At 52.8% G+C, this 57,671-nt stretch carries 50 protein-coding genes and 1 pseudogene (2 of these 51 running past the window's edge); 25 read left to right on the plus strand and 26 right to left on the minus strand.

The genetic code is table 11. The features are described from left to right. Both araA and araD read left to right on the plus strand, forming a co-directional pair. Nucleotides 1–375 carry the final stretch of an L-arabinose isomerase gene (gene araA / locus OGY33_RS22850; protein WP_168978648.1) on the plus strand. 1,128 nt of this gene lie to the left of the window's left edge, so 375 of the gene's 1,503 nt are visible here — the last part of the coding sequence; its start codon lies off the left edge, out of view; it ends in the stop codon at nt 373–375. 96 nt (nt 376–471) lie between these two features. Next, nucleotides 472–1,167: an L-ribulose-5-phosphate 4-epimerase gene (gene araD / locus OGY33_RS22855; RefSeq protein ID WP_048214955.1), complete on the plus strand. Its 696-nt coding sequence runs from the start codon at nt 472–474 to the stop codon at nt 1,165–1,167. A 40-nt stretch (nt 1,168–1,207) separates the two neighbouring features. On the opposite strand, the gene OGY33_RS22860 is transcribed toward araD, so the two are convergent. Continuing rightward, nucleotides 1,208–1,594 carry a DUF4751 family protein gene (locus tag OGY33_RS22860; protein ID WP_048214956.1) on the minus strand — a complete coding sequence of 129 codons (387 nt, stop codon included), beginning with the start codon at nt 1,592–1,594 and terminating at the stop codon, nt 1,208–1,210. Between the two features lie 572 nt (nt 1,595–2,166). Between OGY33_RS22860 and polB the strand changes: the two genes are divergently transcribed. The 3 genes from polB (at nt 2,167) to rluA (ending at nt 8,273) form a co-directional block, all read left to right on the plus strand. Further along, on the plus strand, nt 2,167–4,518 hold the full coding sequence (gene polB / locus OGY33_RS22865) for a DNA polymerase II (RefSeq protein WP_191238866.1): 2,352 nt from the start codon (nt 2,167–2,169) through the stop codon (nt 4,516–4,518). A 177-nt stretch (nt 4,519–4,695) separates the two neighbouring features. Further along, nucleotides 4,696–7,602 (plus strand): RNA polymerase-associated protein RapA, encoded by a 2,907-nt coding sequence (gene rapA / locus OGY33_RS22870; protein ID WP_048236149.1) that lies wholly within the window; start codon nt 4,696–4,698, stop codon nt 7,600–7,602. Nucleotides 7,603–7,613: 11 nt separating this feature from the next. Continuing rightward, nucleotides 7,614–8,273, plus strand: coding sequence for a bifunctional tRNA pseudouridine(32) synthase/23S rRNA pseudouridine(746) synthase RluA (gene rluA, locus OGY33_RS22875; protein WP_008786174.1), 660 nt, complete (start codon nt 7,614–7,616; stop codon nt 8,271–8,273). Between the two features lie 95 nt (nt 8,274–8,368). Here rluA and djlA read toward each other — a convergent pair whose 3' ends face one another. Then, nucleotides 8,369–9,184 carry a co-chaperone DjlA gene (gene djlA / locus OGY33_RS22880; protein ID WP_008786173.1) on the minus strand — a complete coding sequence of 272 codons (816 nt, stop codon included), beginning with the start codon at nt 9,182–9,184 and terminating at the stop codon, nt 8,369–8,371. Between the two features lie 379 nt (nt 9,185–9,563). Here djlA and lptD point away from each other — a divergent pair, with 379 nt between their 5' ends. From lptD to apaH, 6 genes are all read left to right on the plus strand, one after another. Beyond that, entirely contained in the window at nt 9,564–11,921 is a 2,358-nt protein-coding gene (gene lptD, locus OGY33_RS22885) for an LPS assembly protein LptD (RefSeq protein ID WP_191238867.1), read from the plus strand. A 257-nt stretch (nt 11,922–12,178) separates the two neighbouring features. Then, nucleotides 12,179–13,465, plus strand: a complete 1,287-nt coding sequence (surA, locus tag OGY33_RS22890; RefSeq protein ID WP_003829603.1) for a peptidylprolyl isomerase SurA — start codon at nt 12,179–12,181, stop codon at nt 13,463–13,465. Next, on the plus strand, nt 13,465–14,457 hold the full coding sequence (pdxA, locus tag OGY33_RS22895) for a 4-hydroxythreonine-4-phosphate dehydrogenase PdxA (RefSeq protein WP_191238868.1): 993 nt from the start codon (nt 13,465–13,467) through the stop codon (nt 14,455–14,457). The genes surA and pdxA overlap by 1 nt, the downstream gene beginning before the upstream one ends. Continuing rightward, nucleotides 14,450–15,271: a 16S rRNA (adenine(1518)-N(6)/adenine(1519)-N(6))-dimethyltransferase RsmA gene (gene rsmA, locus OGY33_RS22900; protein WP_003829609.1), complete on the plus strand. Its 822-nt coding sequence runs from the start codon at nt 14,450–14,452 to the stop codon at nt 15,269–15,271. The genes pdxA and rsmA overlap by 8 nt, the downstream gene beginning before the upstream one ends. Before the next feature lie 2 nt (nt 15,272–15,273). Next, a complete protein-coding gene (apaG, locus tag OGY33_RS22905) occupies nt 15,274–15,651 on the plus strand; it encodes a Co2+/Mg2+ efflux facilitator ApaG/CorD (RefSeq protein WP_003018867.1) in 378 nt (125 codons plus the stop codon). A 10-nt stretch (nt 15,652–15,661) separates the two neighbouring features. Further along, complete coding sequence (gene apaH, locus OGY33_RS22910) at nt 15,662–16,510, plus strand: bis(5'-nucleosyl)-tetraphosphatase (symmetrical) ApaH (RefSeq protein ID WP_003829612.1); 849 nt, start codon at nt 15,662–15,664, stop codon at nt 16,508–16,510. A 90-nt stretch (nt 16,511–16,600) separates the two neighbouring features. Here the strand turns inward: apaH and folA are convergent, their stop codons facing one another. The 9 genes from folA to OGY33_RS22955 all read right to left on the minus strand — a co-directional run bounded on the left by folA (nt 16,601) and on the right by OGY33_RS22955 (nt 24,930). After that, on the minus strand, nt 16,601–17,080 hold the full coding sequence (folA, locus tag OGY33_RS22915; RefSeq protein ID WP_003018873.1) for a type 3 dihydrofolate reductase: 480 nt from the start codon (nt 17,078–17,080) through the stop codon (nt 16,601–16,603). 198 nt (nt 17,081–17,278) lie between these two features. Continuing rightward, a complete protein-coding gene (gene kefC, locus OGY33_RS22920) occupies nt 17,279–19,141 on the minus strand; it encodes a glutathione-regulated potassium-efflux system protein KefC (RefSeq protein ID WP_003829616.1) in 1,863 nt (620 codons plus the stop codon). Continuing rightward, nucleotides 19,134–19,664, minus strand: a complete 531-nt coding sequence (gene kefF / locus OGY33_RS22925; protein WP_191238869.1) for a glutathione-regulated potassium-efflux system oxidoreductase KefF — start codon at nt 19,662–19,664, stop codon at nt 19,134–19,136. Before kefF ends, kefC begins: the two co-directional genes overlap by 8 nt. A gap of 103 nt (nt 19,665–19,767) precedes the next feature. Next, nucleotides 19,768–20,001 carry a YgdI/YgdR family lipoprotein gene (locus OGY33_RS22930; RefSeq protein ID WP_003018880.1) on the minus strand — a complete coding sequence of 78 codons (234 nt, stop codon included), beginning with the start codon at nt 19,999–20,001 and terminating at the stop codon, nt 19,768–19,770. 91 nt (nt 20,002–20,092) lie between these two features. Then, nucleotides 20,093–21,436 carry an MFS transporter gene (locus OGY33_RS22935; RefSeq protein WP_020996234.1) on the minus strand — a complete coding sequence of 448 codons (1,344 nt, stop codon included), beginning with the start codon at nt 21,434–21,436 and terminating at the stop codon, nt 20,093–20,095. Between the two features lie 147 nt (nt 21,437–21,583). After that, nucleotides 21,584–21,871: a ferredoxin-like protein FixX gene (gene fixX / locus OGY33_RS22940; protein ID WP_000203736.1), complete on the minus strand. Its 288-nt coding sequence runs from the start codon at nt 21,869–21,871 to the stop codon at nt 21,584–21,586. Continuing rightward, on the minus strand, nt 21,868–23,154 hold the full coding sequence (locus tag OGY33_RS22945) for an FAD-dependent oxidoreductase (RefSeq protein WP_003018887.1): 1,287 nt from the start codon (nt 23,152–23,154) through the stop codon (nt 21,868–21,870). Before OGY33_RS22945 ends, fixX begins: the two co-directional genes overlap by 4 nt. Nucleotides 23,155–23,202: 48 nt before the next feature. Further along, complete coding sequence (locus OGY33_RS22950) at nt 23,203–24,144, minus strand: electron transfer flavoprotein subunit alpha/FixB family protein (protein ID WP_191238870.1); 942 nt, start codon at nt 24,142–24,144, stop codon at nt 23,203–23,205. A 15-nt stretch (nt 24,145–24,159) separates the two neighbouring features. Then, nucleotides 24,160–24,930, minus strand: coding sequence for an electron transfer flavoprotein FixA (locus tag OGY33_RS22955; RefSeq protein WP_032942343.1), 771 nt, complete (start codon nt 24,928–24,930; stop codon nt 24,160–24,162). Nucleotides 24,931–25,410: 480 nt separating this feature from the next. Between OGY33_RS22955 and caiT the strand changes: the two genes are divergently transcribed. The 6 genes from caiT to caiE all read left to right on the plus strand — a co-directional run bounded on the left by caiT (nt 25,411) and on the right by caiE (nt 32,553). Then, nucleotides 25,411–26,928: an L-carnitine/gamma-butyrobetaine antiporter gene (gene caiT, locus OGY33_RS22960; protein WP_003829695.1), complete on the plus strand. Its 1,518-nt coding sequence runs from the start codon at nt 25,411–25,413 to the stop codon at nt 26,926–26,928. 34 nt (nt 26,929–26,962) lie between these two features. Continuing rightward, nucleotides 26,963–28,105, plus strand: coding sequence for a crotonobetainyl-CoA dehydrogenase (caiA, locus tag OGY33_RS22965; protein ID WP_003018898.1), 1,143 nt, complete (start codon nt 26,963–26,965; stop codon nt 28,103–28,105). A gap of 123 nt (nt 28,106–28,228) precedes the next feature. Then, on the plus strand, nt 28,229–29,446 hold the full coding sequence (caiB, locus tag OGY33_RS22970) for an L-carnitine CoA-transferase (protein WP_003018901.1): 1,218 nt from the start codon (nt 28,229–28,231) through the stop codon (nt 29,444–29,446). A gap of 61 nt (nt 29,447–29,507) precedes the next feature. Next, the gene (gene caiC / locus OGY33_RS22975) at nt 29,508–31,061 is read left to right on the plus strand and encodes a crotonobetaine/carnitine-CoA ligase (protein ID WP_048214963.1); all 1,554 of its coding nucleotides are present in this window, start codon (nt 29,508–29,510) and stop codon (nt 31,059–31,061) included. A 54-nt stretch (nt 31,062–31,115) separates the two neighbouring features. Further along, on the plus strand, nt 31,116–31,901 hold the full coding sequence (gene caiD / locus OGY33_RS22980; protein WP_008786162.1) for a crotonobetainyl-CoA hydratase: 786 nt from the start codon (nt 31,116–31,118) through the stop codon (nt 31,899–31,901). 55 nt (nt 31,902–31,956) lie between these two features. Further along, a complete protein-coding gene (gene caiE, locus OGY33_RS22985; protein ID WP_103285785.1) occupies nt 31,957–32,553 on the plus strand; it encodes a carnitine operon protein CaiE in 597 nt (198 codons plus the stop codon). A 76-nt stretch (nt 32,554–32,629) separates the two neighbouring features. On the opposite strand, the gene caiF is transcribed toward caiE, so the two are convergent. From caiF to OGY33_RS23010, 5 genes are all read right to left on the minus strand, one after another. Next, nucleotides 32,630–33,025 (minus strand): carnitine metabolism transcriptional regulator CaiF, encoded by a 396-nt coding sequence (caiF, locus tag OGY33_RS22990; protein WP_003829705.1) that lies wholly within the window; start codon nt 33,023–33,025, stop codon nt 32,630–32,632. 277 nt (nt 33,026–33,302) lie between these two features. Then, entirely contained in the window at nt 33,303–36,527 is a 3,225-nt protein-coding gene (gene carB / locus OGY33_RS22995; RefSeq protein WP_048214965.1) for a carbamoyl-phosphate synthase large subunit, read from the minus strand. A gap of 17 nt (nt 36,528–36,544) precedes the next feature. Beyond that, nucleotides 36,545–37,693 (minus strand): glutamine-hydrolyzing carbamoyl-phosphate synthase small subunit, encoded by a 1,149-nt coding sequence (gene carA, locus OGY33_RS23000; protein ID WP_048214966.1) that lies wholly within the window; start codon nt 37,691–37,693, stop codon nt 36,545–36,547. Between the two features lie 455 nt (nt 37,694–38,148). Beyond that, the gene (gene dapB, locus OGY33_RS23005; RefSeq protein ID WP_048214967.1) at nt 38,149–38,970 is read right to left on the minus strand and encodes a 4-hydroxy-tetrahydrodipicolinate reductase; all 822 of its coding nucleotides are present in this window, start codon (nt 38,968–38,970) and stop codon (nt 38,149–38,151) included. Nucleotides 38,971–39,103: 133 nt separating this feature from the next. After that, nucleotides 39,104–40,111, minus strand: a complete 1,008-nt coding sequence (locus OGY33_RS23010) for a LacI family DNA-binding transcriptional regulator (protein ID WP_048214968.1) — start codon at nt 40,109–40,111, stop codon at nt 39,104–39,106. Between the two features lie 188 nt (nt 40,112–40,299). Between OGY33_RS23010 and OGY33_RS23015 the strand changes: the two genes are divergently transcribed. The 5 genes from OGY33_RS23015 to OGY33_RS23035 are packed head-to-tail and all read left to right on the plus strand — an operon-like array spanning nt 40,300 to nt 44,613. Beyond that, a complete protein-coding gene (locus OGY33_RS23015) occupies nt 40,300–42,045 on the plus strand; it encodes a class I mannose-6-phosphate isomerase (protein WP_048214969.1) in 1,746 nt (581 codons plus the stop codon). Between the two features lie 4 nt (nt 42,046–42,049). Beyond that, complete coding sequence (locus OGY33_RS23020; protein ID WP_048214970.1) at nt 42,050–42,478, plus strand: PTS sugar transporter subunit IIA; 429 nt, start codon at nt 42,050–42,052, stop codon at nt 42,476–42,478. 11 nt (nt 42,479–42,489) lie between these two features. Beyond that, a complete protein-coding gene (locus OGY33_RS23025) occupies nt 42,490–42,984 on the plus strand; it encodes a PTS sugar transporter subunit IIB (protein ID WP_003837349.1) in 495 nt (164 codons plus the stop codon). 10 nt (nt 42,985–42,994) lie between these two features. Beyond that, nucleotides 42,995–43,795, plus strand: coding sequence for a PTS mannose/fructose/sorbose/N-acetylgalactosamine transporter subunit IIC (locus OGY33_RS23030; RefSeq protein ID WP_048214971.1), 801 nt, complete (start codon nt 42,995–42,997; stop codon nt 43,793–43,795). Further along, nucleotides 43,795–44,613 carry a PTS system mannose/fructose/sorbose family transporter subunit IID gene (locus OGY33_RS23035; RefSeq protein ID WP_016151643.1) on the plus strand — a complete coding sequence of 273 codons (819 nt, stop codon included), beginning with the start codon at nt 43,795–43,797 and terminating at the stop codon, nt 44,611–44,613. Before OGY33_RS23030 ends, OGY33_RS23035 begins: the two co-directional genes overlap by 1 nt. 111 nt (nt 44,614–44,724) lie before the next feature. Here OGY33_RS23035 and OGY33_RS23040 read toward each other — a convergent pair whose 3' ends face one another. From OGY33_RS23040 to OGY33_RS23080, 9 genes and pseudogenes are all read right to left on the minus strand, one after another. Then, entirely contained in the window at nt 44,725–45,507 is a 783-nt protein-coding gene (locus tag OGY33_RS23040; protein WP_048214972.1) for a glucose-6-phosphate isomerase family protein, read from the minus strand. Then, entirely contained in the window at nt 45,500–46,063 is a 564-nt protein-coding gene (locus OGY33_RS23045; RefSeq protein ID WP_048214973.1) for a glucose-6-phosphate isomerase family protein, read from the minus strand. The genes OGY33_RS23040 and OGY33_RS23045 overlap by 8 nt, the downstream gene beginning before the upstream one ends. 97 nt (nt 46,064–46,160) lie before the next feature. Next, on the minus strand, nt 46,161–47,075 hold the full coding sequence (rihC, locus tag OGY33_RS23050; RefSeq protein ID WP_048214974.1) for a ribonucleoside hydrolase RihC: 915 nt from the start codon (nt 47,073–47,075) through the stop codon (nt 46,161–46,163). Nucleotides 47,076–47,140: 65 nt separating this feature from the next. Then, nucleotides 47,141–48,091: a 4-hydroxy-3-methylbut-2-enyl diphosphate reductase gene (ispH, locus tag OGY33_RS23055; RefSeq protein WP_003018925.1), complete on the minus strand. Its 951-nt coding sequence runs from the start codon at nt 48,089–48,091 to the stop codon at nt 47,141–47,143. 1 nt (nt 48,092) lies between these two features. Then, nucleotides 48,093–48,542, minus strand: coding sequence for an FKBP-type peptidyl-prolyl cis-trans isomerase (gene fkpB / locus OGY33_RS23060; protein ID WP_003018929.1), 450 nt, complete (start codon nt 48,540–48,542; stop codon nt 48,093–48,095). Between the two features lie 117 nt (nt 48,543–48,659). Further along, nucleotides 48,660–49,157, minus strand: a complete 498-nt coding sequence (gene lspA / locus OGY33_RS23065; protein WP_003018932.1) for a signal peptidase II — start codon at nt 49,155–49,157, stop codon at nt 48,660–48,662. After that, nucleotides 49,157–51,973, minus strand: a complete 2,817-nt coding sequence (gene ileS / locus OGY33_RS23070; protein ID WP_003829724.1) for an isoleucine--tRNA ligase — start codon at nt 51,971–51,973, stop codon at nt 49,157–49,159. The genes lspA and ileS overlap by 1 nt, the downstream gene beginning before the upstream one ends. A gap of 37 nt (nt 51,974–52,010) precedes the next feature. Beyond that, the gene (ribF, locus tag OGY33_RS23075; protein ID WP_003829725.1) at nt 52,011–52,949 is read right to left on the minus strand and encodes a bifunctional riboflavin kinase/FAD synthetase; all 939 of its coding nucleotides are present in this window, start codon (nt 52,947–52,949) and stop codon (nt 52,011–52,013) included. 7 nt (nt 52,950–52,956) lie between these two features. Continuing rightward, nucleotides 52,957–53,172: pseudogene (locus tag OGY33_RS23080) on the minus strand (DUF2575 domain-containing protein). Nucleotides 53,173–53,277: 105 nt separating this feature from the next. On the opposite strand from OGY33_RS23080, the gene rpsT reads away from it, so the two are divergent. From rpsT to OGY33_RS23095, 3 genes are all read left to right on the plus strand, one after another. Then, a complete protein-coding gene (gene rpsT, locus OGY33_RS23085) occupies nt 53,278–53,541 on the plus strand; it encodes a 30S ribosomal protein S20 (protein ID WP_003018940.1) in 264 nt (87 codons plus the stop codon). A 458-nt stretch (nt 53,542–53,999) separates the two neighbouring features. Continuing rightward, the gene (locus tag OGY33_RS23090; protein ID WP_191238871.1) at nt 54,000–55,370 is read left to right on the plus strand and encodes an MFS transporter; all 1,371 of its coding nucleotides are present in this window, start codon (nt 54,000–54,002) and stop codon (nt 55,368–55,370) included. A gap of 43 nt (nt 55,371–55,413) precedes the next feature. Continuing rightward, on the plus strand, nt 55,414–57,453 hold the full coding sequence (locus OGY33_RS23095) for a glycoside hydrolase family 31 protein (protein WP_286572388.1): 2,040 nt from the start codon (nt 55,414–55,416) through the stop codon (nt 57,451–57,453). Nucleotides 57,454–57,507: 54 nt separating this feature from the next. Here OGY33_RS23095 and nhaR read toward each other — a convergent pair whose 3' ends face one another. Further along, a protein-coding gene (nhaR, locus tag OGY33_RS23100; RefSeq protein ID WP_032942332.1) for a transcriptional activator NhaR crosses the window boundary here: on the minus strand, nt 57,508–57,671 show its 3' portion. 730 nt of this gene lie beyond the right edge of the window; the window shows 164 of its 894 coding nt (coding positions 731–894); its start codon lies beyond the right edge, outside the window — the gene reads right to left on this strand; it ends in the stop codon at nt 57,508–57,510.

Consider the following 57,671-nt stretch of genomic DNA (forward strand, 5'->3'; position numbering starts at 1 on the left):
GACGATCCTGCCCGTCTGATCTTCAACACCAAAACCGGCCCGGCAGTGGTTGCCAGCCTGATCGATCTCGGCGATCGCTATCGCCTGCTGGTTAACTGCATCGACACGGTACAAACGCCGCACTCCCTGCCAAAACTGCCTGTCGCTAACGCGCTGTGGAAAGCTCAACCGGATCTGCCAACCGCTTCTGAAGCCTGGATCCTTGCCGGTGGCGCGCACCACACCGTGTTCAGCCACGCGCTGGATCTGAACGATATGCGCCAGTTCGCTGAAATGCACGATATCGAGATCGCAGTGATCGATAACGATACCCGCCTGCCGGCCTTTAAGGACGCGCTGCGCTGGAACGAAGTGTATTACGGGTTCAAACGTTAATTGGTGAAACGGATTGCCCGGTGGCATTTCATTTACCGGGCCTACAAATTACGTAGGCCGGATAAGCGAAGCGCCATCCGGCATTCAGGAGTTAACATGCTAGAAGATCTTAAACGTCAGGTACTGGAAGCGAATCTGGCGCTGCCAAAGCACAACCTGGTGACGCTGACCTGGGGAAACGTTAGCGCCGTCGATCGCGAGCGCGGCGTGTTTGTGATTAAACCTTCGGGAGTCGATTACAGCGTAATGACCGCCGACGATATGGTGGTAGTCAGTATCGCCACGGGTGAAGTTGTAGAAGGTACGAAGAAACCTTCCTCAGATACCCCAACACACCGTTTGCTGTATCAGGCATTCCCGACCATTGGCGGCATTGTTCACACCCATTCGCGTCATGCAACCATCTGGGCGCAGGCGGGTCAGTCGATTCCTGCAACGGGGACCACCCATGCGGACTATTTCTACGGTTCGATTCCCTGCACACGCAAAATGACCGACGAAGAAATCAATGGCGAATATGAATGGGAAACCGGTAACGTAATCGTTGAAACCTTTGAAAAACAAGGTATTGATGCCGCACAGATGCCTGGCGTGCTGGTGCACTCTCACGGTCCATTTGCCTGGGGAAAAAATGCCGAAGATGCGGTGCATAACGCCATCGTGCTGGAAGAAGTAGCCTATATGGGGATTTTCTGCCGCCAGCTCGCGCCGCAATTACCGGATATGCAGCAAACCCTGCTAGATAAACACTACCTGCGCAAACACGGTGCAAAAGCGTATTACGGGCAGTAAAAGAAATAAGCGCGCAGATAATCTACGCGCTCCTTTATAGTTATTCGCTATAATATTCGGCGAATGAACCTTGGTATACACAATCATTTGAACAGATATAATCAATTACATTATCATAGTGTCCATGAGCCTTATTTCCTTCCAGACAATGGAAAAAGATATAATCTGTAATCGTCGCCTGCCACTTCTGCCCGTTCAGCAGATAATTAATCACTGTATCTTTGTGTCCCTTACTTTTGTCATTACCCTGCCAGTGAAAAAAAGCGCTACCATTTTCAATAATTTCAGCATTCCACAACTTACCGTCCCATGTTTTATATAAAATATACTTGCTCACAGTTTTAATCGCTGGATTAGAAATCATTGTGTTAACAAACATATAGTTCTGATATTTAATGCCAAGCTGATGTTTGGAAAGAACGTTCATAAAAACTCCATTTTTTCAAAATTAATATTAAAAGGACAAAAAATGCACAAGCCATCGACAAAATAAAATTATATTCACAGAGAATTTCCCGACAAAATTGAATTGAAACTGCTTAGTTAGAACAATAACAACCCCATTTAAATATATTATATTTAAGATAATGACCCAAACATTTCGAATGAAAGTTTTACACTAACAGCTAATAAAAACAAATAAAAATATAATTTTTTTACTAATCCGAGAAATATGTAGCAAAATCAAATGAGCACTATTCCTAAAAAATAAAAAAAGTATGAAAACGAACTTGTAATTAACAATTAAAACATAAACAACGTAATTAATGGAAACTAATGTACAAATACCAGCTATAACATATCTATCTGTAGCCTATCAAAGCTATTTTATTCATATATTGCATATGAAGATAACATTGTCAGGTAGGAATAATTATTTTACTCAGGAAAGCGTATTACGGGCAGTAACCTCTTCTGAGCATGACAACTGTATAAAATCACAGCTAATCTATCAGAACCAGGCTATAATAATGCCTGGTTTTTTGACGGATACGCAGCGTGGCGCAAGCAGGTTTTATTTTAACCCGGCACTGGCGGGACACCCCGCAGGGAACTGAGGTCTCATTCTGGCTGGCTACAGACGATGGGCCGCTGCAGGTCACGCTCGCGCCTAAGGAGTCGGTCGCGTTTATTCCCACCAGTCAGGTTCCTCGCGTAATGTCATTATTACGCACTGAAAACGGCTATCGCCTGAAATCGCTGCAATTGCAAGACTTCCACCGCCAGCCTGTTTCCGGACTGTATTGCCGCTCACATCGCCAGCTCATGCGATTGGAAAAACTGCTGCGCGAAAACGCAGTCACCGTCTATGAGGGCGACGTACGCCCACCTGAGCGGTATCTGATGGAGCGCTTTATCACCTCCCCTGTTTGGGTCGAAGGCGACAGACATAATGACATGCTGCTGAATGCCCGCCTGAAGCCGAACCCTGACTATCGACCACCGCTAAAATGGGTATCGCTGGATATTGAAACCACGCGCCACGGCGAACTCTATTGCATCGGTCTTGAAGGCTGTGGGCAGCGTATTGTCTACATGCTCGGCCCGCCAAACGGCGACGCCTCTACGCTTGATTTTGAACTTAAGTACGTAGCAAGCCGCCCGCAGTTGCTGGAAAAACTCAATGACTGGATTGCCCGTCACGATCCTGATGTGATAATCGGCTGGAACGTCGTGCAATTCGATTTACGCGTCCTGCAAAAGCACGCCGAACGTTACCGCATTCCCCTGCGTTTTGGTCGTGATAATAGCGAACTGGAGTGGCGCGAGCATGGCTTCAAAAACGGCGTGTTCTTCGCGCAGGCCAAAGGTCGTCTGATCATTGACGGCATTGAAGCACTCAAATCCGCCTTCTGGAATTTCTCGTCATTCTCGCTGGAAACGGTGTCACAGGAGCTGCTGGGCGAAGGGAAGTCGATTGATAATCCGTGGGACAGAATGGACGAAATTGACCGTCGGTTTGCCCAGGATAAACCCGCGCTCGCCACCTACAATCTCAAAGACTGTGAGCTGGTCACGCGCATTTTTCATAAAACCGAGATCATGCCATTTCTGCTGGAGCGCTCGACGGTCAACGGTCTGCCGGTCGACCGTCACGGTGGTTCGGTTGCCGCCTTCGGCCACCTCTACCTTCCGCGCATGCACCGGGCGGGTTATGTGGCGCCGAATCTCGGTGAAGTCCCCGCGCACGCCAGTCCCGGCGGCTATGTGATGGACTCGCGCCCAGGCTTATACGACTCCGTACTGGTGCTGGATTACAAAAGCCTGTATCCCTCAATAATTCGTACTTTTTTAATCGATCCGGTGGGGCTTATCGAAGGGATGGCGCAGCCGGATCCGGAACACAGCACCGAAGGTTTCCTTGACGCCTGGTTTTCACGCAAAAAGCACTGCCTGCCGGAAATCGTTACACAGATCTGGCACGGGCGCGAAGAAGCAAAACGCCGCGGCAATAAACCGCTCTCGCAGGCGTTGAAAATCATCATGAACGCATTTTACGGCGTGCTGGGCACCACCGCCTGTCGCTTTTTCGACCCGAGACTGGCCTCGTCCATTACCATGCGCGGCCATGCGATCATGCGCCAGACCAAAGCGTTAATTGAGGCTCAGGGTTACGATGTCATTTATGGCGATACCGATTCCACCTTTGTCTGGCTGAAAAAGGCGCACTCAGAAGACGATGCAGCCCGAATTGGTCGGGAACTGGTGAGCTATGTCAACACCTGGTGGGCGCAATCGCTGAAGCAACAAAATCTGACCAGCGCGCTGGAGCTGGAATTTGAAACCCATTTTTGTCGCTTTCTGATGCCGACCATTCGCGGTGCAGATACCGGAAGTAAAAAACGCTATGCGGGGATGATTCAGGACGGTGCAGAGCAACGTATGGTGTTTAAGGGACTGGAAACGGTACGAACCGACTGGACGCCGCTGGCCCAACAGTTTCAGCAGGAGCTATACCTGCGAATTTTTCGTAACGAACCTTATCAGGAGTTTGTTCGCGAGACTATTGACCGTCTGATGGCCGGTGAAATGGATGAACAACTGGTGTACCGCAAGCGCCTGCGTCGCCCGTTAAGTGAATACCAGCGAAATGTTCCACCACACGTTCGTGCCGCGCGACTCGCCGATGAGCAGAATGTAAAGCTGGGGCGTCCGCCACAGTATCAGAATCGCGGAACCATAAAATATGTCTGGACGATCAATGGCCCAGAACCTGTTGATTATCAGCTATCTGTACTCGATTACGAGCATTATCTGACCCGCCAGATCCAACCCGTTGCCGAGGGAATTCTTCCCTTTATTGACGATAATTTTGCTACACTACTCACAGGACAACTGGGGTTATTTTGACGCGTGACGAAACCGCCGCCATCCAGTACCATAGCGCCCTTTCCATTCCTGGACCCATTTAACACCACTACCACTGATTTATTAGCCTGGTAGCGGGGTCGTATGCTCTCAATAACGGGGATTAGCCCGGAAAATGACGAGTATTGCCTGCAATTAAAGATATAGAGCCGAACATATATGCCTTTTACACTTGGTCAACGCTGGATCAGCGATACAGAAAGCGAATTGGGACTTGGTACTGTTGTCGCCATGGATGCGCGAACCGTCACTTTACTTTTCTCATCGACGGGCGAAAACCGTCTGTATGCGCGCAGTGATTCCCCCGTGACCCGCGTGATGTTCAATCCTGGCGATACGATAACAAGCCATGAAGGCTGGCAACTGCATGTCGATGAAGTAAAAGAAGAAAATGGCCTGCTTGCCTATATCGGAACCCGCCTGGATACCGAAGAAACCGGTGTCATGCTGCGTGAAGTACTGCTCGACAGCAAACTGGTATTCAGCAAACCGCAAGATCGCCTGTTTGCCGGTCAGATTGACCGCATGGATCGCTTTGCTCTGCGCTATCGCGCCCGTAAATTTCAGAGCGAACAATACCGTATGCCGTGGAGTGGGTTGCGTGGTCAACGTACCAGCCTGATTCCTCACCAGCTTAACATTGCTCATGATGTTGGCCGTCGTCATGCTCCTCGCGTTTTACTGGCAGACGAAGTGGGTTTAGGTAAAACCATTGAAGCCGGGATGATCCTGCATCAACAACTGCTGTCCGGCGCCGCAGAGCGCGTGCTGATCATCGTCCCAGAGACATTACAGCACCAGTGGCTGGTCGAAATGCTGCGCCGTTTCAACCTGCGTTTTGCGCTGTTTGATGATGAGCGTTATGCAGAAGCGCAGCACGACGCCTACAACCCGTTTGAAACCGAACAACTGGTCATCTGCTCGCTGGACTTTGCCCGTCGTAATAAACAACGTCTGGAGCACCTGTGTGACGCCGAGTGGGATCTGCTGATTGTCGATGAAGCCCATCACCTGGTGTGGAGCGAAGACGCGCCCAGCCGCGAATATATGGCCATTGAACAACTGGCAGAACGTGTGCCGGGCATCCTGCTGCTAACCGCTACACCGGAGCAGCTGGGCATGGAAAGTCACTTTGCACGCCTGCGCCTGCTGGACCCGAGCCGTTTCCACGATTTCGCCCAGTTTGTTGAAGAGCAAAAAAATTATCGTCCGGTCGCCGACGCCGTCGCCATGCTGCTGGCAGGCAACAAGCTGAGTAACAATGAGCTGAACATGTTAGGCGACATGATTGGCGAGCAGGACATTGAGCCGCTATTGCAGGCGGCAAACAGCGACAGCGAAGACGCCCAGAGCGCGCGTCAGGAGCTGGTTTCGATGCTGATGGACCGCCATGGCACCAGCCGTGTGCTGTTCCGTAACACCCGTAACGGTGTAAAAGGCTTCCCGAAACGCGAGCTGCATACCATCAAGCTGCCGCTGCCGACCCAATACCAGACGGCGATTAAAGTCTCCGGCATTATGGGCGCGCGTAAAAGTGCAGAAGACCGGGCGCGCGACATGCTCTACCCGGAACAGATTTATCAGGAATTCGAAGGCGACACCGGCACCTGGTGGAACTTTGACCCGCGCGTGGAATGGCTGATGGGCTACCTGACCAGCCACCGCTCGCAAAAAGTGCTGGTTATCTGCGCGAAAGCCACTACCGCGCTTCAGCTGGAACAGGTTCTGCGCGAACGCGAAGGTATCCGCGCTGCCGTATTCCATGAAGGGATGTCGATCATTGAACGTGACCGCGCCGCGGCCTGGTTTAGCGAAGAAGATAGCGGTGCCCAGGTAATGCTGTGCTCTGAAATCGGCTCCGAAGGGCGTAACTTCCAGTTCGCCAGCAATCTGGTGATGTTTGACCTGCCGTTCAACCCGGATCTGCTGGAGCAGCGTATTGGCCGTCTTGACCGTATTGGTCAGGCGCATGATATTCAGATTCACGTTCCGTACCTGGAAAAAACCGCGCAATCCGTGCTGGTGCGCTGGTACCACGAAGGTCTGGACGCGTTCGAACACACCTGCCCGACCGGCCGTACCATCTATGACACGGTCTATAACAATCTGATCGGCTACCTGGCTGAACCAGAAAATACCGAGGGCTTTGACGATCTGATCAAAACCTGCCGCGAACAGCATGACGCGCTGAAAGCACAGCTGGAGCAAGGTCGCGATCGCCTGCTGGAGATCCACTCTAACGGCGGCGAAAAAGCACTGGCGTTGGCTGAAAGTATTGAAGAACAGGACGACGATACCAGCCTGATCGCCTTCGCCATGAACCTGTTTGATATCGTCGGTATTAATCAGGATGACCGTGGCGACAATTTGATCGTACTGACGCCGTCCGATCATATGCTGGTGCCGGATTTCCCTGGGCTGCCGGAAGATGGCTGCACCATTACGTTCGAGCGCGATGTCGCCCTGTCACGTGAAGACGCACAGTTTATTACCTGGGAGCATCCGCTGATCCGCAATGGTCTGGATCTGATCCTCTCCGGCGACACCGGAAGCAGCACTATTTCGTTGTTGAAAAACAAAGCATTACCTGTTGGTACGCTGCTGGTTGAGCTGGTCTATGTCGTTGAAGCGCAAGCGCCGAAACAGCTGCAGTTGAACCGCTTCCTGCCGCCAACGCCGGTACGCATGCTGCTGGATAAAAACGGCAATAACCTTGCTGCACAGGTTGAGTTCGAAACCTTTAACCGTCAGCTCAGCGCCGTTAACCGCCACACCGGCAGCAAACTGGTCAACGCCGTGCAGCAGGATGTTCATGCCATTCTGCAACTCGGTGAAGCGCAGGTGGAAAAATCAGCCCGCGCGCTGATCGACGCAGCGCGTAAAGAAGCTGACGAGAAGCTGACGGCAGAACTTTCCCGTCTCGAAGCGCTGCGTGCCGTTAACCCGAACATCCGTGATGACGAACTTAGCGCAATTGAAAGCAACCGTCAGCAGGTGATGGAAAGCCTGGATCAGGCGGGCTGGCGTCTCGATGCCCTGCGCTTGATCGTCGTGACGCATCAGTAACGGAGCCATACATGGGGATGGAAAACTACAATCCGCCGCAGGAACCCTGGCTGGTCATCCTGTATCAGGATGACCACATTATGGTGGTCAACAAGCCGAGCGGCTTGTTGTCTGTGCCAGGTCGTCTGGATGAGCACAAAGACAGCGTGATGACGCGTATTCAGCGCGATTATCCGCAGGCTGAATCCGTGCATCGTCTGGATATGGCAACCAGCGGCGTGATTGTAGTCGCGCTAACCAAAGCGGCAGAGCGCGAGCTAAAACGCCAGTTTCGCGAGCGCGAACCGAAAAAACAGTATGTCGCACGCGTCTGGGGGCATCCTGCTCCGGCCGAGGGTCTGGTTGATTTACCGCTGATTTGCGACTGGCCAAACAGGCCAAAGCAAAAAGTGTGTTATGAGACCGGGAAATCGGCGCAGACCGAGTATGAAGTTGTGGAGTTCGCGGCGGATAACACCGCCCGGGTCGTGCTCAAACCCATTACCGGACGCTCCCACCAGCTGCGTGTGCATATGCTGGCTTTAGGGCATCCTATCCTGGGCGACCGCTTCTATGCTCCGCCGGAAGCTCTGGCGTTAGCGCCGCGCCTGTTGCTGCATGCAGAGATGTTAACCATCACGCATCCCGAATACGGCAACAGTATGACGTTTAAAGTCCCGGCAGATTTTTAAATTCTGAGCCAATTTATGCCGGGGGCGCTTCGCTTGCCCGGCCTACATTCATTAACGTAGGCCGGATAAGGCGCTAGCCGCATCCGGCAATTCAATCACTTGAATCCTTTTTGATCCTTAATCAGCTCGTAAGCTTTTTGGATTTCCTGCGCTTTTTGCTTCGCCATTTCCATCATCTCTGGCGGCAGACCTTTCGCAACCAGTTTGTCCGGATGGTGCTCGCTCATCAGCTTACGGTAAGCGCGCTTGATGGTGGTCGCATCGTCGGTCGTTTTCACACCCAGCACATTACAGGCGTCTTCCAGCGTCGGGCCGCGTTGCGCCTGCTGCCAGCCACCGCCGCCAGACTGCTGCTGATATCCGCCGCCAAACTGTGCGCCGCCCTGCATCATGCGCAGGAACTGATCAAATTGGGTGCGTGAGATCCCCAACTCTTCAGCAATCACATACAGCACTTCACGTTCGTTAGGATGCAACGACCCATCGGCAAATGCAGCCTGGATCTGAATCTCCAGAAACATGCGGATCAGATCGAATCGACCAAAACAGACGCTGCGAAACTGACGCATCTTTTCACGTAATGGGTAATTATCCGATTTTCCTACCCGGAAGGCATGTTGTGCTGCCGTTCGCGAGTCACCATGCAAATTCATCCGATCCATCAACTGGCTGGCGATATGAATATCGGCTTCCGTGACACGACCTTTGGATTTGGTCAGATGTCCCATCACCTCAAAAGTGGTGGCAAAAAACAGCGCCTGGCGTTCACGTTGGTTGGCAAACCACGCCATTTTGCGCATGCGGGCTTTGTCGAACATGTGGCCAACTAACAGCCCCAGAACCACACCCCAGAAGCCGCCGCCCATCATTAAGGCCACGGCTACACCAATTATCTTTCCCCAATACTGCATAGACTCCCCAAATCTTTCCGCTCTCAGCCAGGCTATGTCCCACAATATAAGGTGCTTTTACCGATTTACGGCTGCGGTCAATTGTGGGACATCGCCTATAATTTGCATTATCATACCTGTCATTCAATGCCGTGCCTAACACCACAAACGCTATACCCGTTGGATTTCGAGTTGCAGCAAGGCGGCAACGTAGTGAGTCCCCTGGAGCTTACCCATGTAAGTGACTGGGGTGAACGAGGAAGACAACGAAGATGCAGCTTGAAAGGTGGCGGGTATAAAATGGGCAGGATTAATACTAGCGAAGTGAAGATGAGATAAGTTAGGCTGTGACCGTTTGTCACGCGCGACGCTACTGATGATGGAACAATAAATACAACGTATGAAAAAACGTATTCCCACTCTTCTGGCCACCATGATTGCCAGCGCCCTCTATAGCCATCAGGGCCTGGCAGCCGATCTCGCCTCACAGTGTATGCTGGGCGTGCCGAGCTATGACCGTCCTCTGGTACAGGGCGAGACTAATGAGTTACCCGTCACCATCAATGCCGACAACGCAAAAGGGAATTATCCCGATGACGCGGTGTTTACCGGCAACGTGGATATCGCACAGGGTAACAGCCGCCTGCAGGCCGACGAAGTACAGCTTCATCAGAAGCAGGCTGAAGGCCAGCCGGAGCCAATACGTACCGTCGATGCGTTGGGCAATGTCCATTATGACGACAATCAGGTTATTCTGAAGGGGCCGAAGGGCTGGTCCAATCTGAATACCAAAGATACCAACATCTGGGAAGGTGATTACCAGATGGTCGGCCGTCAGGGGCGCGGGAAAGCCGACCTGATGAAACAGCGTGGGGAAAACCGTTATACCATTCTGGAAAACGGTAGCTTTACCTCCTGTCTGCCAGGTTCAGATACCTGGAGCGTCGTCGGTAGCGAAGTTATCCACGACCGTGAAGAACAGGTCGCAGAGATCTGGAACGCCCGTTTTAAACTGGGTCCGGTTCCGGTCTTTTATAGTCCTTATTTACAGTTACCCGTCGGCGATAAGCGCCGTTCCGGTTTCCTGATCCCGAACGCAAAATATTCCTCCAATAACTATTTTGAGTTCTACCTCCCGTATTACTGGAACATTGCGCCCAATATGGACGCCACCATCACGCCACATTATATGCACCGTCGTGGCGGGATCATGTGGGAGAACGAATTCCGCTACCTCACCCAGGCGGGTGCGGGCTTGATGGAGTTCGACTATCTGAATTCCGATAAAGTGTACGAGGACGAACATCCGAAGGATGACAACTCACGCCGCTGGCTGTTCTACTGGCAGCACTCTGGCGTAATGGACCAGGTGTGGCGTTTCAACGTCGACTACACCAAGGTCAGCGACACCAGCTACTTTAACGATTTCGATAATAAATACGGTTCCAGTACCGACGGCTACGCCACGCAGAAATTCAGCGTCGGCTACGCGGTACAAAACTTTGACGCTACGGTATCGACCAAGCAGTTCCAGGTGTTCGATTCCGCAAACAGTAACAGTTACTCTGCCCAGCCGCAGTTAGACGTCAACTACTACCAAAATGACGTCGGTCCGTTTGATACCCGTATTTATGGCCAGGCGGTCCATTTCGTCAATACCAATGACAACATGCCGGAAGCAACGCGTGTTCACCTGGAACCGACGATCAATCTGCCGTTGTCGAATAACTGGGGTAGTATCAATACCGAAGCGAAGCTGCTGGCAACGCACTACCAGCAGACCAATCTGGATTGGTATAACAGTAATCCGAAGAACACTAAGCTGGATGATTCCGCCAACCGCGTCATGCCGCAGTTTAAAGTCGACGGCAAGATGGTATTCGAGCGTGACATGCAAATGCTGGCGCCGGGTTATACCCAGACGCTGGAGCCGCGCGCGCAGTACCTGTACGTCCCATATCGCGATCAAAGTCATATCTATAACTATGACTCCTCCTTGCTGCAATCTGACTACACCGGCCTGTTCCGTGACCGTACTTATGGTGGCCTGGACCGTATTGCTTCTGCCAACCAGGTGACGACGGGGGTCACATCTCGCGTTTATGATGACGCGGCCGTTGAACGTTTTAATATTTCTGTGGGTCAAATCTACTATTTCACCGAGTCTCGCACCGGCGATGACCATACAGAATGGGAGAATGACGACAAAACAGGTTCACTGGTATGGGCGGGCGATACCTACTGGCGCATCTCCGATCGTTGGGGTTTACGCAGTGGGATCCAGTACGACACGCGTCTGGATAGCATCGCAACCAGCAATAGCAGTATCGAATACCGCCGCGACGAAAACCGTATGCTGCAATTGAACTACCGTTATGCCAGCCCAGAGTATATTAAGGCCGCTGTACCTTCACGTGATGTAACTAACGCCCAGTATGAAAACGGGATTTCGCAGGTGGGCGCGGTGGCAAGCTTCCCGATTGCTGAGCGTTGGTCGATTGTTGGTGCTTACTACTTCGATACCAAGGTGAACAAAGAAGCAGATTCAATGCTGGGCTTACAGTACAACTCCTGCTGTTACGCCATTCGCTTCGGCTACGAGCGTAAGCTGAACGGTTGGGATAATACCCAGCAACACGCGATTTATGACAACACGATCGGCTTTAATATCGAACTGCGCGGTCTGAGCTCCAACTACGGTCTCGGCACCAACCAAATGCTGCGTTCGAACATTTTGCCGTATCAAAGCTCTTTATGATCTGATTTATTGATACCCAATGGATTTCGAGCTGCATTGAGGCGGCAACTGAGAGAATCCCCAAGAGCTTACATAAGTAAGTGACTGGGGTGAGTGACAAATCTGTCAGGAACAGATTTGAACGTCGCACAGCGACGGCCCATAAGGGCGAGTCTCATGGATGAGACGAGTAACTCAGCAGCCAACAAAAATGCGGCTTGAAAGACGAAGGGTATACAACGTAATCCGCATTGCGGTTAATTAATAATGGAAAAAGTATGAAGAACTGGAAAACGCTGCTTCTCGGTATCGCCATGATCGCGAATACCAGTTTCGCTGCCCCACAGGTAGTCGATAAAGTTGCAGCCGTCGTCAATAACGGCGTCGTTCTGGAAAGCGACGTCGATGGCTTAATGCAGTCAGTAAAACTGAATGCAGGTCAGGCAGGTCAGCAATTACCGGATGACGCTACGCTGCGTCATCAGATCCTGGAACGTTTGATCATGGATCAAATCCTCCTGCAAATGGGTCAGAAGATGGGGGTGAAAATCTCTGACGAGCAGTTGGATCAGGCTATTGCCAACATCGCCAAGCAGAACAACATGACGCTGGATCAGATGCGCAGCCGCCTGGCACAGGATGGCTTAAGCTATTCAACCTATCGTAGCCAGATCCGCAAAGAGATGACCATCTCTGAAGTGCGTAACAACGAAGTTCGCCGTCGCGTCACTATCCTGCCTCAGGAAGTAGATGCCCTGGCGCAACAGGTGGGCAACCAAAACGATGCCAGCACCGAACTGAACCTGAGCCACATTCTGATCCCATTACCGGAAAACCCAACGTCCGACCAGGTTAACGCGGCTGAAAGCCAGGCGCGCTCTGTTGTTGATGAAGCGCGTAACGGTAGTGATTTCGGCAAACTGGCTATTACTTATTCCGCTGACCAGCAGGCGCTGAAAGGCGGCCAGATGGGCTGGGGACGTATTCAGGAGCTGCCGGGTATCTTTGCCCAGGCGTTAAGCACTGCGAAAAAAGGCGATATCATTGGCCCAATTCGTTCCGGTGTCGGCTTCCACATCCTGAAAGTCAACGATATGCGTGGCCAAAGCCAGAGCATCTCCGTGACTGAAGTTCACGCTCGCCACATTCTGCTTAAGCCGTCGCCGATCATGACCGATCAGCAGGCGCGTCTGAAGCTGGAACAAATCGCGGCAGATATTAAGAGCGGTAAAACGACCTTCGCGGCAGCCGCTAAAGAGTTTTCTCAGGATCCAGGCTCTGCCAACCAGGGCGGCGATCTGGGCTGGGCTGCAGCAGATATTTTCGACCCTGCTTTCCGCGATGCGCTGACCAAACTTAACAAAGGCCAGATGAGCGCCCCGGTGCACTCCTCTTTCGGTTGGCATCTGATCGAACTGCTGGATACGCGTAACGTTGATAAAACTGACGCAGCGCAGAAAGACAGAGCTTACCGTATGCTGATGAACCGTAAATTCTCGGAAGAAGCAGCAACCTGGATGCAGGAACAGCGCGCCAGCGCTTACGTTAAAGTTCTGAGCAACTAATGACTCGTGCTCAACGCGTTGTTATCACTCCCGGCGAACCCGCCGGGATTGGCCCGGACCTGGTGGTTCAGCTCGCCCAGCGCGCGTGGCCTGTAGAACTCGTTGTCTGTGCGGATGCAGCACTCCTCAGTGACCGGGCAGCGATGCTCGGTTTACCGCTTTCACTCCTCCCCTACTCTCCAGATACCCCAGCCAGACCGCAATCAGCAGGCACATTGACGCTGTTACCTATTGCGCTGCGGGCACCAGTTGTCGCGGGTCAGTTGGCGGTAGATAACGGGCAATATGTGGTGGATACGCTGGCTCGCGCCTGCGATGGCTGTCTGCAAAGTGAGTTTGCGGCGCTGATCACCGGCCCGGTTCACAAGGGCGTTATCAATGACGCTGGCGTCCCGTTTACCGGACATACCGAGTTTTTTGAAGAGCGCTCACAGGCAAAGAAAGTTGTTATGATGCTGGCGACCGAAGAGCTGCGCGTTGCCCTGGCAACCACGCATTTGCCGCTCAGAGCCGTTGCCGACGCCATTACGCCCGCCCTGCTTCAGGAAGTGATCGGCATTTTGCATCATGATTTACGCACCAAATTCGGCATTGCCGATCCGCATATTCTGGTGTGCGGTCTAAACCCGCATGCTGGTGAAGGCGGACATATGGGAACGGAAGAGATAGACACCATCATTCCGGTACTCGATGAACTGCGTGCGCAGGGAATGAAATTAAACGGTCCGCTGCCCGCAGATACGCTGTTTCAGCCCAAATATCTCGACCACGCGGATGCCGTGCTGGCAATGTACCACGATCAGGGTCTCCCCGTGCTAAAATACCAGGGATTTGGTCGCGGTGTGAATATCACGCTGGGCCTGCCCTTTATTCGCACATCCGTCGATCACGGCACCGCACTTGAACTCGCGGGTCGTGGGCAAGCAGATGTCGGCAGTTTTATTACGGCGCTTAATCTCGCCATCAAAATGATTGTTAATACCAATGAATAATCGAGTCCATCAGGGCCATTTAGCCCGTAAACGTTTCGGGCAGAACTTCCTCAACGATCAGTTTGTGATCGAAAGTATTGTCTCTGCTATCAACCCGCAGAAAGGTCAGGCTATGGTCGAAATCGGCCCAGGCCTGGCGGCATTGACCGAACCAGTAGGCGAACGTCTGGACAAGCTCACGGTCATTGAACTCGACCGCGATCTGGCAGCACGCCTACAGACACACCCGTTTTTAGGGCCTAAGCTGACGATTTATCAGCAAGATGCCATGACCATGAACTTCGGCGAACTGGCACAAACGATGGGACAGCCGCTGCGCGTATTCGGCAACCTGCCGTACAACATCTCCACGCCGCTCATGTTCCATCTTTTTTCCTATACTGATGCCATTGCCGACATGCATTTCATGTTGCAAAAAGAGGTGGTCAATCGTCTGGTTGCAGGGCCAAACAGTAAAGCGTATGGTCGATTAAGCGTCATGGCGCAGTATTACTGCAATGTGATCCCGGTACTTGAAGTACCGCCTTCCGCATTTACGCCAGCGCCTAAAGTTGATTCAGCCGTTGTGCGTCTGGTCCCTCATACGACGATGCCGTACCCGGTTAAAGATGTTCGTGTGCTGAGCCGTATTACCACCGAAGCGTTTAATCAGCGCCGTAAAACGGTACGTAACAGTCTCGGCAACCTGTTTAGCGTTGAAGTACTGACAGAGCTGGGCATTGATCCGGCGATGCGAGCGGAAAATATCTCTGTCGCGCAATACTGCCGGATGGCTAACTATCTGTCAGAAAACGCGCCATCGAAGGAGAGTTAAACATGATCAATTCGCCCCGAGTGTGCATTCAGGTACAAAGCGTCTACATTGAGGCGCAATCCTCACCTGATGATGAACGTTACGTTTTTGCTTACACCGTAACTATCCGCAATTTGGGGCGGGCGCCTGTGCAGCTGTTGGGGCGTTATTGGTTGATCACTAATGGTCATGGCCGCGAAACCGAAGTTCAGGGTGAAGGCGTGGTTGGCGTCCAGCCCCACATCGAACCCGGCGAAGAGTACCAGTACACCAGCGGTGCGGTGATTGAAACACCGCTGGGCACCATGCAGGGTCATTACGAAATGATCGATGAACAAGGCATCGCCTTTACCATCGATATTCCCGTATTCCGACTCGCCGTTCCAACACTCATTCATTAAAACAATAACTATGGCGACATACCTTATTGGCGACGTTCACGGTTGTTACGATGAACTGGTAGCCTTGCTGCATCAGGTAGACTTTAATTCCGAAAAAGACACCCTATGGCTCACCGGCGATCTGGTCGCTCGTGGACCGGGCTCGCTGGACGTTTTGCGCTACGTGAAATCACTGGGCGACAGCGTGCGGTTAGTATTGGGTAATCACGATTTACACCTGCTGGCCGTATTTGCTGGTATCAGTCGTAATAAACCTAAAGACAGGGTCACATCGCTGCTCGAAGCACCGGATGCCGACGAATTACTTAACTGGCTCCGCCGTCAACCGCTGTTGCAGGTAGACGAAGAGAAGAAGCTGGTGATGGCGCATGCCGGTATCACCCCACAGTGGGACCTGCAGACGGCAAAAGACTGTGCTCGCGATGTTGAAGCCGTGTTGTCGAGCGACTCGTATCCCTTCTTCCTTGATGCGATGTACGGCGACATGCCCAATAACTGGACCCCGGAACTGACCGGGCTGGCGCGCCTGCGTTTTATTACCAACGCCTTTACCCGCATGCGTTACTGCTTCCCTAACGGTCAGTTGGATATGTACAGCAAAGAGTCACCAGAAGACGCACCTGCCCCGCTGAAGCCCTGGTTTGCCATTCCTGGACCTGTCAGTGAAGCATACAGCATTGCATTCGGGCACTGGGCATCGCTGGAGGGTAAAGGCACGCCAGAAGGTATTTACGCGCTGGATACGGGGTGTTGCTGGGGAGGCGATCTCACCTGTCTGCGCTGGGAAGACAAACAGTACTTCGTGCAGCCGTCAAATCGCCATCTGAATCTGGATCCTGGCGAAGCGGTCAACGCCTGATAGTCGTTTGCCGGATGCGGTGCTCGCACCTTATCCGGCCTACATTAGCTGGATGATAAGGCGTTTCGCCGCCATCCGGCACTTACAGTATTAACGACGTTCCAGAATCTCGAAGCAGTAGCTGTGAGAGTTTTGCGCGTCGGCATCGTGGAATTCACTGAACACCGATTCCCAGTCATCCGGTTCGTAGTCCGGGAAATGTGTATCCCCTTCCACTTCCGCATCAATGTGCGTCAGATACAGTTTCTGTGCTTTTGGCAGGAACTGCTCATACACACGCCCACCGCCAATTACCATAATTTCAGGTTCATCGCCGCAGGCCGCAATTGCTTCATCCACAGACTTCACCCACTGCACGCGATCGTCGGTGCCAGGCTTACTGCTGATGACGATATTTTTACGCCCAGGTAACGGTCGCCCGATGGATTCCCAGGTGTGGCGTCCCATGACAACCGGCTTGTTTAAGGTATTACGTTTAAACCAGGCGAGATCGGCAGGGAGGTTCCACGGCATGGCGTTCTCCATACCGATGACGCGATCTACCGCTAACGCCGCAATCAGACTGATCATTGAATATTTCCCGGATACAAAAAAATTGTCGCCACTATACGGAAAGCGCAATCTTTCGTCGACTGGCGGAAAGAGGATGAACAGGAAAATTTTCCGTTCTGCTGGCGAACCGACCTATTTAAGGTGGTACGCCAGCATTACAGTAGTTCAAAAACAGCCAATTAGCAGTAAAGTTTGCAGAACATCACATTTTTTACCCTATGCTGACGGTTTCACTTCCGGCTCATCGGCGACGTCGCCCGTATGCTTACCTTCATCCGTGCCTTGCCAGCCATGGCGTTGAATTAACGATAAGTGCTGACGATCTTCCGCAATAATTTCACTCAGCATTGCGCTGGTGCGTTTATAAACGGCTGCGCGGGAAGTCGCGTCATTTTCCCCTTTCACCATCTCCTCTACCATCATGGTATTGAATCGGCGGAATACGTCAGCCCGCTCACGTGCCTCATAGCGCCCTAGCCCGAGACCTTCCAGTGCCAGACGTCCGGTCTTCAGTGCACCTTCAAAGGTTTCACGTTCCGGCATATCCACGCCCGCCTGGCGCAGGCGGATGTAATGATCCACGTCGCGCGCACGAGCAATAATTTGCAGATGCGGGAAATGCTCTTTCACCATTTCGGTTAATTGCAGGCTGGTTTGCGGATCGTCAATGGCATTAATAATAACTTCAGCTTTCGCCGCCCCGGCAGACTCCAGCAGATCCATCCGGGTCGCGTCGCCATAGAAAACCTTCATCCCGAATTTACGCAGCGTTTCGATATGGTCCGGGTCATGATCAAGAACCACCATTTTGACCCCGCTCGACAACAGCAAACGACCGGTTATCTGGCCAAATCGCCCAAACCCGGCGATGATCACCCGCGGTTGCTCCTCATCGATTTCATCGGCTTCGCGCTCTTCCTCAGTCGCCGATTTTTCCAGACGCGTCAAAATCACCAGCAAAATCGGTGTAGCCGCCATCGACAACGCCACCGCCAGCGTCAGCGATTTCGCCCAGTCAGGATCGAGCACATTTGCCATTTGCGCCGCGCCAAACACCACAAAGGCAAACTCACTGCCCTGCCCTAATAATACGGCAAACCAGCGGCGCTGCTTGTTCGGCACCTGCAACGGTTTCGCTATCAACCACAGCATGACGGTTTTGATAACCAGGAAACCGACCAGTAGAATGATAATGCGCAAGGGATTATCAATCAGCGTACCAAAGTCGATAGACATCCCTACACCGATGAAGAACAGCCCCAGCAGCAGTCCTTTAAATGGCTCAATGTCGCTTTCCAACGCGTGGCGATACTCAGAGCTTGCCAGCAGCACCCCGGCCAGGAATGCCCCCATCGCCATCGACAATCCAACCTCTTCCAACAGCAGACCGAAGCCAAACACGAGGAACAGCGCAACGGCACTGAACACTTCCCGCAGGCCCGAACGGGCGACAAAACGCAAGGCAGGACGTGTGACATAACGACCTAACAGCACCACCAGCACCAGTGCGCCCGCTACCTTAAGGGCAGACAATGCAAACGCCCCAAGCGTTGTTGATGCGCCACTCGCTGCCAGTAACGGAATCATCGCCACCAGTGGAATAGCAGCGATATCCTGGAACAGCAGCACGGCAAACGCGCTGCGGCCCATTTGCGACACCATCAGGTTGCGTTCATTCATCGCCTGCATAGCAATAGCCGTAGAGGAAAGCGCCAGCGTCATGCCGATCAGCTCCGCTACCTGCCAGCGCAGGCCGAGGAACATACAGAACACACCAATCAGGCCTCCGCAGACCACCATTTGCAATGCGCCGCCGCCGAACACCGAGGCTCGCAGTTTCCACAAACGTTGCGGATCCAGCTCCAGACCAATGACAAACAGCATCAGCACCACACCGATCTCCGCAAAATGCAGGATGGATTCAGCGTCCGTCACCAGCCTCAGGCCCCATGGGCCGATAATGCACCCGGCGATGAGATACCCCAGTACCGACCCGAGTCCCAGCCGTACGGCGATGGGGACAATCAGTGCCGCCGATCCGAGATAAATCAGCGCCTGTATCAGCGTATGGCTATCCATTGTGTGCCTCCTGCCATTCCATCAGACGCTGTTTGTAGTGACGCGCCTGCGCTTGCAGGGTTTCATCATCACAGATAAACGTACAGTGCATCGCAAACGGCGGTAGCCATTTGAGGCCACAATAAAGTGCCGTCGCCTGTAAGGGTTGAGAAAGCACATCAAATCCGGGATGGGAGCCAATATCGAAGTGGTTTTCACCGCCGCCGGTCGTCACCGCCCACAGCAGATGTTTACCGTGCAGCGCAGTACCGCCATGGCCATACGCCCAGCCGTGCGAAAGGACTTTATCCATCCACAGCTTGAGTAATGGAGGTGTGCTGTACCACTGCATCGGATGCTGCCAGATGATCAAATCAGCGCGTGCCAGCGCATCCTGTTCAGCGGCAATATCGATATTGAAGTCGGGGTAGAGCTGGTAGAGCGAGCGGATCTCCACGCCCTCCAGCGTCCTTGCCTGTTCAAGCATCCGCTTATTCGCATGCGAATGCTGCGGATAGGGATGCGCATAAATGATGAGGATCATGATTAGCCTGTTTCACTGCATTATTGTAATAACAGTGAGTTTAGTCACTTAATCCACAGGCTAACAGTCAATATTATTGAGTGGCTGAATGGAGAAAACTGAACTAGTTATCCAGTTCACTCATATCTTTAACCTGATCGCGGTTAATCTGTTCCGTCTTACCCGTTTGCGCATTTTTATACGACACCAGGCCAGTATCATCATCGACTTGCGGTTTGCCGTCAGTGACGATTGTTTTGCCATCGGTGGTTTTAACCGCCTGGTTTGAGGAACAACCGGCCACGGTAAACAGTGCTGCTGCGGTAAAAATTGAGGTGATCAGGATATGTTTTTGCATGGTGTTCTCCCTGCTTTTCAGTTGTTTTCAGTGATATACCCAGTTAACTGTAGGCTAACTGACTGAGTTACAGGGAAAATACAGAACACTCCTAATAACTCGCCCTGGTCACGGGCTTACTGCGAATCGTCATTTGACTGGTTTGCGCCAGCGTCAGACCTCGCGTTTCCGGGGCGAAAGCGATGGACACCAGCAGGCCAATCAGCGAAATTCCTGCGCCCATCAGCATGACATTGCTGATCCCGTATTTGGTAATGAACACCGGCAGCGCCCAGGTTGAAACAATGGTGCCGATGCGGCTTAAGGACATAATCACCCCGACGGCAGATGCGCGAATGTCGGTAGGGAACAGTTCATTTGGGTACAGCCACTGAAGATTTCCCGGTCCCCCCGAGAAAAAGGCGTACACGGCAAACGCCAGCACCACCAGCCACGCTCCCATATCAGGAATTAACCCCAGCACGGCCAGCGCCAGCGTCATCATAATAAAGCTGCCAATTAACAATGGCCGACGGCCCGCGCTATTAAGCCAGAACATGGGTGGAATGCACCCCAGCATAAAGCACAGGCTTATCACCACATTGCCCAACGCCGCGCTTTTCCCGGCACCAAGCCCCAACAGTCCAACAATCTGCGGACCAAAGGTATAAATGGCGAACATCGGGATCACCTGACAGGTCCAGATAGCGGCGACAAACAGGACAAACGGGAAATGACGGCGGTTAAACAGCTGCAGGAAGCGAGTTTCTTGCGGCGCCTCTTCGTCGAACACCACCGGTTCGCCGAACAGTTTGATCATCATCGCTTCACACTCTTTCACCCGACCTTTACGCAGCAGCCAGCGCGGCGATTCAGGAAGATCGAAGCGCCCAATCAGGATCAAAATACAAGGGATCACCGCGCTGCCCAGCATCCAGCGCCATCCTCCTTCAACATCATACAGCCAGTAACCGACCAGATCGGCACAGGTGGCGCCGACATACCACATCGCGGCGATAAAACCGATGGAGAAAGCGCGCTGGCGGGTATTGGAGAACTCAGTAATCATCGAGGTAGCAATCGGATAATCGGCACCAATCACAATGCCGATCAGCACACGCATTACCAACAGCTCAATGGGTGAGGAAACAAACATGGTTGCCGCCGATATCACGCCAATGGCGATAATATCGATGATGAACATTTTGCGCCGCCCGACCTTATCGGAAATGTAGCCAAACAGCGACGTCCCCACAAACAGACCGGCGAGCGTGCCGGCCCCCAGCAGACCGATCCACTGTGCGTCCAGTTTCAATGCTGGCGTGAGCTGTTCCAGCGCCACGCCAATCATCACCAGCACATAACCATCCAGAAATGGCCCACCGCTTCCCCACAGCATTATCCGGCGGTGAATAGAGGTAAATTTGATGTCATCAAAGTTCCTGGGCTGCTGCATAGCGACTTCCTGTTTCAACACGGGCAAAGCGTCATCTGTAAGCCGGATAAGGCGTTTACGCCGCCATCCGGCATTGGCGCCACATGATTGCCGGATGGCAACGCTACCACGTCTTATCCGACCTACGGGTGCACAACCTCGTACTTATTAGCCGTAGCGAAACTCCACGCCAAATGTCCCGCGCGGGTATTCCCATTTTTCCAACGCTGTATCAAGTCCGAGAATGCGGCACGTTCCGCACTCCAGGCATCCGGCGTAATCAAAACGGACGCTGCCGTCGTCCTGCTTTTTATACAGTCCGGCTGGACAAGCTTTAATCAGTACTTCCAGCGCCTGTTTATCAGGATCGGTTTTGAGAATGATGTGCGGGCTGTCTTCATCCACATTGAACTTATTGACGCCCAGTTTGACGTCCACATTGACGGGAGATGTCATAATACGGTCACTCCTTTCAGGCCATCTTTCATCAGGTTGATGAAGCCCACTTTCTTCGCATGACGCAGGATTTTTTTGCGCATTGGCACCGGAGCAGAGCCATCTACGGTGAACAGGTCGCGCGCGATGCTGACCGCCATTTCGGGATAGGCGGTAAACATGCGTGGGTTATCAAGGAAAGCGGGAAGCTTCTGATACATGCGCATATCGCGCATTGGACCATCATCGAGATGCTGACGGTATTCGCCCAGCGACTGCTTGCTGAAGTCGTCGCGCTTCATTGCGGAAAGCACCGTTTTCGCGGCCGCTTCGCCTGCAGATATGGCGAGATCCATACCGCGGATGGTAAAGCCGAGGTTCATACACATTCCGGCAGCATCACCGGCAATCAGCACACCGTCACCCACCAGTTCAGGCTGCATATTCATACCGGCCTCCGGTACGACGTGCGCGGCATATTCCACCAGCTTGCCACCGGCGATCAGTGGGGCAACCGCCGGATGCTGTTTGAAATCTTCCAGCATTTGTGGGACCGATTTTTTAGCATCTTTCAGATGATGAAGACCGCAGACCAGCCCCAGAGAAAGTGTCGTTTCATTAGTATAGAGGAAGCCCCCGCCCATCAACCCATCGGTTGGCGAACCGGCAAACAGGCAAGCTGCACCTTCGTTCCCCTGTAACTGGAAACGATCTTCAATCACCGATTTTGGCAATTCGATCAGCTCTTTTACGCCAACGGCAACATGCGATGCCTCAACGCGCTTTGCCATGCCCAGTTTTTCTGCCAACAGAGAATTCACCCCGTCAGCGAGGATCACCACTTTGGCTTCCAGAATATCGCCGTCGGCTTCCACACCCACGACTTTGCCTTCGCGTTGCACAACGTTATCCACCCGAATACCGGTGATAAGCTGGGCTCCCGCCTCCTCGGCCTGCTCCATCAGCCAGGCGTCAAATTTGCTGCGTAAGACGGAATAAGAAACCTGCGACGATGCGGCCTCTTCACCATTGCAATAGTCGATGGTCATCGCCCCTTTGTCGGTCATAAAGGCGAGTTTTTCGTGGGTGATTATGCGTTCAATGGGGGCCTGCTCAGCAAAGCCGGGAATGATGCGTTCCAGGCTATGCGCATACATGCGCCCACCGGTGACATTCTTCGCGCCAGCAGAATTACCGCGCTCGATGACCAGCACCTGTGCACCTTCCCGAGCCAGCACCAGCGCCGCAACCGAACCGGCCAGACCTGCACCCACGATGATGGCATCAAAGATATCTTCGGACATACGTACTCCTGTCAGTGGCAGGATACTTTCGCACCCTGCCCGAATGGTTTAACGCGCCAGAGCAGCCGTCAGCGCAGGCAGGATCTTCAGCGCATCGCCAACGATGCCAAAATCTGCGTACTGGAAGATCGGCGCATTTTTATCTTTGTTGATGGCGAAAATCGTCTGCGCGCCGTTGGCGCCGACCATATGTTGGATCTGCCCGGAGATCCCCACGGCCAGGTACAGTTCTGGCTTGAGCATCAGGTTGGAAATACCGACGTAGCGTTCGTGCTCCATCCACTTCTCGTTTTCCGCTACCGGACGTGAACAGGCCAGCTCAGCGCCAATCGTCTGGCACAGCGCTTCGGCCAGCGAGATATTTTCTTTGCTACCAATACCGCGTCCCACGCTGACCACCAGACGGGCTTTGTCGAGATCGACGCTGTTGCTCTGACGCGCCTGTGTTGCCGTACGGGTCACGGCGATAGTCGGAGCCTGCCACTGGACGGTGTGCACCTCGCCGCTGCGGGCAGTATCCGGTTGCTGCGCGTCAAACGTTCCGCTGCTGAGAGTGATCACGGCAAACGGTGAAGCGATTGTTTCTGCTCCCATCGCCAGGCCGCCGTAGACCATATGTTTGACCGCCGCTTTTCCGTCCTGCACCGCGACTGCGCTGGCGTCGTTTGAGACTGCAGCCGACAAGCGAAAGCCCAGCTTTGCCGCTAACAGCTTGCCCCGACGCGTATTCGGCAGCAGCACCGCGCCGCCCTCGCTGTGCTGACGAATGGTTTCGGCCATCGCATCGGCGTAGTCTTCAACCATACGGTCTTCTGGTTTGCCGCTGAGCAGCCAGACATGATCCGCACCTAAATGGCATGCCGCCGCGCTGTCCTCATCGCTGAGCACAAACGTGTTAACGTTTTCACCTAAAGCCTGCGCACCATTCATCAGTTCCGGCAGACGAGAAGGGGTATCGCTGAATACCCAGACACTGGAAAATTTGTTCATAACATCCCCTGATAATTAAATGATTTTGCGAAGATTCTCGACAAACGCGGCAATCTGTTCTTCACCGTCACCTTCAATCACAACGCGCTGACGCTCGCGCTGCTTCGGTGCGGCAACCTGTTGTTCGGAATACGCTTGCGCGCCGTTCAGCCCAATGTCCGCAGACGACCAGACCTGGACCGGTTTTTTCGCTGCACCAAGAATGGCTTTCATGGAAGGGATTTGAGGGGTGTTGATGTCGGTAGAGACCGCGATCACCGCCGGAAGCGGGATACTCAGGGTTTCAACTTCATCTTCCAGTTCACGCTCTACCGTCAGCGTGCTGTCGGTAAGAGAGAGGATTTTACTCACGCCGTTAATCGCCGGCACGTTCAGCATTTCGCCCACCAGCAGACCAACCTGCTGAGCATAAAGATCGGAAGAACCGTCGCCGCAAATAAGCAGATCAAAACCTGATTTTTGTGCGGCGGCAGCCAGCGCAGTGGCGGTTTGTTGCGGCAGCGCCTGTTCAAATTGATCGTCAATGACAACAATCAGTTCATCAGGGCCACGGGAGAGCACATCTTTGCGCCCTTTTGCATTGGTCAGCGCTTTGCCGCCGACGCTCATGGCCACAACCTGAGCCTCTCCCACCTGCTGTTTTAACTGGCAAGCCGCTTCGATCGCATTCAGATCATATTGGCTGATTTTGCCATCTGCTTTGCTGAAATCGAGTGTTCCATCAGCATTATTAATCGCAATATCCTGCTCATCAGGTACGCATTTGTAGCAAGTAATTATCTTCATTGCATCTCCAGAAATCATGAAGGAAACGTATTTATATCGGCGGTGTTAAATACAGATATCACGCTCTTTAATTCGGAAATAAAACATTAATCACCAATATTGAAAATGTCACACATTGATATTCGTAACTTTCAATAGTGTTATGCACCTCACCAATATTGAAAGAAACATGTCAAATACGAAAATTTTCAATATTGTTTGCTGGTTCAACAATATTGAACGCCAGTCACTTAAAAAAGTTAAAAAATCAACATCAACACAATGATTAATAAAAGAATTAATTGGATTTTCAGACAAAATAACCAGCATAAAAAAGTGTGACACAGATAACAGAATAGCCGGAAATGAATACCCATTATGAGTTACTCACTGAGGCGCCCCAGAGGTTAAAAAGTTATCAACAAATCATTAATAACAAATAAACAAACGATCACATACGGGCACGCTAAATAAATTTCGTTTTCACACTGGAATTCACTTATGAAAAATGAAAAGAGAAAGTCGGGAATTGAACCGAAGGTTTTTTTTCCGCCATTAATAATTGTTGGGATACTTTGTTGGTTAACAGTAAGAGATCTTGATGCCGCTAACGTCGTTATTAATGCGGTATTCAGTTATGTCACCAACGTCTGGGGTTGGGCATTCGAATGGTATATGGTCGTCATGCTCTTCGGCTGGTTCTGGTTGGTCTTTGGCCCGTATTCGAAAAAGAAATTAGGCGACGAAAAACCTGAGTTTAGTACCGCCAGCTGGATTTTTATGATGTTCGCTTCCTGTACATCCGCCGCGGTGCTGTTCTGGGGTTCCATCGAGATCTACTACTATATCTCTACCCCGCCGTTTGCTCTCGCCCCCAACTCCGTTGGCGCAAAAGAGATAGCTCTGGCGTACAGCTTGTTCCACTGGGGACCGCTGCCGTGGGCGACCTACAGCTTCCTTTCAGTCGCGTTCGCCTACTTCTTCTTTGTACGCAAAATGGACGTTATCCGCCCCAGTTCCACGCTGGTACCGTTAGTTGGCGAGAAGCATGCTAAGGGCTTGTTCGGCACCATCGTCGATAACTTCTATCTGGTGGCGCTGATCTTCGCGATGGGCACCAGCCTCGGTCTCGCTACCCCGCTGGTAACCGAGTGTATGCAATGGCTGTTCGGTATTCCGCATACGCTGCAACTCGACGCCATCATCATTACCTGCTGGATCATATTGAACGCCATTTGCGTGGCCTGCGGCCTGCAAAAAGGGGTCAAGATCGCCAGCGACGTACGTAGTTATCTGAGCTTCCTGATGCTCGGCTGGGTGTTTATCGTCAGTGGCGCCAGCTTCATCATGAACTACTTCACCGACTCGGTCGGCATGCTGCTGATGCATCTGCCGCGCATGCTGTTCTATACCGATGCCATCGGCAAAGGCGGCTTCCCGCAGGGCTGGACTGTTTTCTACTGGGCGTGGTGGGTTATTTACGCTATCCAGATGAGTATCTTCCTGGCACGTATTTCTCGGGGTCGTACCGTACGTGAACTGTGTTTCGGGATGGTACTGGGCCTGACCGCTTCCACCTGGATCCTGTGGACCGTCCTTGGCAGCAACACGCTGCTGCTGATGGATAAAAACATTCTCAACATCCCGCAACTGATTGAACAACACGGCGTGGCGCGCGCCATTATCGAAACCTGGGCTGCTTTACCGCTCAGCACCGCCACCATGTGGGGATTCTTTATCCTCTGCTTTATTGCCACCGTCACGCTGATTAACGCCTGCTCCTATACCCTGGCGATGTCCACCTGTCGCGAAGTTCGTGATGGTGAAGAACCGCCGCTGTTGGTGCGTATCGGTTGGTCAGTTCTGGTCGGCGTCATCGGCATCGTTCTGCTGGCGCTGGGTGGGCTGAAGCCCATTCAGACCGCAATTATCGCCGGGGGATGTCCGCTGTTCTTCGTCAACATCATGGTGACGCTGTCCTTTATTAAAGACGCCAAAGTGCACTGGAAAGACAAGTAATTCTTATTAACCCAATTGATCAAGAGGCTGAAAGATGGATTTCAACTTAAATGACGAGCAGGAACTGTTTGTCGCCGGTATTCGTGAACTGATGGCCAGTGAGAACTGGGAAGCTTATTTTGCCGAGTGCGATCGCGACAGCGTCTACCCTGAGCGTTTTGTAAAAGCGCTGGCGGATATGGGCATCGATAGCCTGTTGATCCCGGAAGAACACGGCGGGCTGGAAGCCGGTTTTGTCACCGTTGCCGCCGTCTGGATGGAACTCGGACGTCTTGGCGCACCGACTTACGTGTTGTACCAATTACCAGGCGGTTTTAACACTTTTCTGCGTGAAGGTACCCAAGAGCAAATTGATAAAATCATGGCGTTCCAGGGGACCGGTAAGCAGATGTGGAACTCGGCGATCACAGAACCGGGAGCGGGATCGGATGTTGGCAGTCTGAAAACCACTTATACACGCAAAAATGGTAAGGTTTATCTTAATGGCAGTAAGTGCTTTATCACCAGTAGCGCCTATACCCCGTACATCGTAGTGATGGCGAGAGATGGTGCATCACCGGATAAACCTGTTTATACCGAGTGGTTTGTTGACATGAGCAAAGCGGGTATCAAGGTCAACAAACTGGAGAAACTCGGTTTGCGCATGGATAGCTGCTGTGAAATCACCTTTGATGACGTTGAACTGGACGAGAAAGACATGTTCGGTCGGGAAGGTAATGGCTTCAACCGTGTGAAAGAAGAGTTTGACCATGAACGCTTCCTCGTCGCGCTGACCAACTACGGTACGGCAATGTGCGCTTTTGAAGACGCCGCGCGTTACGCCAACCAACGCGTGCAGTTTGGCGAAACGATCGGCCGTTTCCAGCTGATCCAGGAGAAGTTCGCGCACATGGCGATCAAACTGAACTCCATGAAAAACATGCTGTTGGAAGCCGCATGGAAAGCGGATAACGGCACCATTACCTCCGGCGACGCAGCAATGTGCAAATACTTCTGCGCCAACGCCGCGTTTGAAGTGGTAGACACCGCCATGCAGGTACTGGGAGGTGTTGGTATCGCGGGCAACCACCGCATCACGCGTTTCTGGCGTGACTTGCGCGTTGACCGTGTTTCTGGTGGTTCTGACGAAATGCAGATCCTGACGTTGGGTCGTGCGGTACTCAAGCAATACCGATAGAACGACACAACCTGTAGGCCTGATAAGACGCCTTAGCGTTGCCATCAGGCAATCAATGCCGGATGGCGGCGCGAGTGCCTTATCCGGCCTACATGGACACCCATAAATGCCAGGAGAAAAATGATGAATCATTTACCAATGCCAGCCTTCGGCCCGCTTTCCGGGGTACGCGTTGTTTTTTCAGGGATCGAAATCGCCGGTCCGTTCGCCGGACAGATGTTCGCCGAATGGGGTGCCGAGGTTATCTGGATTGAAAACGTCGCATGGGCCGATACCATCCGCGTACAGCCTAACTATCCGCAGCTCTCACGCCGGAACCTGCACGCCCTGTCGCTGAATATTTTCAAAGATGAAGGCCGGGAAGCGTTTCTGAAGCTGATGGAAACCACCGATATTTTCATTGAAGCCAGTAAAGGTCCGGCCTTTGCCCGCCGCGGTATTACCGATGAAGTGCTGTGGGAACATAACCCGAAACTGGTTATCGCCCACCTTTCCGGCTTCGGCCAGTTTGGTACCGAGGAGTACACCAATCTTCCGGCGTATAACACCATCGCGCAAGCGTTCAGCGGCTATCTGATCCAAAACGGCGACGTGGATCAGCCAATGCCCGCCTTCCCGTACACCGCCGATTACTTCTCCGGGATGACCGCAACGACAGCAGCGCTGGCGGCCCTGCACAAAGTGCGCGAAACGGGTAAAGGTGAAAGCATCGATATCGCTATGTACGAAGTGATGCTGCGCATGGGTCAGTATTTCATGATGGATTACTTCAACGGCGGCGAAATTTGCCCACGCATGACCAAAGGCAAAGACCCGTATTACGCTGGCTGCGGCCTGTATAAATGCGCCGATGGCTATATCGTTATGGAGCTGGTCGGCATCACGCAAATCAACGAATGCTTCAAGGATATTGGCCTCGCCCACATTCTTGGCACACCGGAAGTCCCGGAAGGCACCCAGCTTATCCATCGTGTGGAATGCCCTTACGGCCCGCTTGTGGAAGAGAAACTGGACGCCTGGCTGGCAACGCACACCATCGCCGAAGTCCAGGCGCGCTTTGCTGAGCTGAACATCGCCTGCGCGAAGGTGCTGACTATTCCTGAACTGGAAGGCAACCCGCAGTACGTTGCCCGTGAATCTATTACTCAGTGGCAAACAATGGATGGCCGCACCTGCAAAGGGCCAAACATCATGCCGAAATTTAAAAACAACCCGGGGAAAATCTGGCGTGGCATGCCGTCACATGGCATGGATACTGCCGCCATTCTGAAAAATATTGGTTATAGCGAAGCAGACATAAATGAGCTGGTCGGCAAAGGCCTGGCCAGAGTTGAGGAATAAACGCGACGCGCTGACCCCTCGATGGTTAGCGCTCACGCCTGATTTCAGTGGATAAAGCAATATGGATATCGTTGGCGGACAAAACTTACGTCAGATGTGGGACGACCTTGCCGGGGTGTACGGAGATAAAACGGCGTTAATTTTCGAATCCTGCGAAGGAGTCGTTCGGCAGTTTAGCTATGCCTCGCTCAATGAAGAGATTAACCGCACGGCAAACCTGTTCCATTCCTTAGGGATCCGCAAGGGCGATAAGGTCGCATTGCATCTGGATAACTGTCCGGAATTCATTTTTTGCTGGTTTGGGCTGGCAAAAATTGGCGCCATTATGGTACCGATTAATGCCCGCTTGCTGGGTGAAGAAAGTGCCTGGATCCTGCAAAACAGCCAGGTAAGTCTGCTGGTCACCAGCGCCCAGTTTTATCCTATGTACCGCCAGATACGGCTGGAAAATAGCACCCCGCTTAATCATATCTGTCTGATTGGCGAACAGCTTCCGGCTGACGACGGTGTGAGTCACTTTACCCAACTGCAATCCCGCCAGTCCACCACGTTGTGCTATACGCCCGCGTTATCCACTGACGATACGGCGGAAATTCTGTTTACCTCAGGCACCACCTCACGGCCTAAAGGGGTGGTAATTACCCACTACAACCTGCGTTTTGCAGGCTACTACTCTGCCTGGCAAATCGCCCTGCGCGATGATGACGTCTACATGACGGTGATGCCCGCGTTTCATATCGACTGTCAGTGTACCGCCGCAATGCCCGCATTCTCCGCTGGCAGCACCTTTGTGCTGCTAGAGAAGTACAGTGCCAGGGCGTTCTGGAATCAGGTGCATAGATATAAGGCGACGGTTACCGAATGCATTCCGATGATGATCAGAACGCTAATGGTGCAGCCCGCTGCACCAACCGACAGACAGCATCACCTGCGCGAAGTGATGTTCTATCTCAATTTATCCGAGCAGGAAAAAGACGATTTTACCGAACGCTTTGGCGTCAGGCTGCTGACCTCCTACGGTATGACTGAAACCATCGTCGGTATTATCGGCGACCGTCCCGGAGACAAACGACGCTGGCCCTCCATTGGCCGCGTGGGATTTAGCTATGAAGCCGAAATCCGCGACGATCACAACCGTCCCCTGCCCGCCGGAGAAATTGGCGAAATCTGTATTAAAGGCGTGCCGGGCAAAACAATCTTCAAAGAGTACTACGCGCAGCCGGAGGCTACCGCCAAAGCGCTGGAACCTGAGGGCTGGTTACATACCGGTGATTCGGGCTATCAGGATGAGGATGGCTATTTTTATTTCGTCGACAGGCGCTGCAACATGATTAAACGCGGCGGAGAAAATGTCTCCTGCGTCGAGCTGGAAAATATTATTTCTGCGCATCCCAAAATTCAGGACATTGTGGTTGTCGGTATTAAAGATTCGATCCGTGATGAAGCCATTAAAGCGTTTATCGTCCTTAATGAAGGTGAAACATTAAGCGAAGCCGAGTTCTTCAGCTTCTGCGAAAACAATATGGCGAAATTCAAGGTTCCCTCTTTTATGGAGATAAGAACCGACCTGCCGCGCAATTGTTCAGGAAAAATAATCAAAAAAAATCTGAAATAACCCTTCCGACAGGAACTCCTCCTGCCGGGAAATCTATTTATCTGGAGATGAACTATGAGTGATTCATTACATCTGACCCGTAACGGCCCGATCCTGGAAATTACCCTCGACCGGCCTAAAGCCAATGCCATTGACGCCAAAACCAGCTTTGCCATGGGTGAAGCGTTTCTTAATTTTCGTGACGACCCGGAATTACGCGTAGCGATTATCACCGGCGGCGGTGAGAAATTCTTTTCTGCAGGCTGGGACTTAAAAGCGGCAGCTGAAGGTGAAGCGCCAGATGCCGATTTTGGCCCAGGCGGCTTCGCCGGTTTAACCGAAATTTTCGATCTCGATAAGCCGGTCATCGCTGCGGTAAACGGCTATGCGTTTGGCGGTGGTTTTGAATTGGCGCTGGCAGCGGATTTTATTGTCTGCGCGGAAAATGCCAGCTTCGCACTGCCGGAAGCCAAGCTCGGGATCGTGCCTGACAGCGGCGGCGTACTGCGTCTGCCTAAGCTGCTGCCACCGGCAATCGTCAACGAAATGGTGATGACCGGCAGACGAATGAGCGCCGAAGAAGCGCTGCGTTGGGGCATCGTCAACCGCGTTGTCAGCCAGGGCGAACTGATGGATAGCGCGCGTGAACTGGCGCAGCAGTTGGTCAATAGCGCCCCGCTGGCTATCGCCGCACTGAAAGAGATCTATCGCACCACTAGCGAAATGACGGTGGAAGAAGGCTACCGCTACATCCGCAGCGGCGTGCTGAAGCACTATCCATCTGTACTGCATTCGGAAGATGCGCTTGAAGGTCCGCAGGCGTTTGCCGAAAAACGCGACCCGGTGTGGAAAGGTCGTTAATGTGCCGATGCCGGATAGCGATTCGCTTATCCGGCAATAAAACCGAGATAAAACGATGAGCTACTACGCCTTTGAGGGCCTGATTCCGGTGGTACATCCGGATGCCTTTGTCCATCCCAGCGCCGTGCTGATTGGCGATGTCATAGTGGGTGCCGGAGTTTATATTGGCCCGCATGCGTCATTGCGCGGTGACTATGGTCGCTTGATCCTGGAGGCAGGTTCTAATTTGCAGGATGGCTGCATCATGCACGGCTACTGTGACACCGATACCATCGTGCATGAAAACGGACACATCGGCCATGGCGCAATCCTGCACGGTTGCGTGGTGGGCAGAGATGCGCTGATCGGCATGAACAGCGTCATTATGGACGGCGCAGTGATTGGCGAAGAGAGCATTGTCGCCGCCATGAGCTTTGTCAAAGCCGGATTTCAGGGAGAGGCAAGGCAGATGCTGGTTGGCTCACCCGCTCGCGTATTGCGTGAAGTCACGGACCAGGAACTGCACTGGAAACGGCTAAACACCAAAGAGTATCAGGATCTTGCAACTCGCTGCCACACAGGTCTACACGAAACACTACCCTTAACGCGGGTCGAAGAAAACCGGCCACGCCTGAAAGGCACAACGGACGTAAAACCCAAATCAGCACAGTAATTGATGCCGGATGCGCTCACGCTTATCCGGCCTACGTGTCAATCACCGTTTATGCCGCCATCAGGCAAACTGATTATTAGCGACGCATACTCTTGGAGAGCATCATCTGCCATTTCTGCTCACGGTTGAGCTCTGTTGGAGGAACGGCAGACAGGCGTGGCGTTTTCGCCATGCTCACCTTTTTCTCCTGCAAATTGTGATTCAGTCGGCTGTAGAGATGAGAGTCAATACTCACGACTTTTACCAGACGCTGGCACTGACAGCCTCGTCCTGCAATCTGGTTAGGGATCATCTTCACTTCACAAACAATTTCCCCCACTTCCGACAGAATATAAGAGAGCGTATTAATTGCTTTGCAGTGCTCGATATCAAAATGGCGGGAAATTTCCTTTGCGGTGATCCAACGATCCTCGGCCATCATCCAGTCAGCAATTAACAAATAAAGCGGTCTTTCAACATATTTTTCACACATAAGCACACCATTTTCACAAATTAAAAATCTGGCTACGGCCTGTCCAAATTAATAAAAACTAAGCCATATTAAAATTGTGGATATAAAGGATAGTATGCGACTTGAATGTTGATTAGTGTGAGCAATATCGTGCTTATTACATTGAAAATGTGGTTACGGAAACGGACTTGTCCAGGAATGACCTTACGCAAGACAAAAAAAGGGTTTCTTTACAGAAACCCTTTCAAAATTATATTACAGGTCCGGTTAGAGCAATATTCACCGGACCTTTTGTTTATTACTTTTTGATCTGCGCGTGCATTTCCTGCACCGAGGTTACCTTCTCGGTGGCATCGGCATTCAACGCCATCGCAGTGGCGAAACCGCCGTTCAGCGTTGTGTCATAATGCACTTTGTACTGCAGCGCGCTGCGGCGAATCAGCTTGGAGTCTTCAATCGCCTGACGACCTTCGGTGGTGTTGATGATATAGGTGTACTCGCCATTCTTGATACGGTCCTGAATGTGCGGACGACCTTCATGCACCTTGTTCACCAGACGTGGATTGATACCCGCTTCACCCAGCACAATCGCGGTCCCGTGCGTCGCATCCAGCTCGAAGCCAAACTTCAGCAGTTTCGCTGCCAGGTCAACCACGCGCTCTTTATCGCCTTCGCGAACGGAGAGCAGCGCACGACCCTGTTTTTTCATGGTGGAGCTGCTGCCCAGCTGTGCCTTGGCGAACGCTTCCGCGAAGGTACGGCCCACGCCCATCACTTCCCCGGTAGAGCGCATTTCTGGCCCTAACAGCGGGTCAACGCCCGGGAATTTGTTGAACGGCAGCACCACTTCTTTTACCGAGTAATACGGCGGGATAACTTCTTTGGTTACGCCCTGCTGTGCCAGCGTTTTCCCGGCCATCACGCGCGCCGCGACTTTCGCCAGCGGTACACCAGTTGCCTTGGAGACGAACGGAACGGTACGCGCTGCACGCGGGTTCACTTCAATCAGGTAAACTTCGTTATTCTTCACTGCAAACTGGACGTTCATCAGACCGCGAACCTGCAGTTCGAAAGCCAGTTTCTGCACCTGTTGGCGCATCACATCCTGAATTTCCTGACTCAGGGTGTAAGCAGGCAGAGAACATGCGGAGTCACCGGAGTGCACGCCCGCCTGTTCGATATGCTCCATGATGCCGCCAATCAGCACCATTTCACCGTCGCAGATAGCGTCCACGTCCACTTCAACCGCGTCATCAAGGAAACGGTCCAGCAGTACCGGCGCATCGTTAGAAACGCTGACCGCGGTCTGGAAGTAGCGACGCAGGTCGGCTTCGTCGTAGACGATTTCCATCGCGCGACCACCGAGAACATACGACGGACGCACCACCAGCGGGTAGCCAATCTCTTTCGCCTTCTCAATAGCCTGTTCGATAGCCGTTACGGTAGCATTCGCCGGTTGTTTCAGCTTCAGACGGTCAACCGCCTGCTGGAAACGCTCGCGGTCTTCCGCGCGGTCGATGGCATCCGGGCTGGTACCGATAACCGGTACACCTGCCGCTTCCAGCGCACGCGCCAGCTTCAGCGGAGTCTGTCCGCCGTACTGTACGATGACGCCTTTCGGCTTCTCGATACGAACGATTTCCAGTACGTCTTCCAGCGTGACCGGCTCGAAGTACAGGCGGTCAGAGGTGTCGTAATCAGTTGAAACGGTTTCCGGGTTACAGTTGACCATGATGGTCTCATAACCGTCTTCGCGCAGCGCCAGCGAGGCGTGTACGCAGCAGTAGTCAAACTCAATGCCCTGACCGATACGGTTTGGACCACCGCCCAGCACCATGATTTTATCGCGGTCAACGGACGGGTTCGCTTCGCACTCATCTTCATAGGTGGAGTACATGTAAGCGGTGTCAGTGGCAAATTCTGCCGCACAGGTATCCACGCGTTTGTAGACCGGGTGCAGATTGTACTGGTCGCGCAGTTTGCGGATTTCCGCTTCGCGAACGCCGGCCAGTTTCGCCAGACGCGCATCGGCGAAGCCTTTGCGCTTCAGTACGCGCAGGAAGTCAGCGTCGAGGCCGTTGATGCCAAGGTCGGTGACTTTTTCTTCCAGACGTACCAGCTCTTCGATCTGCACCAGGAACCAGCGGTCGATGTTGGTCAGGTTGAACACGCCATCGACGGACAGGCCAGCACGGAAGGCATCGGCGATGTACCAGATACGCTCAGCGCCAGCGTCTTTCAGCTCGCGACGGATTTTAGTCAGTGCTTCCGGGTCGTCCAGGCTTACTTTCGGGTCGAAGCCGGTCGCGCCCACTTCCAGACCGCGCAGCGCTTTCTGCAACGATTCCTGCTGTGTACGACCAATCGCCATCACTTCACCGACAGATTTCATCTGCGTGGTCAGGCGGTCGTTAGCACCAACGAATTTCTCGAAGTTGAAGCGTGGTATTTTCGTCACAACGTAGTCGATGGACGGTTCAAACGAGGCCGGAGTACGACCACCGGTGATGTCGTTCATCAGTTCGTCGAGGGTGTAACCTACGGCCAGCTTGGCGGCAACTTTCGCAATCGGGAAGCCGGTAGCTTTGGACGCCAGCGCCGAGGAGCGGGACACGCGCGGGTTCATCTCGATGACAATCAGGCGACCGTTTTTCGGGTTTACCGCAAACTGGACGTTAGAGCCGCCGGTTTCTACGCCGATTTCACGCAGTACCGCCATCGAGGCGTTACGCATGATTTGATATTCTTTGTCGGTCAGCGTCTGGGCAGGTGCTACGGTGATGGAGTCACCGGTATGGATGCCCATCGCGTCGAAGTTTTCGATGGAGCAGACGATGATGCAGTTGTCGTTTTTATCACGCACCACTTCCATCTCGTACTCTTTCCAGCCAATCAGTGATTCATCAATCAGCAGCTCGTTGGTTGGGGAAAGATCCAGACCGCGTTCGCAGATTTCTTCGAACTCTTCGCGGTTGTAGGCGATACCGCCACCGGTGCCGCCCATGGTGAAGCTAGGGCGGATAATGCACGGGAAGCCAACGTCAGCGGCAACCGCCAGCGCTTCTTCCATGGTGTGAGCGATGCCTGAACGTGCGGTGTCGAGACCAATCTTCTTCATCGCGATATCGAAGCGACGACGGTCTTCTGCTTTATCAATGGCATCCGCCGTTGCACCAATCATAGTCACGCCGAACTCAGCCAGTACGCCCTGGCGTTCCAGTTCCAGCGCACAGTTCAGCGCTGTCTGACCGCCCATGGTTGGCAGCACCGCATCCGGGCGTTCTTTCTCAATAATTTTGCGTACCACTTCCCAGTGAATCGGCTCGATGTAAGTGGCATCGGCCATTTCCGGGTCGGTCATGATGGTTGCTGGGTTGGAGTTCACCAGAATAACGCGGTAACCCTCTTCACGCAGGGCTTTACACGCCTGCGCGCCGGAATAGTCAAACTCACACGCCTGACCGATAACAATCGGACCCGCGCCCAGAATCAGGATACTTTTTATGTCTGTACGTTTTGGCATGGCTCTTTTACTCCTGATTATTTCGCGGACTGACGGTATTGCTCAATTAACTCGATAAAGTGGTCGAACAACGGTGCTGCGTCGTGCGGACCCGGACTCGCTTCAGGGTGCCCCTGGAAGCTGAACGCCGGTTTGTCGGTACGATGAATCCCCTGCAAGGTGCCGTCGAACAGTGACTTGTGGGTCACGCGCAGGTTGGCAGGCATTGAGGCTTCATCTACAGCAAAACCGTGGTTCTGTGCGGTGATCATCACGGTATTGTTATCAATATCTTTTACCGGATGGTTACCGCCGTGGTGGCCAAACTTCATCTTAATGGTCTTCGCACCGCTCGCCAGCGCCAACAGCTGATGGCCGAGGCAGATGCCAAATACCGGAATATCGGTTTCGAGGAATTTCTGAATCGCGGTAATTGCGTAGTCGCACGGCGCCGGGTCGCCAGGGCCGTTGGACAGGAAGATACCGTCCGGATTCATCTTCAGAACGTCTTCTGCTGAGGTTTTCGCCGGTACAACCGTCAGGCGGCAGCCGCGGTCCGCTAACATACGCAGAATGTTACGTTTGGCACCGAAATCGTAAGCCACAACGTGGAACGGCATTTCATCGGCAGATTTCGCTTCCGGCAGGTCACCGACCAGTGTCCAGCTCCCCTGCGTCCAGCTATAAGGCTCCGCGGTGGTTACCTCTTTCGCCAGATCCATACCGTTCAGGCCAGGGAAAGCTTTTGCTTTTTCCAGTGCCAGCGCCGCATCCGGGTTATCGCCCGCGATGATGCAGCCGTTCTGTGCACCCTTTTCACGCAGCAAACGCGTCAGCTTACGGGTATCGATATCAGCAATCGCCACAATGTTATGGCGCTTGAGGTAAGAAGAGAGGTCTTCAGTATCGCGGAAGTTGCTGGCAATCAGCGGCAGGTCGCGGATGACCAGGCCTTGCGCATGTACCTGAGAAGATTCTGCATCGGCTTCATTGGTGCCGACATTACCGATATGAGGATAAGTAAGAGTGACGATTTGGCGGGAATAGGAAGGATCAGTGAGGATTTCTTGATAACCGGTCATTGAAGTATTGAAAACGACTTCCCCAACCGCCGAACCTGTTGCCCCTATGGCCCGACCGTGAAACTGGGTTCCGTCTTCCAGAACCAATAGCGCTGACTTAATCAAAACACCCTCCAGAGAATATTCACTCACTTTATTTGCATATTAATTCATTAACACCTCATGAATCAATGCAAATTTGCTTACCTATGGATTTCTGGCAAACGGCGGCATTCTAGAGATAGCTCACACAAAAGTCTACCCAAAAGGGCTTTTTTTATTATTATTTTGCGCCACTGGGATAAATCACACGATTTAACAGGCAAAAAGATCAGCTAACTCAGAGTGGAAAACGCTTGCGGCAGGCAAAGAGTGTAAAAACAGAATGCGGGAGAGAAAAAAGTGGACCATTTGGTCAAAATTTACATTGAGATAACAGAATAACCCAACAAAAAACGGAAAAATAACCAATTAAAAGAAAAAACACATTCAGAAGCTAAAAATAAAAGGGCAATAAAATATTGCCCTATGTAATCAAATGATTATGATTACAATAACCACATCACGAAGGGTAATTAAAGCTACAAATTGCGTAAATCAAGCACATCTTTCATATCAAAAAGACCATTTGACTTTGATTTTAGCCAAATTGCCGAACGCACTGCGCCATTGGCAAAAGTCATGCGGCTGGACGCTTTATGCGTGATCTCAATACGCTCGCCAATATCAGCAAACATCGCGGTATGCTCACCGACGATATCCCCCGCCCGCACCGTGGCAAAACCGATCGTGCCCGGTACGCGCTCGCCGGTGTAACCTTCACGCGAATAGACGGCACACTCTTTTAAATCTTTATCCAGCGCCCCGGCAATCGCCTCGCCCATCGCCAGCGCAGTGCCTGACGGTGCATCAACTTTATGGCGGTGGTGAGCTTCAATAATCTCAATATCGGTGTAATCGCCCATCACTTTCGCCGCCTTCTCCAGCAGCTTAAGCATAACGTTCACGCCGACGCTAAAGTTCGCGGCGAAAACGATCGCAATCTCCTGCGCGGCATCACGAATAGCCTGTTTACCGGCATCGTCAAAGCCGGTGGTGCCAATCACCATCCCTTTACCGTGCTGGCGGCAAAACGCCAGATGCGCCAGCGTGCCTTCCGGGCGGGTAAAATCGATGAAAACATCGAAATCATCTTTCACCGCGTCAAGGCTGCTTTGCACGGTAACGCCCGTTTTTCCGGCCCCCGCTAATTCTCCGGCATCGCTTCCCAGTAAGGACGAGCCTTCGCGCTCTAACGCCGCACCAAGCTGTACGCCTTCCATGCCGAGAGTGGCCTGAATCAACTGACGCCCCATGCGTCCTCCGGCTCCCGCGATGGCAACGCGGATTTGTGCATCATGCATAGCTATTCTCTTTTGTTAATTTTACGTAAATCGTTTTCAGATTAACCAGCACAACGCTGCGCCGCCAGCCGAAAACGTCGATAATTAGAATTTAATGATAAACAGGCAGAGATATCAGTAAAAGGCATGACGATCAGCTAAAACCACATGATTCTCTGACCACCAGCGCAGGCGGCAGAATAATACGTTTCGGTGGTTCGTCATTTCCCTGAATGCGACTATAAAGCAGTTCCCCGGCCTTGCGACCTATCTCTTTTGCCGCCACCGACACGGTGGTGAGCGCAGGTTGAACTAGCGCCGCTTCAGTGATGTCGTCGAACCCCACCAGCGCAAAATCATGCCCAGGTTCGCGCCCCATTTTACGTAATGCCTGCATGACCCCAAGCGCCACGATATCCTGGTAACAAACGGCGGCGGTAATTTGCGGGAAGCGCAGAAGAAGCGACTCCGCCACTTTTGCGCCGTCAATTTGGCTGGCCTGCGTCGCCACTATCCATTCCGGATTCGGCGATATTCCGTACTCCAGCAACGTGCTGGTGAATCCACCGATACGCTGCGCCCGGCTCCCGGAACTTGGGCTCCCCCCAATAAACGCAATATTCTTGTGCCCCATTTTGACTAAATGGGTAGTGGCCATTTGCGTACCGAGAAAGTTATCAGTGCCCACAAAATCAAAATCAGGATCGCTAAGGGGACGAACCACCATGATGGCGGGAATATTGCGCCTTTTCAGCGCTTCAAAGAAGGAGGTCGGCGTTTCGCGCGCCGCGCAGAGCACCATGCCGCAGGCATTATTGCGCATCAACGAGTCGACAAATTTTTGCTGCCGTTCTCCTGATTCTTCGCTGTTTGCCAGAAACAGCAGCAGGTCATGCCGCTCCATCTCATGGCTCAGCCCTGCCGTCATCTCACCGTAAAAAGGGTTAGTGATATCGTGTAACAACAATCCGACCTGATTACTGCTCCGGTTACGCAGGTTGGCGGCGGTTTGATTATAAACGTAGCCGGCATCGTCCAGCGCTTTGAGCACGCGGTCACGCGTGGCCTGAGAAATACGCCCCCGGTTACGCAATACCATTGAAACGGTTGCCGTGGAGACTCCCGCGCGTTCCGCTACCTGCGCCAACGTGACTGTTGTCATGACTTCTCCTGATTTATTACGAAGGTTAATCGAATAACCGAAATCTTGTCTTTTTACGTGTGATTCACATCACGCTAACGCGCTTTTCACCGCACGGGATTCTGATTATGGCGGGTTAATCGCGTTAACCACTCTATGAAAATAAGGTTAATCGATTAATCTTAAATAAGCCAACACGGAGACAGAAAATGCATACAACCTATAATAAATTCCCTGAGGTTAACGTTCAGGGCTATGACAACCACGCCTGGCAGGGTTGGTCGTCGATCCATTCAGTGATTAACACCAGGATTTCTGGCGCAACCAAAACCGTATTGATCGTGGATTGCTATCCGGGCGTGCGGCTTGAAGAGTTGGAGCAACAGCTCGTGACGACATTAGATGCCGCACTGGTGTTGAATATTGAATCCGCCCGCCGCGATGAGCAGGCCCTGCATGATTTACTGGCGCGTAACCTGACCGACGATCGCGTATTCGGCGTGCTTTCCTGTCATCACCTGGATGAATTTTTTGATAGCGACAAACTCAGCCTGCTCCGCCAACAGATTGATGCCGTTAGTGAAGGGCTGGTCGTGGTATACGGCTCTGGCGCTGCATTGGCGCACCCGGGTGACGTGCTGGTTTATGCTGACCTTCCGCGCTGGGAAATTCAGCAGCGCATGCGCCATGACGGGCTGGGTAACTGGGGGGCAGAAAACCAGGATGAAGATATTCTTCGTCGTTACAAACGTGCTTTTTTCATTGAATGGCGGGTATTCGACAAACACAAAACGCCGTTACTCAAACGCACCGATTATTTGCTCGATACCACGGTAGAAAATAGTCCCGCGATGGTCAGCGGCGACGCGCTACGCGCCGGTCTGCAACAAACCACCCAACAACCGTTTCGCGTTGCCCCTTTCTTTGACCCAGGCGTCTGGGGCGGGCAATGGATGAAACAACACTTCGATCTCGATCCCTCAGCCCCCAATTACGCGTGGTGTTTTGATTGCGTGCCCGAGGAAAACAGCCTGTTACTGCGTTTTGGCAACGTGCGGATCGAGATCCCCTCTCAGGATCTGGTGCTGACCTGTCCCCGCCCCCTGCTGGGCGAAAAAGTTCACGCGCGCTTTGGCGCGGAATTCCCGATCCGTTTTGATTTCCTCGACACTATTGGCGGCCAGAATTTGAGCTTTCAGGTTCATCCGCTCACCGAATATATTCAGCAGCAGTTTGGCATGCACTATACCCAGGATGAGAGCTATTACATTCTCGAAGCCGAGCCGGATGCCGTAGTGTATCTCGGCACCAAAACCGGGATCGCGCCGCAGGATATGCTCGACGATCTCCGGGCCGCAGGGCGTGGTGAAAAAACGTTTGATGATGAACGATTCGTGAATCAGATCCCTGCGCATAAACACGATCACTTCCTGATCCCCGCCGGAACCGTCCATTGTTCGGGAGCTGGCACCATGGTGCTGGAGATCAGCGCAACGCCGTATATTTTCACCTTCAAACTGTGGGACTGGGGTCGCTTAGGGTTAGACGGCTTACCGCGTCCGGTGCATCTGGATCACGGTCAGCAGGTTATTGACTGGCAGCGTGACACGCAATGGGTGCACGACAACCTGGTCAACCGTATTGAACCTATCGCTGAAGGAGAAGGTTGGCGAGAAGAAAGAACCGGAATGCACGAACGCGAGTTTATCGAAACGCGTCGCCACTGGTTTACGGCACCGGTCACTCATCATACCCATGGCGGCGTAAACGTCCTGAACCTGGTCGAAGGAGCTCAGGCCGTTGTTGAAAGCCCGAGCGGCGCGTTTGCCCCGTTTGTCGTCAACTATGCAGAGACCTTTATCATTCCAGCCGCCGTTGGGGAGTACCGCATTTCGCCGTTTGGCAAAGGCATCGGTCAACAGCTCGCCACGATTAAAGCCTGGGTCAGAGGATAAGCGCATGATTAACGTTATTGTTGCCACCCATGGTCCCCTGGCGGAAGCGCTTCTCGCCAGCGGTCGTATGGTTTACGGAGAATTACCGCATGTTTATCCCGTCACGCTGAGTGAACAGGCAGGTATCGAAGGGTTTAAACAGACGTTCTCTCAGGTTCTCGCAAGTGCCGGGAAAGACGCTGACGGCGTTCTGGTGTTGTGTGACATGCAAAGCGGTACGCCGTGGAATGTCGCCTGCCATCATGCGTTTTCTGCACAAACGGTTCCTCCCGTTGCCGTTGTGGCGGGAGTCAATTTCCCAATGTTGTTACAAAGCGAAGAGATCTGCCATTTAACGGACGTTCATGCCGCAGCCGTCGAGCTGCTGGCGTTGACGGTACCCACGCTGATTAAAGCCGCCCCGGTTTTATCCGTTCAGTCCGACGATTTTTAAAGGAAACCACTATGAGTATTTCTTTTGTACGTATCGATGACCGCGTAATCCATGGGCAGCTCGTGACACGTTGGGCCAAAGAGCTGCCCTGTGACGGAATTGTCGCTATAGACGACGCCGTCGCGGCCGACCCTCTGCTCTCTTCGGTGATGAAAGGCGCTGTACAGGACACCAAAGTCTGGTTGTTTGATACGGCCACCGCGATTGAAAAACTGCCAAAAGTCATTGCCAGCGAGAAGCGTTATTTTGTCATTGGTAAATCCCCCGTGACGCTGAAACGCATTGAAGAAGCGGGTATCAGCCTGAAAAATGCCAACGGCAAGATTAATGTGGGTCCAATGAGTGCTCGTGCTGATACCACCACCATCGGCCCGAATCAGTCTGTCAACGGGGATGAAATTGCCGCTTTTGACTGGCTAACGCAGCATGGGCACTTGGTTGAGTTTCGCCTGGTGCCTGATGCCAGTTGCTACAGCTGGCAGGACGCACGTCAGAAGCTGAAATAAGGAGCGCACGATGATTATCGAAGCTACGTTGATTGGCATACTTTGCTATCTCGGCGCCCTCAGCAGTCCCTGGCTGCTGGGACTGACCGGCGGCTGGTACCTGATCACCCGCCCGCTGATTTCCGGAATGCTGGTCGGGATTATTCTCGGCGACATTAAAACCGGGATCATGATTGGCGTTGCGGTTCAGGCGGTGTATATCGCGATGGTCACGCCCGGCGGTTCAATGCCCGCCGACCTCAACTTTGTCGCTTACCCGGCAATTGCTTTAGGGATCCTTTCCGGAAAAGGACCCGAGGTCGCGGTCGCGCTGGCGGCCACCATCGGTATCGCCGGAACCATTTTGTTTAACGCGATGATGGTACTGAACTCTTTCTGGAACCACCGGGCAGATGTGGCGCTGGAACGGGGCGATGAACGCGGTATTTACCTGAACAGCGCCGTCTGGCCACAGGTGACAAACTTTGTCCTGCGTTTTGTTCCGACCTTTATTGCGGTCTACTTCGGGGCGCAATACATCAGCGGCTTTATGGACAGTTTGCCGAAAATTGTTCTGTCGACGATGAACGTACTGGGCGGCATTTTACCCGCCGTCGGGATCGCGATTTTGCTCAAGCAGATCATCAAAAACTACACCATGCTGATCTACTTCCTCGTCGGTTTTGTCTGCATCGTCTTTTTAAAACTCAACATGGTCGCGCTGGTGATCGTCGGTTCACTGCTGGCGTTGATCCATTACAACTACAAACCGGAACCGCCGCAGGCCGCGAATGCAAAGTCGGTAGCCGATGATGATGAGGATGAATTCTGATGGAAGAACGTACACTTACGCGTAAAGATCTTCGCCGCTGTTGGCGCGCATGGATGATGCACAACTTGTCATCGATGAGCTTTGAACGTCTGGAATCTTTTGGCTTTTGTCTGAGCATGCTTCCGGTGGCGAAAAAGCTCTATCCCGACGCAGCCCAACGTACTGAAATGCTGCGCCGCCACGCCTCGTTTTATAATACGGAACCCCAGATAGGCGCGATCGTAAATGGCATGGTGCTGGGGCTGGAAGAGAAAAAAGCGAACGGTGAGCCGATCGATGGGGAGACCATCAATACCCTGAAAGTTGGTCTGATGGGCCCTATTGCCGGGATCGGCGATTCAATGATCCCTGGCATGCTGATCCCTATCCTGCTCAGCATCGGTATGGCCCTGGCGGCCGGCGGTAATATTCTGGGGCCGCTGTTTTATACCGTTGCCTGGTTGGCCATCATCATTCCCGGCTCGTGGTTCCTGTTCCTGAAAGGCTACAAGATGGGTTCCGGCTCGGTGGAAATGCTGGTGAGCAGCAAGTCTGCCCGTCTGCGTGAAGCGTTATCGCTGCTGGGCGTGTTTGTCATGGGGGGCGTAGCGGCAAGTTACGTTAAGCTTGGCACCGGGCTGGAATTTATTACCAAAGATGGGGTGAATATCCATGTTCAACAGATGCTGGACGGTATCTTCCCGCAGTTACTGCCGCTGATTGTGGTACTTGGCACCTGGTATCTGATGGCCAAGCGTGGTGTGTCGCCAGTGAAAGCGATGATTTTACTGTTGATACTGGCCGCCCTCGGCGTCGCCACGGGCCTGTTTGCGGGGTAGTGCCTGTCATTTGCCGGATGGCACGTACGCTTATCCGGCCTACTGTACTGTGCCGCGTTTTTCAGTTTGTAGGCCAGACAAAATCAGTACCGGGGCTATGGCCCCGGCTCTTTATGGGTGAAAGTTTTGCCACAGCTCGGGATGCTTGTCCGGGCGCGAGATAAATTGAAAACGCGCCGGTTCCTCAACGAATTGCTGGTAAACAGGTGCGGAAGTAATCGAGAACTCCGTATATTGTCGGGGCGTTACGGCCTGCAGTCGTCCGGGAATGTAACGCGGATTATGCTGCCAGATAACGTTGTTTCCCTGCAGTAACGGGTACCACGCCAACCCTTTATGCGCACGCACGGCATCGTACTCAAAACCATATTCACGATCGCACCACGCGCCAAAGGTTAACGGGACATCCGGATCTGCGGATATGGTCGCATGCCCCCAACCGGGTGGTACCAACACTTTCTCACCGGGTCCGGCGATTACAGCAAAACAGCGGCCTGGGTCGTCCTCAACATACTCCTGCATATAGATTATCGCTTTTCCCTGCCAGATTTCGTACAGCTCCGGCGGGGACCAGCCGCTGTGCTGGCTGATACGATGAATATGTCCCTGACTACGCACCGGCTCTTCCCCCAACCGTCCCGCCGCATAGGTCACCACGCCAAATAACAGCATCCGCTTTTTCAACTCTTCGCGATCCTGCATTCGCGCCACATCCATCGCAATGGCATACACCTCTTGCGGCCCCTCACAATGCGGATCGCGCAGTGAGGTGCGAATGTCATCGAGTTGCCGAATTTCCGGCATCGGCCCGGTAACCTCATCCCCATAGCTAAAACCAAGCGGGTGATGATGAACCGTCATATCGAGGCCGTACGAATGCGCTAAGTCAGCCATTCTGTACCTCCTTCGCCTGAACCCTCTTATTTTCCTCAATGACCCTTATTCTGAAACCCCTGGCGAGCGCCGCATAATCATGTCCCGCAATCCCTGGCCATACGGCGAGCGCCGACAGCACCTCTTCCCCGGTATTGATTAACCGGTGCGCGGTAAAGCCGGGGATAATGTGGACGGATCCGGCGAATACCTTTTCCAGCCTCGCGTCGCCCTGTTCGGTTTGCAACAGCAGCAAACCGGTGCCACGCAGACCAAAATAGACTTCCCCCTGTTCGCGACGCGCATGGAAATGCCCGCGGGTCATAAAATACTCGCAGCCGACCCGGCCAGGATAAAGATGGGTAACGCCGGTGTAGAGTTCACCTTCAGCGGAAGACGTATCCAGCATCTCAACGTCATACACGACATGCTCGCCAGCCAACTGCTGACGGGCGTTTTCATCGGCAAAAACGTCAGTAAGATCCTGAATACGGGTAGATTTGCGCAATAACGGGCCATCGGCCAAAGCGCCGCTTGCCCACGCCACCTGCGGTGGCTGGATAAAAGAAAGGTTCATATGTGTCTCCGGCCCGAGGAGAACAACAGGATCAGATTAGCAGATTAATCGATTAACCTGCTAATTCTGTCTGCATATTGCGGGCCGGATCACAGCCTCAAGGGGCCAGTGCCAGCACCTCTGCCACCCACTGCTGGAATCCCTCAACGTCAAGATCCAGCGCAACCTGCGCATTTGCCGGATGCCCCAAGCGTCCTTCGATGTCCACCACCGTCGTACCCGAGGTATATTCGCCCTGGGTTTCAACCGCCACGAAACACGGCTGCAGGGTAAACAGTTCCGGGCGCACCAGCCAGGCAATGGCACACAGATCGTGCATTCGCAGCCCCGTATTCATACTGCCGCTACGGTAATGGCTAAACAGCGCATGCAGCATTTTCCCCGTCTGGTTAAGTTGGGGGAGCGTCGCCAGATAGTCCGGGGCGAGCATAGCCTGATTAGTGACATCCAGCCCACACATCACAATCTCCAGCCCGCTCTGGAAGACTTTCGCGGCGGCCTCGGGATCGATAGCAATATTAAACTCGGCGTTGGGTGTGAAGTTCCCGCGTCCGGCAGAGCCGCCCATAATCACCAGACGGTGAATGTTGAATACGCATTCAGGATAATGGGTCAGCAGCAGCGCAATATTGGTCAGCGGGCCAATTGCCACCAGCGTCACGGGCTGCGGGGCATGCATCAGCGCATCGCGAATCGCCTGGAAGGCGGGTTTTGCCATCGCCTGCCGGTCGTGCTCGACAAATTCATACCCTTCCATACCGGACTCGCCGTGCACGGAAGCGGCATCACGCAGCGGTCGCACCAGCGGCATTGATGCTCCCTGCGCCAGCGGAACATCCGCATTCCAGAAGTGCAGCAGTTGCAACGCATTACGGGTGGTTTTTTCCACCGACACATTGCCTGCTACCGTGGTCATCAGTTGCAGATCCAGCTCAGGGGCAAACAGCGCGGCGGCAATGGCCGCGGCATCATCAATGCCGGGATCGGTATCAAGAATGATCGGTAAGCGCATGGTTTCTCCATAAAAAATGCCAGACGTTAAGTCTGGCATCTTCTCATAATCGTAACCGGAAAGACTTACTCTACTTCACGAACATCCACACGCAGCTCTTTCGGCACTTCGAAAACGATGTTCTCTTCGCGGCCTTCCAGTGGGATCGCTTCCCCACCGCCAAGCTCTTGCAGGCGAGCAATCACGTTTTGCACCAGGATATCCGGCGCCGAGGCTCCGGCCGTCACGCCCACACACTTCGCTTCTTTCACCCACGCTTCCTGAATGTCGGTCGCATCGTCAATCAAATACGCCGCTTTCCCCATTCGCTGGGCCAGTTCAGCCAGACGGTTGGAGTTAGAGGAGTTCTTCGAGCCGACCACCAGCACAACATCAGCCTGTTCCGCCAGCGCGCGAACCGCTTCCTGACGGTTGGTGGTGGCATAACAGATATCGTCTTTGCGCGGCCCGACAATTTTCGGGAAGCGTTGACGCAGCGCATCAATAACGTCAGAAGTGTCGTCAACGGAAAGCGTTGTCTGCGTCATGAAGGATAATTTTCCTTCATTTTTCACATTCAGTTTCAGCACATCATCCGGTGATTCAACCAGATACATTCCCCCTTGCGGGTTGCTGTACTGGCCCATTGTGCCTTCGACTTCCGGGTGCCCGGCGTGCCCAATCAGAATGGATTCTTCGCCACGACGACTGGCGCGGGCAACTTCCATATGCACTTTCGTTACCAGCGGGCAGGTCGCATCAAAAACCGTGAGGTCACGGCCTTTGGCTTCGTTACGCACCGCCTGAGATACGCCATGAGCGGAGAAAATCAGGATCGCGCCATCCGGCACTTCGCTGATTTGCTCGATAAAAATAGCGCCGCGCTCGCGCAGGCTATCCACCACATAGCGGTTATGCACCACTTCGTGACGGACATAAATCGGCGCGCCATAAATAGCCAGCGCGTTTTCCACAATGCTGATAGCGCGGTCTACGCCAGCGCAAAAACCGCGCGGGTTGGCCAACAGGATCTGCATTTTACGCCTCCAGTGCCGGTTCGACTTCCAGCACTTCAATATCAAAATGAACGGTATGCCCGGCCAGCGGATGGTTGAAATCAACCGTGATCGAATCACCGTTGATTTCGCGGATCACGCCAGGCATCTCACTGCCGTCCATTGCGGTAAAGAGCATGATAGCGCCAATTTCTGGCTCGCCCGCGTCCATAAACTCCCGACGCGAGAAATACTGAATTAAGTCCGGACTTGACACGCCAAAGGCGGCATCCGGTTCCAGAGCAAAAGTGGTTTTATCACCTTCTTTTAGCCCCAGCAGGTGTTGTTCCAGTCCTTCAGACAGAGAACCGTCGCCCAGGCGAAACAGCGCAGGCTTGCCGTTATTGCGGGTTGACTCTGCGGTGGAGCCATCGTCGAGCTTAAGGGTGAAGTGCACCAGCACCGCACTGTTACTCTGTACTGATTTAGACATGCAGGTTGCTCTTTAAAATTGCTGCCGCTTGTTTGCCCGGTGGCGCTACGCTTACCGGGCAAACAAGGATCGCAGTATATTGTAGGCCGGATTAGCATAGCGCCATCCGGCATTTTTTTATGCGGCTTTTTTCTCTTTCGACGGCAGGAAGCCTTCGAGAACAATCAATGCCGCGCCGATACAGATAGCAGTATCGGCCAGATTGAAGGTCGCGAAATGCCAGTCGCCGACGTAAAAGTCAATCATATCAACCACGAAGCCGTGCCACAGGCGGTCGAACAAGTTGCCCAGCGCACCGCCAATGATTAACGCATACGCGATGTTGTTCAGCTTTTGCGTCGCCTTCGAGCGATACATCATCACCATCAGGATGACGCAAATACCGATGGCGATGCCGGCAAAGAACCAACGTTGCCAGCCGCCGCTGTCGGCTAAGAAGCTAAACGCCGCACCATAGTTACGCGCGTAGTGCAGATTAAGCGACGGAAACAGCGACACTGTATCCCCCAGAGCAAAGTTCTGGAGGATCAGGTATTTGCTGCCTAAATCGATAATCAGCACGACTACCACCAGCCACAGCCAGCGTAGTCCTGTTGAACAAAGAGGCTTACTCATCAGGCAAACTTACGTTGTTCGCCATCACCGGCGATGTTGCTGACACAGCGTCCGCAGATATCTGCATGTTCCGCCACCTGGCCGACGTCGGTAGTGTAATGCCAGCAGCGCGGGCATTTCTCACCTTCGGCTTTGCTCAGTACGATTTTCAGACCTTTGAGCAGTTCGCTCTGCTGAGCATCAGCAGGAGCCGCTGCATAATCCGCAACCGTCGCACCAGAGGTCAGAAGTACAAAACGCAACTCTTCGCCCAGCGCGGTCAGTTTCGCCGCCAGCTCAGGTTCAGCGTACAGGGTCACTGCAGCCTCCAGAGAACCACCGACTTTCTTATCCGCACGCGCCTGTTCGATGACTTTGTTCACTTCGCCACGCACTTTCAACAGCTCGTCCCAGAAGGCATCGTTCATCGCTTCGGTTTCGCCTAAGCCAAACAGACCTTCGTACCATTCACCGGTAAAGACATACTTCTCACGATCGCCCGGCAGGTAGCCCCAGATTTCATCGGCGGTGAAGGACATGATCGGCGCCATCCAACGAACCAGCGCTTCAGCGATATGGAACAGCGCTGTCTGGCAGCTACGACGCGCCACGCTATCCGCTTTCGCGGTGTACTGACGGTCTTTGATGATGTCGAGGTAGAACGAACCCATTTCGACGGAGCAGAAGCGCATCAGGCGCTGTACCACTTCGTGGAAGTCATAGGCTTCATAGGCTTTCAGGATTTCGTCCTGCGCCGCTTGCGCACAACCTACCGCCCACCTGTCCAGCACCACCATCTCTTCCGGTTTCACCATGTCTTTAACCGGATCGAACCCATTCAGGTTCGCCAGCAGGAAGCGCGCGGTGTTACGGATACGACGATAGCTGTCGGCAGCACGTTTCAGGATTTCGTCAGAAACAGCCATTTCACCGGTATAGTCGGTTGAAGCCACCCACAGACGCAGAATATCCGCGCCCAGTTTGTTCATCACATCCTGCGGAGAAACGGTGTTACCGATAGACTTGGACATCTTACGGCCCTGACCATCAACGGTGAAACCGTGAGTCAGTACCTGGCGATAAGGTGCTTTGCCTTTCATGGCGGTGGAGATCATCAGAGATGACATGAACCAGCCACGGTGCTGGTCAGAGCCTTCCAGATACATATCTGCCGCATGGCCTGCAAACTCAGGACGTACGTCCACGACGGAGGAGTGGGTTGAACCAGAGTCGAACCACACGTCCAGCGTATCCGGGACTTTGACATACTGGTCAGCTTCGTCACCGAGGATATCTTTCGGATCGAGATCCCACCACGCCTGGATGCCGTCAACTTCAACGCGTTTAGCCACTTCTTCCATCAGTTCGATAGCGCGCGGATGCAGCTCTTCGGTGTCTTTGTGAACAAACAGAGACATCGGCACACCCCACGTACGCTGACGGGAGATACACCAGTCAGGACGGTTGGCAACCATCGATTCAATACGCGCCTGGCCCCAGTCCGGGATCCACTGCACGCCTTTGATCTCTTTCAGGGACTGCGCGCGCAGGCCTTTCTGATCCATGCTGACGAACCACTGCGGCGTCGCACGGAAGATGATCGGTGACTTGTGACGCCAGCAGCATGGGTAGCTGTGCTGCATCTTCTCAACGTGCAGCAGCGCGCCTTTTTCGCTCAGCAGCGCAACGATTTTGTCGTTGGCTTTAAAGACGTTCACGCCGTCCAGATCCGGGTAAGTACCCGCCAGGTATGCGCCGTCCGGGCCAACCGGGTTAGCGATTTCCAGACCGTATTTCTGGCTGATGACGTAGTCATCCGGACCGTGACCGCCAGCGGTATGAACCGCACCGGTACCCGCATCCAGCGTAACGTGATCGCCAAGGATAGCTGGTACATCAAAGCCCATAAACGGATGGGTAAAGCGCAGCAGTTCCAGCTCAGCGCCTTTAACGGTGCCGAGAATGGTGTATTCAGCCGCGCCAATACGCTGCATGACGCTTTCAACCAGATCTTTCGCCAGAATCACAGCCTGGCCGTCAATCTGCACCAGCGCATAGTCAAAATCAGGTGCCAGAGAGATTGCGCGGTTCGCCGGTAACGTCCACGGGGTAGTGGTCCAGATAACCAGAGAGATCGGGCCGTTGACGTCAGAAACGCCAAATTTCGCTTTCACCGCGTCCTGATCGGCGGCGTGGAACGCCACGTCGATGGACGGGGAGGTTTTGTCATAATACTCAACTTCCGCTTCCGCCAGCGCGGAACGGCAGTCAACGCACCAGTGCACCGGCTTCGCACCTTTGTGCAGGTGACCGTTACCGATGATTTTACCCAGCGCACGAATGATGTTGGCTTCGGTTTTGAAGTCCATGGTCAGGTACGGATGCGACCAGTCGCCCAGTACGCCAAGACGGATAAAGTCTTTACGCTGACCGTCAACCTGGGTCGCTGCGTATTCGCGGCACTTGGCACGGAACTCAGCGGCGGTAAACTTCTCGCCCGGTTTGCCGTATTCCTGCTCTACTTTCAGCTCGATCGGCAGACCGTGGCAGTCCCAGCCCGGAACGTAAGGCGAGTCATAACCCGTGAGTCCTTTGGACTTCACGATAATGTCTTTCAGAATCTTGTTAACCGAGTGACCAATATGAATGCTGCCATTCGCATAAGGAGGGCCATCATGCAGAATGAAGGTTTTTTTGCCTTTTTTGGCCGCACGAATGATGCCGTACAGGTCATCATCAGTCCAACGCGCCAGCATTCCCGGTTCGCGCTTGGCGAGATCGCCGCGCATCGGGAACCCTGTTTCCGGCAAATTCAGGGTTGATTTATAGTCACTCATCAGATTCTCGGTTCCGTATTTAAAACTCGTATAGGCATTAAGCCGGTTTTGTTAGCCCAAAAAATTCACGGGCAGTCAACTCATCACGCGCAATCTGCGCTTTTAGCTCATCCAGCGAGGCAAATCGCTGTTCACTGCGTATTTTTTTACGCAGTACTACATCTATATGGCGACCATACAGGTCCATTACAACGTCCAATAGATGCACTTCCAACTGTTGGCGTACGCCTGCTACCGTCGGGCGGGTGCCGATGTTGGCGACGCCGGGCAACGGTTTGTCACCCAGTCCCATCACTTCAACCGCATAAACCCCTTTCACCGGAGAAACCTGGCGACGCAGCGGTAAGTTTGCCGTCGGAAAACCGATGGTGCGCCCTAATTCATCACCGTGAACGACACGTCCTGAGATAGTAAAAGGATGCCCAAGCAGGCTTTCGGCCAGTTGCAGGTTATCTTCTGCCAGCGCCTGACGTACCGCGGTGCTGCTAATGCGCACACCGCCTTCGCAGAAGGTTTGGGTGCTGGTGATATCAAAACCATACTCAGCGCCCGCTTCCTGTAATAACAAGAAATCGCCCGCTCGGCTAGCGCCAAAGCGGAAATCATCACCAACGGCAAGAAATTGTACACCAAGGCGCTTAACCAGCAGATCGCTGATGAAGGTCTGCGCCGTTAATGCCGCAAAGCGCCTGTCAAAACGCACGCACAGCACGTAGTCCACGCCGCATTCCGCCAGATAACGCAGTTTTTCGCGCAGGCGAGTGAGGCGCGCAGGTGACTTGTCGGTCGCAAACAGCTCTAGCGGCTGCGGCTCGAAAATCATCACCATCACCGGTAAATTGCGTTTGCGCCCTTCTTCCCGTAAACCCTGCAGCAACGCACGGTGGCCACGGTGCACGCCGTCGAAATTACCAATAGTCAGCACACACCCATGCGGGGCCTGACTGAGATTATGTATGCCTCGTATCAGCTTCATGTCTGGCTCAAAACAGTGAAAATCGTGAAAGTATACCCTGTACCGCGGTCAACGTTAACCGGCGATTGTTTCTACGAAACAGAAAGAGGATTGTTTTCATTGTTATGAAACAAATTGCAGACCTTCATGGGCACGCCAATGCAATTTTTCTCGTGGAAAAGCTGTATTCACGCCACGCAAGCTGGTAGAATCCTGCGCCATCACTACGCAACGAGTGCTGCAATTTAAACGGCGCTTATTTGCACAAATCCATTGACAAAAGAAGGCTAAAAGGGCATATTCCTCGGCCTTTGAATTGTCCATATAGAACACATTTGGGAGTTGGACCTTGGCTAATATCAAATCAGCTAAGAAGCGCGCCGTTCAGTCTGAAAAGGCCCGCAAGCACAACGCTAGCCGTCGCTCTATGATGCGTACTTTCATCAAGAAAGTATACGCAGCTATCGAAGCTGGCGACAAAGCTACTGCACTGAAAGCATTTAACGAAATGCAACCAATCGTGGACCGTCAGGCTGCTAAAGGTCTGATCCACAAAAACAAAGCTGCACGTCATAAAGCAAACCTGACTGCACAGATCAACAAACTGGCTTAATCGCCTGCTTGTTGTCGCTTTGTGAAAAAACCCGCGCAAGCGGGTTTTTTTATGCCTGCTATCTGACGTTTTTCTCTTTAGCCACTGATGTTGTTCTCGCTCGTTCACGCTCTTCCTGACCAGCCTGTTTTTTCAGCTCTCCCATCCTCAGTCGCGTCGCGTAATACTTGAAAGTTATTTTCTTTCACTGTTTTCCTTTTTTTATTTCATTATTAATAAAACTGTGACCACCTTAGCAAATAGAAACATCGTTCATTCAAAAACGAATAAACGCAATCCTGATGTAAGATTTGATAATTGATTGCCGCGGTAGGGTTAACTACTTTTCATGTACACCTTACTCACTCATTTTAATCTGAGGATAAATTCAGTAACGACATAAAAATAATATTTAAAACTTGCTTAGAAAGTAGAAGCTGTTTTTCTGGGCGTATCGTTCCAGTATCGGAGTTATTATTATGAGTTCTGTTATTGAGGATACCCAGTCATGCGGGTCAACATCATTATCTTTACTACAGCGTATTAGCTACGGCTCTTTGGATGTGGCGGGTAATCTGCTGTATTGTTTCGGTTCAACTTACATTTTATATTTCTACACAGACGTTGCAGGTATTAGCCTCGCTGTAGCAGGCGTCATCCTGCTGCTGGCGCGTATTGTCGATGGCATAGACGCCCCCATATGGGGGATCATCATCGATAAAACGCGTTCGCGTTACGGTAAATGCCGCCCCTGGTTTTTATGGTTGCCATTACCTTTTGCCGTATTCAGCGCCCTGTCATTTTGGTCTCCTGATATCAGTATGACCGGAAAAGCTATCTATGCAGCAATATCTTATATGATTGCTAGCATTCTATTTACCGGACTTAATACACCACTCAGTGCAATATTACCTCTGATGACCTTATCGCCTAAGGAAAGACTGGTTTTAAATTCCTGGCGAATGACCGGTGGGCAGATTGGGGTTTTATTAATGAATGCGACTGCACTGCCGTTAGTTGCTTTTTTAGGTAACGGAAATGATCATGCGGGTTTTATTTATACGGCGATTATATTTGCCGTAATATCCTGTTCGCTAACGCTTTTCGCCTTTAAAAATATCCGTGAAATGGATACGGATAAAATACAGCAAGAACCTAAATTGCCGATGAAAAAGAGTTTTGCGGCAATGAAAGGCAACTGGCCATGGATCCTGATGGTGCTGGCAAACCTGATCTTCTGGATTGCCCTACAACAACGCTCCACAACGATTGTCTACTATCTGACCTACAACCTCGACCGCAAAGATCTGGTTCCACTGATTAACAGCCTGGCGACAATTCAGATCCTGTTTATCATCGCTATCCCCTTCTTTAGCAAATACCTGGCTAAAACGTGGATATGGGTAGGCGGTCTGCTGGTCGCCACGCTTGGCGGCATCATGATGTGGCTGGCAGCGGACAACATTCCTTTTCTCATCGCCGCCTGGATACTCGGCAATATCGGCAGCGGTATAGCCTGCTCAATGCCGTTTGCCATGCTGGGCTTCGCCGTCGATTTCGGTGCCTGGAAGACGGGTATTAAAGCTACCGGCATTCTTATCGCCTTCGGCAGCACCTTCTGCATCAAGATGGGTAGTGGCCTCGGTACCGCTTTCGCTGCCTGGATCATGAACTGTTTTGGCTATGTCCCCAACCATGCCCAGAGTGCTGCGGGTCTGGAGGGAATTACCTGGGCCTTTATCTGGGCACCCGCCCTACTCTTCGCGCTCGCAGCGATCCCACTACTTTTCTTTCGTAAATACGAAGCGATGGAAGAGAAGATTCGCCACGATCTGGAAACCATCAACTAAAAACGATCTTTACCTTCACCCTCGAAATATGGGAGGCACCACCATGCCATTTATGCAACATGACCCGCGTCGCCTGGTCTGGCAGCAAAACGATCGCTATTTATGGATTGAACCCTGGGGCGAGAACAGCCTGCGCGTACGCAGTGGCCGTCATCTGCCGGTAATGAGAAATGAAGACTGGGCATTGACTGAGCCAGTCGCAGAAAGCCACTGCCACATTGATTATGAGCAACACCAGGCGACGCTGACCAACGGCAAAATTATCGCTATCGTCAATCAAAAAGGACAAGTTACCTTTTACCGTCATCCACACAAACCTCTGTTGCAGGAGTTCTGGCGCTTGCGGGGCGAAATTGGCGAGGATGAATCTTCTCACGGCCAGTACGTCAGCGCACTCAACCTTGAAGGGCGCGAATTCCGACCTATTCAGGGTGGGAAATATTCACTTAAAGCCCGCTTCGAAGCCACCGAAGGGGAAAAAATTTATGGTATGGGGCAGTATCAACAGGCTAACCTGGATCTCAAAGGATGCGTTCTTGAGCTGGCGCAACGTAACTCCCAGGCCTCAGTACCGTTTATGCTCTCCAGTCTGGGCTACGGATTTTTATGGAACAACCCGGCAGTCGGGCGCGTAACCTTTGCCCACAACGTTACCGAATGGGAAGCACAGGTCAGCGAACAGCTGGACTACTGGATCACGGCTGGCGATACCCCGGCAGAAATTAGCCGGGCTTACGCGCTGGCTACCGGCACACCGCCGATGATGCCGGACTACGCCATGGGCTTCTGGCAGTGCAAACTCCGCTATCGGACGCAGGAAGAGCTGCTGGAGGTTGCCCGCGAATATAAGCGCCGCAATCTGCCTATCTCGGTGATCGTTATCGACTTCTTTCACTGGCCGAATCAGGGTGACTGGATGTTCGATGCACGAGACTGGCCCGATCCTGATGCCATGATTGCCGAGCTGAAATCGCTGGGAATTGAGCTGATGGTCTCCGTCTGGCCGACGGTGGATAACCGCACAGAAAGCTATCGGGAGATGCGCGAAAACGGCTGGCTGGTACAAACGGAACGTGGCTTGCCGATCAATATGGATTTCCTCGGCAACACCACTTTCTTTGATGCTACCCATCCGGGTGCGCGGGGCTACGTCTGGGGCAAAGCCAAACGCAACTATTATGATAAAGGCGTGAAGCTATTCTGGTTAGACGAAGCCGAACCTGAGTTCAGCGTTTATGACTATGACAACTATCGCTACCATGCCGGGCCGGTACTGGAAGTGGGCAATATCTACCCGCGAATGTACGCCAAAACCTTTTTTGATGGTATGAAAGCCGATGGTGAAGACAAGGTTATCAACCTGCTACGCTGCGCCTGGGCCGGCAGTCAAAAGTATGGCGCACTGGTCTGGTCAGGTGATATTCACTCCTCGTTTAGATCGCTACGCAACCAGTTTGCCGCCGGACTCAATATGGGAATCGCGGGGATCCCGTGGTGGACGACGGATATCGGTGGTTTTCATGGCGGTAATATTCACGACCCACATTTCCATGAACTGCTGATCCGCTGGTTCCAGTGGGGCGTATTTAGCCCGGTGATGCGTCTGCACGGCAACCGCGATCCGCAGATTTTACCGGAACAACCGTACCGGGATGGTATCGCCCAGTGTCCTACCGGTGCACCGAACGAAGTCTGGAGCTACGGTGAGGACGTGTGCGACGTACTGAGGGGTTGCCTGGCGTTGCGAGAGAAACTGAAGCCCTATATCAAAGCGCTGATGGAGGAAACCCATAAGCACAATACGCCAGTGATGCGCCCCCTGTTTTTTGATTTCCCCGAACAGGAAACAAGTTGGGCAATCACCGACCAGTACTGTTTTGGTCCTGACCTGCTGATTGCCCCCGTAATGCATGAAGGTATGCGCGAACGTGATATCTGGCTACCGGAAGGGGAAACATGGACGGATCTTACGACCGGCGAGAGTTATTCGGGAGGGCAAACGTTGCACTATGCCGCGCCATTGAACAAAATTCCGGTATTTATCCGCGAAGGTGGGCAGTATCGTAGCTTATTGAGGCTATAGCATGAAACCGGCTGCGGGTGAGTACCGCAGCCGGAAGTATTACGGTAAGTATGTCTACTGTGGCTTGAACAATGCCGAGTAGTCCGCATTGCAAATACGCTGCACCGCCGGATGCTGGATCATTCTTTCCGCAAATATGGCGTGATACTCTTCCATCACATTTTCTACGCGTCCAATTTCAACAATAGAATCATCAGCATAGAAATTGTGCGAATACA

It is taken from the genome of Citrobacter sp. Cpo032 (assembly GCF_030332975.1).
Taxonomy (GTDB): Bacteria; Pseudomonadota; Gammaproteobacteria; order Enterobacterales; family Enterobacteriaceae; genus Citrobacter; species Citrobacter portucalensis.

Excerpts from the sequence above, each read along its gene's own strand:
- araD (WP_048214955.1), top strand. The coding sequence starts at position 472 with ATGCTAGAAGATCTTAAACGTCAGGTACTGGAAGCGAATCTGGCGCTG.
- OGY33_RS22860 (WP_048214956.1), bottom strand. The coding sequence starts at position 1,594 with ATGAACGTTCTTTCCAAACATCAGCTTGGCATTAAATATCAGAACTAT.
- rapA (WP_048236149.1), top strand. The coding sequence starts at position 4,696 with ATGCCTTTTACACTTGGTCAACGCTGGATCAGCGATACAGAAAGCGAA.
- rluA (WP_008786174.1), top strand. The coding sequence starts at position 7,614 with ATGGGGATGGAAAACTACAATCCGCCGCAGGAACCCTGGCTGGTCATC.
- djlA (WP_008786173.1), bottom strand. The coding sequence starts at position 9,184 with ATGCAGTATTGGGGAAAGATAATTGGTGTAGCCGTGGCCTTAATGATG.
- lptD (WP_191238867.1), top strand. The coding sequence starts at position 9,564 with ATGAAAAAACGTATTCCCACTCTTCTGGCCACCATGATTGCCAGCGCC.
- surA (WP_003829603.1), top strand. The coding sequence starts at position 12,179 with ATGAAGAACTGGAAAACGCTGCTTCTCGGTATCGCCATGATCGCGAAT.
- pdxA (WP_191238868.1), top strand. The coding sequence starts at position 13,465 with ATGACTCGTGCTCAACGCGTTGTTATCACTCCCGGCGAACCCGCCGGG.
- rsmA (WP_003829609.1), top strand. The coding sequence starts at position 14,450 with ATGAATAATCGAGTCCATCAGGGCCATTTAGCCCGTAAACGTTTCGGG.
- apaG (WP_003018867.1), top strand. The coding sequence starts at position 15,274 with ATGATCAATTCGCCCCGAGTGTGCATTCAGGTACAAAGCGTCTACATT.
- apaH (WP_003829612.1), top strand. The coding sequence starts at position 15,662 with ATGGCGACATACCTTATTGGCGACGTTCACGGTTGTTACGATGAACTG.
- folA (WP_003018873.1), bottom strand. The coding sequence starts at position 17,080 with ATGATCAGTCTGATTGCGGCGTTAGCGGTAGATCGCGTCATCGGTATG.
- kefC (WP_003829616.1), bottom strand. The coding sequence starts at position 19,141 with ATGGATAGCCATACGCTGATACAGGCGCTGATTTATCTCGGATCGGCG.
- kefF (WP_191238869.1), bottom strand. The coding sequence starts at position 19,664 with ATGATCCTCATCATTTATGCGCATCCCTATCCGCAGCATTCGCATGCG.
- OGY33_RS22930 (WP_003018880.1), bottom strand. The coding sequence starts at position 20,001 with ATGCAAAAACATATCCTGATCACCTCAATTTTTACCGCAGCAGCACTG.
- OGY33_RS22935 (WP_020996234.1), bottom strand. The coding sequence starts at position 21,436 with ATGCAGCAGCCCAGGAACTTTGATGACATCAAATTTACCTCTATTCAC.
- fixX (WP_000203736.1), bottom strand. The coding sequence starts at position 21,871 with ATGACATCTCCCGTCAATGTGGACGTCAAACTGGGCGTCAATAAGTTC.
- OGY33_RS22945 (WP_003018887.1), bottom strand. The coding sequence starts at position 23,154 with ATGTCCGAAGATATCTTTGATGCCATCATCGTGGGTGCAGGTCTGGCC.
- OGY33_RS22950 (WP_191238870.1), bottom strand. The coding sequence starts at position 24,144 with ATGAACAAATTTTCCAGTGTCTGGGTATTCAGCGATACCCCTTCTCGT.
- OGY33_RS22955 (WP_032942343.1), bottom strand. The coding sequence starts at position 24,930 with ATGAAGATAATTACTTGCTACAAATGCGTACCTGATGAGCAGGATATT.
- caiT (WP_003829695.1), top strand. The coding sequence starts at position 25,411 with ATGAAAAATGAAAAGAGAAAGTCGGGAATTGAACCGAAGGTTTTTTTT.
- caiA (WP_003018898.1), top strand. The coding sequence starts at position 26,963 with ATGGATTTCAACTTAAATGACGAGCAGGAACTGTTTGTCGCCGGTATT.
- caiB (WP_003018901.1), top strand. The coding sequence starts at position 28,229 with ATGAATCATTTACCAATGCCAGCCTTCGGCCCGCTTTCCGGGGTACGC.
- caiC (WP_048214963.1), top strand. The coding sequence starts at position 29,508 with ATGGATATCGTTGGCGGACAAAACTTACGTCAGATGTGGGACGACCTT.
- caiD (WP_008786162.1), top strand. The coding sequence starts at position 31,116 with ATGAGTGATTCATTACATCTGACCCGTAACGGCCCGATCCTGGAAATT.
- caiE (WP_103285785.1), top strand. The coding sequence starts at position 31,957 with ATGAGCTACTACGCCTTTGAGGGCCTGATTCCGGTGGTACATCCGGAT.
- caiF (WP_003829705.1), bottom strand. The coding sequence starts at position 33,025 with ATGTGTGAAAAATATGTTGAAAGACCGCTTTATTTGTTAATTGCTGAC.
- carB (WP_048214965.1), bottom strand. The coding sequence starts at position 36,527 with ATGCCAAAACGTACAGACATAAAAAGTATCCTGATTCTGGGCGCGGGT.
- dapB (WP_048214967.1), bottom strand. The coding sequence starts at position 38,970 with ATGCATGATGCACAAATCCGCGTTGCCATCGCGGGAGCCGGAGGACGC.
- OGY33_RS23010 (WP_048214968.1), bottom strand. The coding sequence starts at position 40,111 with ATGACAACAGTCACGTTGGCGCAGGTAGCGGAACGCGCGGGAGTCTCC.
- OGY33_RS23015 (WP_048214969.1), top strand. The coding sequence starts at position 40,300 with ATGCATACAACCTATAATAAATTCCCTGAGGTTAACGTTCAGGGCTAT.
- OGY33_RS23020 (WP_048214970.1), top strand. The coding sequence starts at position 42,050 with ATGATTAACGTTATTGTTGCCACCCATGGTCCCCTGGCGGAAGCGCTT.
- OGY33_RS23025 (WP_003837349.1), top strand. The coding sequence starts at position 42,490 with ATGAGTATTTCTTTTGTACGTATCGATGACCGCGTAATCCATGGGCAG.
- OGY33_RS23030 (WP_048214971.1), top strand. The coding sequence starts at position 42,995 with ATGATTATCGAAGCTACGTTGATTGGCATACTTTGCTATCTCGGCGCC.
- OGY33_RS23035 (WP_016151643.1), top strand. The coding sequence starts at position 43,795 with ATGGAAGAACGTACACTTACGCGTAAAGATCTTCGCCGCTGTTGGCGC.
- OGY33_RS23040 (WP_048214972.1), bottom strand. The coding sequence starts at position 45,507 with ATGGCTGACTTAGCGCATTCGTACGGCCTCGATATGACGGTTCATCAT.
- OGY33_RS23045 (WP_048214973.1), bottom strand. The coding sequence starts at position 46,063 with ATGAACCTTTCTTTTATCCAGCCACCGCAGGTGGCGTGGGCAAGCGGC.
- rihC (WP_048214974.1), bottom strand. The coding sequence starts at position 47,075 with ATGCGCTTACCGATCATTCTTGATACCGATCCCGGCATTGATGATGCC.
- ispH (WP_003018925.1), bottom strand. The coding sequence starts at position 48,091 with ATGCAGATCCTGTTGGCCAACCCGCGCGGTTTTTGCGCTGGCGTAGAC.
- fkpB (WP_003018929.1), bottom strand. The coding sequence starts at position 48,542 with ATGTCTAAATCAGTACAGAGTAACAGTGCGGTGCTGGTGCACTTCACC.
- lspA (WP_003018932.1), bottom strand. The coding sequence starts at position 49,157 with ATGAGTAAGCCTCTTTGTTCAACAGGACTACGCTGGCTGTGGCTGGTG.
- ileS (WP_003829724.1), bottom strand. The coding sequence starts at position 51,973 with ATGAGTGACTATAAATCAACCCTGAATTTGCCGGAAACAGGGTTCCCG.
- ribF (WP_003829725.1), bottom strand. The coding sequence starts at position 52,949 with ATGAAGCTGATACGAGGCATACATAATCTCAGTCAGGCCCCGCATGGG.
- OGY33_RS23090 (WP_191238871.1), top strand. The coding sequence starts at position 54,000 with ATGAGTTCTGTTATTGAGGATACCCAGTCATGCGGGTCAACATCATTA.
- OGY33_RS23095 (WP_286572388.1), top strand. The coding sequence starts at position 55,414 with ATGCCATTTATGCAACATGACCCGCGTCGCCTGGTCTGGCAGCAAAAC.